Origin of the sequence: Marinobacter alkalisoli (assembly GCF_045449795.1) — a bacterium.
Lineage (GTDB): Bacteria > Pseudomonadota > Gammaproteobacteria > Pseudomonadales > Oleiphilaceae > Marinobacter.
The window spans coordinates 57,672-113,382 of record NZ_JBJJLB010000041.1 but is presented as its reverse complement, the minus strand read 5'-3'; the positions used below and the strand labels follow the sequence as shown (position 1 = coordinate 113,382).

At 57.8% G+C, this 55,711-nt stretch carries 57 protein-coding genes (2 of these 57 only partly in view); 28 read left to right on the top strand and 29 right to left on the bottom strand.

Annotation, left to right across the window (positions count from 1 at the left end):
* On the bottom strand, nt 1-225 hold the start of the coding sequence (gpmI, locus tag ACJO3M_RS17035) for a 2,3-bisphosphoglycerate-independent phosphoglycerate mutase (RefSeq protein ID WP_407002582.1). The gene continues 1,323 nt to the left of window position 1, outside the view; only the first 225 of its 1,548 coding nucleotides appear in the window; it begins with the start codon at nt 223-225; its stop codon lies off the left edge, out of view.
* 143 nt (nt 226-368) lie between these two features.
* On the opposite strand from gpmI, the gene ACJO3M_RS17030 reads away from it, so the two are divergent.
* Together ACJO3M_RS17030 and secB are read left to right on the top strand one after the other, a co-directional pair.
* Nucleotides 369-785 (top strand): rhodanese-like domain-containing protein, encoded by a 417-nt coding sequence (locus ACJO3M_RS17030; protein WP_406987492.1) that lies wholly within the window; start codon nt 369-371, stop codon nt 783-785.
* Between the two features lie 30 nt (nt 786-815).
* Nucleotides 816-1,316, top strand: a complete 501-nt coding sequence (secB, locus tag ACJO3M_RS17025) for a protein-export chaperone SecB (protein ID WP_406987491.1) — start codon at nt 816-818, stop codon at nt 1,314-1,316.
* A gap of 82 nt (nt 1,317-1,398) precedes the next feature.
* Here secB and trmL read toward each other — a convergent pair whose 3' ends face one another.
* The 4 genes from trmL to ACJO3M_RS17005 all read right to left on the bottom strand — a co-directional run bounded on the left by trmL (nt 1,399) and on the right by ACJO3M_RS17005 (nt 5,640).
* A complete protein-coding gene (gene trmL, locus ACJO3M_RS17020; protein WP_407002581.1) occupies nt 1,399-1,863 on the bottom strand; it encodes a tRNA (uridine(34)/cytosine(34)/5-carboxymethylaminomethyluridine(34)-2'-O)-methyltransferase TrmL in 465 nt (154 codons plus the stop codon).
* Between the two features lie 4 nt (nt 1,864-1,867).
* Entirely contained in the window at nt 1,868-3,046 is a 1,179-nt protein-coding gene (locus ACJO3M_RS17015; RefSeq protein ID WP_407002580.1) for an acetyl-CoA C-acetyltransferase, read from the bottom strand.
* 124 nt (nt 3,047-3,170) lie between these two features.
* The gene (locus ACJO3M_RS17010) at nt 3,171-4,292 is read right to left on the bottom strand and encodes a tRNA nucleotidyltransferase/poly(A) polymerase-related protein (protein ID WP_407002579.1); all 1,122 of its coding nucleotides are present in this window, start codon (nt 4,290-4,292) and stop codon (nt 3,171-3,173) included.
* 82 nt (nt 4,293-4,374) lie between these two features.
* Nucleotides 4,375-5,640 carry a conjugal transfer protein TraF gene (locus tag ACJO3M_RS17005; RefSeq protein ID WP_407002578.1) on the bottom strand — a complete coding sequence of 422 codons (1,266 nt, stop codon included), beginning with the start codon at nt 5,638-5,640 and terminating at the stop codon, nt 4,375-4,377.
* A gap of 253 nt (nt 5,641-5,893) precedes the next feature.
* Between ACJO3M_RS17005 and ACJO3M_RS17000 the strand changes: the two genes are divergently transcribed.
* Both ACJO3M_RS17000 and ACJO3M_RS16995 read left to right on the top strand, forming a co-directional pair.
* The gene (locus tag ACJO3M_RS17000) at nt 5,894-6,427 is read left to right on the top strand and encodes an LPP20 family lipoprotein (protein ID WP_407002616.1); all 534 of its coding nucleotides are present in this window, start codon (nt 5,894-5,896) and stop codon (nt 6,425-6,427) included.
* A 48-nt stretch (nt 6,428-6,475) separates the two neighbouring features.
* Entirely contained in the window at nt 6,476-7,669 is a 1,194-nt protein-coding gene (locus ACJO3M_RS16995; RefSeq protein ID WP_407002577.1) for a flagellar assembly protein T N-terminal domain-containing protein, read from the top strand.
* Here the strand turns inward: ACJO3M_RS16995 and ACJO3M_RS16990 are convergent, their stop codons facing one another.
* The 7 genes from ACJO3M_RS16990 to sufB all read right to left on the bottom strand — a co-directional run bounded on the left by ACJO3M_RS16990 (nt 7,670) and on the right by sufB (nt 13,928).
* Complete coding sequence (locus tag ACJO3M_RS16990) at nt 7,670-8,131, bottom strand: SufE family protein (protein WP_407002576.1); 462 nt, start codon at nt 8,129-8,131, stop codon at nt 7,670-7,672. It lies immediately after the preceding gene.
* Nucleotides 8,132-8,674, bottom strand: coding sequence for a putative Fe-S cluster assembly protein SufT (gene sufT, locus ACJO3M_RS16985; protein WP_407002575.1), 543 nt, complete (start codon nt 8,672-8,674; stop codon nt 8,132-8,134). It abuts the gene before it with no gap.
* A 40-nt stretch (nt 8,675-8,714) separates the two neighbouring features.
* Nucleotides 8,715-9,068: a HesB/IscA family protein gene (locus ACJO3M_RS16980; protein ID WP_407002574.1), complete on the bottom strand. Its 354-nt coding sequence runs from the start codon at nt 9,066-9,068 to the stop codon at nt 8,715-8,717.
* 13 nt (nt 9,069-9,081) lie between these two features.
* Nucleotides 9,082-10,335, bottom strand: a complete 1,254-nt coding sequence (locus ACJO3M_RS16975) for a cysteine desulfurase (protein ID WP_407002573.1) — start codon at nt 10,333-10,335, stop codon at nt 9,082-9,084.
* A gap of 6 nt (nt 10,336-10,341) precedes the next feature.
* Nucleotides 10,342-11,628, bottom strand: coding sequence for a Fe-S cluster assembly protein SufD (gene sufD, locus ACJO3M_RS16970; RefSeq protein WP_407002572.1), 1,287 nt, complete (start codon nt 11,626-11,628; stop codon nt 10,342-10,344).
* Nucleotides 11,629-11,639: 11 nt separating this feature from the next.
* On the bottom strand, nt 11,640-12,416 hold the full coding sequence (sufC, locus tag ACJO3M_RS16965; RefSeq protein ID WP_407002571.1) for a Fe-S cluster assembly ATPase SufC: 777 nt from the start codon (nt 12,414-12,416) through the stop codon (nt 11,640-11,642).
* A 63-nt stretch (nt 12,417-12,479) separates the two neighbouring features.
* On the bottom strand, nt 12,480-13,928 hold the full coding sequence (gene sufB / locus ACJO3M_RS16960) for a Fe-S cluster assembly protein SufB (protein WP_297792469.1): 1,449 nt from the start codon (nt 13,926-13,928) through the stop codon (nt 12,480-12,482).
* A 514-nt stretch (nt 13,929-14,442) separates the two neighbouring features.
* On the opposite strand from sufB, the gene ACJO3M_RS16955 reads away from it, so the two are divergent.
* Nucleotides 14,443-14,799, top strand: a complete 357-nt coding sequence (locus ACJO3M_RS16955) for a helix-turn-helix transcriptional regulator (RefSeq protein WP_407002570.1) — start codon at nt 14,443-14,445, stop codon at nt 14,797-14,799.
* On the opposite strand, the gene fabB is transcribed toward ACJO3M_RS16955, so the two are convergent.
* Complete coding sequence (gene fabB / locus ACJO3M_RS16950) at nt 14,786-15,997, bottom strand: beta-ketoacyl-ACP synthase I (protein ID WP_407002569.1); 1,212 nt, start codon at nt 15,995-15,997, stop codon at nt 14,786-14,788. The genes ACJO3M_RS16955 and fabB overlap by 14 nt on opposite strands.
* Nucleotides 15,998-16,008: 11 nt before the next feature.
* Entirely contained in the window at nt 16,009-16,518 is a 510-nt protein-coding gene (fabA, locus tag ACJO3M_RS16945; RefSeq protein WP_407002568.1) for a bifunctional 3-hydroxydecanoyl-ACP dehydratase/trans-2-decenoyl-ACP isomerase, read from the bottom strand.
* Nucleotides 16,519-16,720: 202 nt separating this feature from the next.
* On the opposite strand from fabA, the gene ACJO3M_RS16940 reads away from it, so the two are divergent.
* On the top strand, nt 16,721-17,236 hold the full coding sequence (locus tag ACJO3M_RS16940) for an SRPBCC family protein (protein ID WP_407002567.1): 516 nt from the start codon (nt 16,721-16,723) through the stop codon (nt 17,234-17,236).
* Nucleotides 17,237-17,318: 82 nt separating this feature from the next.
* Here ACJO3M_RS16940 and ACJO3M_RS16935 read toward each other — a convergent pair whose 3' ends face one another.
* Nucleotides 17,319-18,503: an NnrS family protein gene (locus ACJO3M_RS16935; protein ID WP_407002566.1), complete on the bottom strand. Its 1,185-nt coding sequence runs from the start codon at nt 18,501-18,503 to the stop codon at nt 17,319-17,321.
* A 130-nt stretch (nt 18,504-18,633) separates the two neighbouring features.
* Between ACJO3M_RS16935 and ACJO3M_RS16930 the strand changes: the two genes are divergently transcribed.
* Nucleotides 18,634-19,005, top strand: a complete 372-nt coding sequence (locus ACJO3M_RS16930) for a SirB2 family protein (RefSeq protein WP_407002565.1) — start codon at nt 18,634-18,636, stop codon at nt 19,003-19,005.
* A 30-nt stretch (nt 19,006-19,035) separates the two neighbouring features.
* Here the strand turns inward: ACJO3M_RS16930 and ACJO3M_RS16925 are convergent, their stop codons facing one another.
* From ACJO3M_RS16925 to trhA, 4 genes are all read right to left on the bottom strand, one after another.
* A complete protein-coding gene (locus tag ACJO3M_RS16925) occupies nt 19,036-19,866 on the bottom strand; it encodes an ion transporter (RefSeq protein WP_407002564.1) in 831 nt (276 codons plus the stop codon).
* Between the two features lie 79 nt (nt 19,867-19,945).
* Entirely contained in the window at nt 19,946-20,401 is a 456-nt protein-coding gene (locus tag ACJO3M_RS16920) for an EVE domain-containing protein (protein WP_407002563.1), read from the bottom strand.
* Nucleotides 20,402-20,484: 83 nt separating this feature from the next.
* Complete coding sequence (locus tag ACJO3M_RS16915; protein ID WP_407002562.1) at nt 20,485-23,148, bottom strand: nitrate/nitrite transporter; 2,664 nt, start codon at nt 23,146-23,148, stop codon at nt 20,485-20,487.
* A gap of 256 nt (nt 23,149-23,404) precedes the next feature.
* Nucleotides 23,405-24,091: a PAQR family membrane homeostasis protein TrhA gene (gene trhA, locus ACJO3M_RS16910; RefSeq protein ID WP_407002561.1), complete on the bottom strand. Its 687-nt coding sequence runs from the start codon at nt 24,089-24,091 to the stop codon at nt 23,405-23,407.
* Between the two features lie 172 nt (nt 24,092-24,263).
* On the opposite strand from trhA, the gene wrbA reads away from it, so the two are divergent.
* The gene (wrbA, locus tag ACJO3M_RS16905; protein WP_406987462.1) at nt 24,264-24,863 is read left to right on the top strand and encodes an NAD(P)H:quinone oxidoreductase; all 600 of its coding nucleotides are present in this window, start codon (nt 24,264-24,266) and stop codon (nt 24,861-24,863) included.
* A 74-nt stretch (nt 24,864-24,937) separates the two neighbouring features.
* On the opposite strand, the gene ACJO3M_RS16900 is transcribed toward wrbA, so the two are convergent.
* The gene (locus ACJO3M_RS16900; protein ID WP_407002560.1) at nt 24,938-25,645 is read right to left on the bottom strand and encodes a Crp/Fnr family transcriptional regulator; all 708 of its coding nucleotides are present in this window, start codon (nt 25,643-25,645) and stop codon (nt 24,938-24,940) included.
* Nucleotides 25,646-25,819: 174 nt separating this feature from the next.
* On the opposite strand from ACJO3M_RS16900, the gene ACJO3M_RS16895 reads away from it, so the two are divergent.
* Complete coding sequence (locus ACJO3M_RS16895) at nt 25,820-26,740, top strand: AEC family transporter (protein ID WP_407002559.1); 921 nt, start codon at nt 25,820-25,822, stop codon at nt 26,738-26,740.
* On the opposite strand, the gene ACJO3M_RS16890 is transcribed toward ACJO3M_RS16895, so the two are convergent.
* From ACJO3M_RS16890 to ACJO3M_RS16870, 5 genes are all read right to left on the bottom strand, one after another.
* The gene (locus ACJO3M_RS16890) at nt 26,706-27,371 is read right to left on the bottom strand and encodes a cation efflux transmembrane domain-containing protein (RefSeq protein ID WP_407002558.1); all 666 of its coding nucleotides are present in this window, start codon (nt 27,369-27,371) and stop codon (nt 26,706-26,708) included. The genes ACJO3M_RS16895 and ACJO3M_RS16890 overlap by 35 nt on opposite strands.
* A 79-nt stretch (nt 27,372-27,450) precedes the next feature.
* A complete protein-coding gene (cadR, locus tag ACJO3M_RS16885) occupies nt 27,451-27,915 on the bottom strand; it encodes a Cd(II)/Pb(II)-responsive transcriptional regulator (protein ID WP_407002557.1) in 465 nt (154 codons plus the stop codon).
* Between the two features lie 26 nt (nt 27,916-27,941).
* A complete protein-coding gene (locus ACJO3M_RS16880) occupies nt 27,942-29,000 on the bottom strand; it encodes a TPM domain-containing protein (protein WP_407002556.1) in 1,059 nt (352 codons plus the stop codon).
* Nucleotides 29,001-29,108: 108 nt separating this feature from the next.
* Nucleotides 29,109-30,455, bottom strand: a complete 1,347-nt coding sequence (locus ACJO3M_RS16875; protein ID WP_407002555.1) for an ATP-binding protein — start codon at nt 30,453-30,455, stop codon at nt 29,109-29,111.
* Nucleotides 30,442-31,107, bottom strand: a complete 666-nt coding sequence (locus ACJO3M_RS16870) for a response regulator transcription factor (RefSeq protein ID WP_407002554.1) — start codon at nt 31,105-31,107, stop codon at nt 30,442-30,444. Before ACJO3M_RS16870 ends, ACJO3M_RS16875 begins: the two co-directional genes overlap by 14 nt.
* 153 nt (nt 31,108-31,260) lie before the next feature.
* Between ACJO3M_RS16870 and ACJO3M_RS16865 the strand changes: the two genes are divergently transcribed.
* The 8 genes from ACJO3M_RS16865 (at nt 31,261) to ACJO3M_RS16830 (ending at nt 39,596) form a co-directional block, all read left to right on the top strand.
* Complete coding sequence (locus tag ACJO3M_RS16865) at nt 31,261-31,854, top strand: cupredoxin domain-containing protein (protein ID WP_407002553.1); 594 nt, start codon at nt 31,261-31,263, stop codon at nt 31,852-31,854.
* Nucleotides 31,851-33,590 (top strand): copper resistance system multicopper oxidase, encoded by a 1,740-nt coding sequence (locus ACJO3M_RS16860; protein WP_407002552.1) that lies wholly within the window; start codon nt 31,851-31,853, stop codon nt 33,588-33,590. Before ACJO3M_RS16865 ends, ACJO3M_RS16860 begins: the two co-directional genes overlap by 4 nt.
* Nucleotides 33,587-34,330 (top strand): copper resistance protein B, encoded by a 744-nt coding sequence (locus ACJO3M_RS16855; RefSeq protein ID WP_407002551.1) that lies wholly within the window; start codon nt 33,587-33,589, stop codon nt 34,328-34,330. The genes ACJO3M_RS16860 and ACJO3M_RS16855 overlap by 4 nt, the downstream gene beginning before the upstream one ends.
* Before the next feature lie 167 nt (nt 34,331-34,497).
* Nucleotides 34,498-35,853, top strand: a complete 1,356-nt coding sequence (locus tag ACJO3M_RS16850; protein ID WP_407002550.1) for an APC family permease — start codon at nt 34,498-34,500, stop codon at nt 35,851-35,853.
* A gap of 27 nt (nt 35,854-35,880) precedes the next feature.
* On the top strand, nt 35,881-36,102 hold the full coding sequence (locus ACJO3M_RS16845; RefSeq protein ID WP_407002549.1) for a DUF805 domain-containing protein: 222 nt from the start codon (nt 35,881-35,883) through the stop codon (nt 36,100-36,102).
* A 5-nt stretch (nt 36,103-36,107) separates the two neighbouring features.
* Nucleotides 36,108-38,393, top strand: a complete 2,286-nt coding sequence (locus ACJO3M_RS16840; RefSeq protein ID WP_407002547.1) for a heavy metal translocating P-type ATPase — start codon at nt 36,108-36,110, stop codon at nt 38,391-38,393.
* A 51-nt stretch (nt 38,394-38,444) separates the two neighbouring features.
* Nucleotides 38,445-38,903 carry an ATPase gene (locus tag ACJO3M_RS16835; RefSeq protein ID WP_407002546.1) on the top strand — a complete coding sequence of 153 codons (459 nt, stop codon included), beginning with the start codon at nt 38,445-38,447 and terminating at the stop codon, nt 38,901-38,903.
* Between the two features lie 210 nt (nt 38,904-39,113).
* On the top strand, nt 39,114-39,596 hold the full coding sequence (locus ACJO3M_RS16830) for a hypothetical protein (protein WP_407002545.1): 483 nt from the start codon (nt 39,114-39,116) through the stop codon (nt 39,594-39,596).
* A gap of 77 nt (nt 39,597-39,673) precedes the next feature.
* Here the strand turns inward: ACJO3M_RS16830 and ACJO3M_RS16825 are convergent, their stop codons facing one another.
* A complete protein-coding gene (locus ACJO3M_RS16825) occupies nt 39,674-39,817 on the bottom strand; it encodes a DUF2256 domain-containing protein (RefSeq protein WP_407002544.1) in 144 nt (47 codons plus the stop codon).
* 66 nt (nt 39,818-39,883) lie between these two features.
* On the opposite strand from ACJO3M_RS16825, the gene ACJO3M_RS16820 reads away from it, so the two are divergent.
* The 8 genes from ACJO3M_RS16820 (at nt 39,884) to ACJO3M_RS16785 (ending at nt 49,632) form a co-directional block, all read left to right on the top strand.
* Nucleotides 39,884-41,572: an HAD family hydrolase gene (locus ACJO3M_RS16820; RefSeq protein WP_407002543.1), complete on the top strand. Its 1,689-nt coding sequence runs from the start codon at nt 39,884-39,886 to the stop codon at nt 41,570-41,572.
* Nucleotides 41,573-41,644: 72 nt separating this feature from the next.
* Nucleotides 41,645-42,361: a response regulator gene (locus ACJO3M_RS16815; protein ID WP_407002542.1), complete on the top strand. Its 717-nt coding sequence runs from the start codon at nt 41,645-41,647 to the stop codon at nt 42,359-42,361.
* Nucleotides 42,348-43,817 carry an ATP-binding protein gene (locus ACJO3M_RS16810; RefSeq protein ID WP_407002541.1) on the top strand — a complete coding sequence of 490 codons (1,470 nt, stop codon included), beginning with the start codon at nt 42,348-42,350 and terminating at the stop codon, nt 43,815-43,817. Before ACJO3M_RS16815 ends, ACJO3M_RS16810 begins: the two co-directional genes overlap by 14 nt.
* Nucleotides 43,818-43,927: 110 nt before the next feature.
* A complete protein-coding gene (locus tag ACJO3M_RS16805; RefSeq protein ID WP_407002540.1) occupies nt 43,928-45,364 on the top strand; it encodes a carbohydrate porin in 1,437 nt (478 codons plus the stop codon).
* Between the two features lie 39 nt (nt 45,365-45,403).
* Entirely contained in the window at nt 45,404-46,663 is a 1,260-nt protein-coding gene (locus ACJO3M_RS16800; RefSeq protein ID WP_407002539.1) for an ABC transporter substrate-binding protein, read from the top strand.
* A gap of 54 nt (nt 46,664-46,717) precedes the next feature.
* The gene (locus tag ACJO3M_RS16795; RefSeq protein WP_407002538.1) at nt 46,718-47,644 is read left to right on the top strand and encodes a carbohydrate ABC transporter permease; all 927 of its coding nucleotides are present in this window, start codon (nt 46,718-46,720) and stop codon (nt 47,642-47,644) included.
* Complete coding sequence (locus ACJO3M_RS16790) at nt 47,637-48,506, top strand: carbohydrate ABC transporter permease (protein WP_407002536.1); 870 nt, start codon at nt 47,637-47,639, stop codon at nt 48,504-48,506. Before ACJO3M_RS16795 ends, ACJO3M_RS16790 begins: the two co-directional genes overlap by 8 nt.
* Nucleotides 48,507-48,513: 7 nt before the next feature.
* Nucleotides 48,514-49,632 carry an ABC transporter ATP-binding protein gene (locus ACJO3M_RS16785; RefSeq protein WP_407002535.1) on the top strand — a complete coding sequence of 373 codons (1,119 nt, stop codon included), beginning with the start codon at nt 48,514-48,516 and terminating at the stop codon, nt 49,630-49,632.
* Nucleotides 49,633-49,651: 19 nt separating this feature from the next.
* Here ACJO3M_RS16785 and ACJO3M_RS16780 read toward each other — a convergent pair whose 3' ends face one another.
* Complete coding sequence (locus tag ACJO3M_RS16780; RefSeq protein ID WP_407002534.1) at nt 49,652-51,184, bottom strand: cryptochrome/photolyase family protein; 1,533 nt, start codon at nt 51,182-51,184, stop codon at nt 49,652-49,654.
* A gap of 264 nt (nt 51,185-51,448) precedes the next feature.
* Here ACJO3M_RS16780 and hemN point away from each other — a divergent pair, with 264 nt between their 5' ends.
* From hemN to ACJO3M_RS16765, 3 genes are all read left to right on the top strand, one after another.
* On the top strand, nt 51,449-52,867 hold the full coding sequence (gene hemN / locus ACJO3M_RS16775) for an oxygen-independent coproporphyrinogen III oxidase (RefSeq protein ID WP_407002533.1): 1,419 nt from the start codon (nt 51,449-51,451) through the stop codon (nt 52,865-52,867).
* 82 nt (nt 52,868-52,949) lie between these two features.
* Complete coding sequence (ubiU, locus tag ACJO3M_RS16770) at nt 52,950-53,945, top strand: ubiquinone anaerobic biosynthesis protein UbiU (protein ID WP_407002532.1); 996 nt, start codon at nt 52,950-52,952, stop codon at nt 53,943-53,945.
* 12 nt (nt 53,946-53,957) lie between these two features.
* Nucleotides 53,958-54,851, top strand: a complete 894-nt coding sequence (locus tag ACJO3M_RS16765; protein ID WP_407002531.1) for a U32 family peptidase — start codon at nt 53,958-53,960, stop codon at nt 54,849-54,851.
* Between the two features lie 3 nt (nt 54,852-54,854).
* On the opposite strand, the gene ubiT is transcribed toward ACJO3M_RS16765, so the two are convergent.
* Nucleotides 54,855-55,337 (bottom strand): ubiquinone anaerobic biosynthesis accessory factor UbiT, encoded by a 483-nt coding sequence (ubiT, locus tag ACJO3M_RS16760; protein ID WP_407002530.1) that lies wholly within the window; start codon nt 55,335-55,337, stop codon nt 54,855-54,857.
* A 69-nt stretch (nt 55,338-55,406) separates the two neighbouring features.
* Nucleotides 55,407-55,711, bottom strand: the end of a protein-coding gene (gene narL, locus ACJO3M_RS16755) for a two-component system response regulator NarL (RefSeq protein WP_407002529.1). 355 nt of this gene lie beyond the right edge of the window; the window shows 305 of its 660 coding nt (coding positions 356-660); its start codon lies beyond the right edge, outside the window — the gene reads right to left on this strand; the stop codon is at nt 55,407-55,409.

Genomic DNA, 55,711 nt, shown 5'->3' with positions numbered 1-55,711 from the left:
GCGACCGGCGCCCAGATTCATGTGGCCAACTTCGGAGTTGCCCATCTGGCCCTGAGGGAGCCCCACAAACATACCGGAGGTGTTGATCAGGGTTTTGGGCTGTTGCTGCCAGAGCTTGTCCCAGAACGGGGTGTTGGCGTTGCTGATGGCATTGTCTTCAGCCGGGTCACGGTGGCCCCAGCCGTCCAGAATAATCAGTGCAGTCGGCTTACGCGTTGCGGTCATCACTTCATCCGGTATGGTTTTGAAATTTGTAAACGGGAGTGCAGATTCTAACCGTTTTCACGTCATCAGGCCACGCAGGTCTGCCTTCTGTCACTGGTTCAGGGTGTGTATAATCCCGCCAAACTAATTAACTGGGTGTTTTCATGGACAGGTTTATTGAATTTGCCGTCAACCACTACATTCTGGTGTCGCTGTTTGTGGCGTTCCTGCTGGCGATTCTGGTGCTGGAGTCCCGTCGCGGCGGGCAGAAAATTTCAGCCCAGGGCGCAGTAGGGCTGATTAACCGCGATGAGGCCGTGGTAGTGGATATCCGTGACCGCAAGGACTTTACCGAAGGCCGGATCACCGGTTCCGTGAACATCCCGTTGAGCGCCATCAAGAGCCGCGCCGGCGAGCTGAAAAAGTTCAAGGACAAGCAGATTATTGTGGCAGACAAGATGGGTCAGCATTCTGCGATGGCGGTCAAACAGCTGAAAGCTGAAGGATATGAGAACGTGGTCCGCCTAAATGGTGGCATTGCCGACTGGAAAGGCAGTAACCTTCCATTGGTGAAGAAGTAAAAACGTTGAATAATACGAAAAGGATTGAACATGGCTGAGAATCAGCAAGGCGCAGCAGGTAGCGAAAACCAGAACCAGCCGCAATTCGCGCTGCAGCGTATCTATGTGAAGGATCTGTCCTTCGAATCCCCCAACTCGCCGGTGGTTTTCCAGGAGCAGTGGAAGCCGCAGGTGAATCTGGATCTGAACACCTCTCACAACAAGGTCAGCGACAACCAGTACGAAGTGGTGTTGTCCCTGACGGTCACCGCAAAGATGGGTGAGAAGGTGGCGTACATCGTCGAGATCCAGCAGGCCGGTGTGTTCCTGCTGCAGGGCATTGAAGGCCCGCAGCTGGGCCAGATGCTCGGCGCGTACTGCCCGACCATCCTGTTCCCGTATGCGCGTGAAGCTATCGACGGCGTTGTGAACAAGGGCAGCTTCCCGGCTCTGATGCTGGCGCCGGTGAATTTCGACGCCATCTATGCCCAGGCGCTCAAGCGCAAGCAGGAAGAAGCCGAAGGTGAAAGCAAAGAAGAGCAGACTCACTGAAGCATGTTTTCAGGTATCCGCTCCCATAAAAAAACCGGCATTTGCCGGTTTTTTTATGTCTGCCTGAAATAGGTAGCGCTGTTCAGACTGCGCCTTCAAACCCCAATTGCCGCCAGGCTTCATACACCACCAGCGCAGCGGTATTGGACAGGTTCAGGCTTCGGCTATGTGGCCGCATGGGGACCCGCAGGCGGCGTTCCGGCGGCAGGTCGCTCCGGACATCCTCTGGCAGCCCGCGGGTTTCCGGGCCGAACATCAGGTAGTCGCCATCCTCAAAGCGGGCTTCATGATAGTGCTGGCTACCCTTGGTGGTCAGCCCGAACAGCCTTTCCGGCTGCTCGCTATCCAGAAAAGCCTGGTAATCCTTATGGACTTTAACCGTGGCGTATTCGCTGTAATCCAGGCCGGCCCGCCGCATCTGTTTGTCTTCCAGATTAAACCCCAGCGGTTCAATCAGATGCAGCTGGCAGCCTGTATTGGCGCATAGCCGGATAATATTCCCGGTATTGGGGGGAATCTCCGGCTCATACAGCACCACATGCAGCATGCAATCAGCGCTCGACCGCGAGGGCGACGCCCATGCCGCCACCAATGCACAGGGTGGCCAGGCCTTTTTTGGCATCCCGGCGAGTCATCTCATGCAGCAGAGTGACCAGAATGCGGCAGCCGGAGGCGCCAATCGGATGGCCGATGGCAATGGCGCCGCCATTCACGTTGACCTTGCTGGTGTCCCAGTTAAGCTCCCGGTTCACGGAAATGGCCTGGGCTGCGAACGCTTCGTTGGCCTCGATCAGGTCGAGATCGTCCACACTCCAGCCGGCCAGTTTCAGGCAGCGCCGGCTGGCGGGAATCGGGCCGGTGCCCATGATGGTGGGATCAACACCTGCATTGGCGTGTGCCTTGATGGTGGCCAGCGGGGTCAGTCCCAGCTCTTTTGCCTTATCAGCACTGCAGACGATCACTGCGGCGGCGCCATCGTTGAGGGACGACGCATTGCCGGCAGTGACTGTGCCGTCTTTCCTGAAGGCCGGGCGCAACTTACCGAGACCATCGGCAGTGACGCCATCACGGGGATTCTCGTCCTTGTCGACGACAATCGGGTCACCCTTGCGCTGGGGAATGCTGACCGGAACGATCTGGCTGTCAAAATAACCGGCATTGCGGGCGGCCACGGCCTTCTGTTGGGACGCGGCGGCAAATTCATCCTGCTCTTCGCGACTGATGCCGTATTTGTCGACAATGTTCTCGGCGGTGACACCCATGTGGTAATCGTTGAAGGCATCCCACAGGCCATCCTTGATCATGGTGTCGATCATGTTCCAGTCACCCATGCGCTGACCGTTGCGGCTGTTGGGCAGCACGTGGGGCGCCTGGCTCATGCTTTCCTGGCCACCGGCGATCATCAGCTCGGCGTCACCGGTGCGAATAGCCTGGACCGCCATGTGAACGGCCTTGAGGCCGGAGCCACAGACCTTGTTGATGGTCATGGCAGGCACGGATGCCGGGATGCCTGCATTGATCGAAGCCTGGCGAGCCGGGTTCTGGCCGCAGCCGGCGGTCAGGACCTGTCCCAGGACAACCTCGTTGATCTGCCCGGCTGGCACACCGGTTTCTTCAAGCAGAGCCTTGATAACGGCGGATCCCAGCTGGTCGGCACGCAGGCTGGAAAGGCCGCCGCCAAAGCTTCCGACGGCGGTACGTTTGGCGGCTACGATGACAACATCACGCATGGATTCTCTCCGGTTCTGAAAGGCGCAAGGCTAACCTGATTGCTTGCGCAGGCAGGATGACAACTGATTCCATTGTAACGGAAACCCGTTAAGCACCAAAGCAGCTGGTGGCCAGCCGGTGCTTTCAGTGGCGGTGTTTCAGAATCCGTTCGGCAATGCGGCGCAAACGTTCCCGCCGGATCGCCTCTCCCAGTGCCTTGCCCTTATGGCCCTGCGCCATCAGCTCTCTTGCATCGACATCGGCCGCAACACTTGCAGACTCCCGCAGCAGGGTGATGGCGGCACCGTACTGGTCGGGCAGGGTGCAGGTGACGGTGGTCAGCAACCGCCGGAATCTTTCTGGCCGCCGCCAGGCGTCCGCCTCGTCGAGCAGGGTAAGGATACCTTGTTCTGTAATCCCGGCATCCGACTGGTCGCGAAGCTGGGGTGCCAGCCGGCTGGTAAGGCGTGCCAGATCCTGGCAATCATTGGGCGCCTTGAGTGCTTGTGCCCGTTGATTGGCCTGCTCTTCGGGCAGGTGGGACAGCAGCGCTGCGAAGCGGGTTGCCGTGTCAGCATCCCCGGTGGAAACGCAGTTCAGGGAAGCCAGGGCTGTTGCCAGCGCGGTGGTTTCGGACAGTTCGGGGACCAGAACTGACAGGGCGTCACAGCCCTGGAGCACCTCGAAGAAGGTGGCGGGATCGTTTTCATGAAGGGCCCGCTGAATTTCCTGCCAGACCCGCTCCGGTACCAGGTGATCCACTTCGCCGGAAGCGGTCATCTGTCGCATCAGTTCCATGGTGCTGTCTGCAACCCGGAACCCCATTGGAGCCAGGCGAGCAGCAAAGCGAGCGGTGCGGAGTATTCTCAGGGGATCTTCTGCGAAGGCGTCTGAAACGTGGCGCAGACGTCGCGCCTTAATATCGGCCTTGCCGTTGAAAGGGTCTGCCAGCTCCCCGGACGTGGACATCGCCATGGCGTTGATGGTGAGGTCGCGGCGCCTGAGGTCGTCCTCCAGAGTGACGTCCGGCGCGCTGTACACCGTAAAGCCATGGTAGCCTCGGCCGGCCTTGCGCTCGGTGCGGGCGAGGGCGTATTCCTCGCGGGTGTCGGGGTGCAGGAATACCGGGAAGTCGGCGCCGACCTGTTTGAAGCCCTGTTTCAACATCTCCTCAGGGGTGGCGCCAACGACGACCCAGTCGCGGTCCTTGACCTCCAGGCCCAGTAGTTTGTCCCTTACCGCGCCGCCAACCAGATAGGTTTCCATGGGTCCCGAAGTGCTCCAATGCCGGAAAATGATCGGGGGATTATCGGTGGTAGCGACGGCCGAGGCAAACCGATTTCCTGATCTAGAAAGAAGCCCCCAGCTCGATGGCAGCACCTACTTCCGAGTCGCTGAACAGTGCGCCGATATCCAGGCGAGCGCCAAATGGCGACAGGCCGATACCGGCGGTGAACTGGGTTTCTTCCTCAATGCCGTCGTTATTGTCGTTGCTTGCCAGGTTCTGGCGAACGCCAGCCCGCAACTGGGCATAGCGGAATACATCAAATTCCGCGCCAACGGCCAGCCATTGGGTATCGTCCTCGTAGCCAAAGGCTTCCTTCTCGGTCAGGTCCAGTTCGGCGGTCAGCACATGGAAGTCGCCTTTGTGGGCAATGCCGGCGGTGACCATGGGGTGCAGTTTGAGTTTTCTCTTCTCTTCACCCAGTTCCGGACGGCTGGCCGCGGACTCCAGATCCATCGGAATGACATTCTTGACGACGGCGCCAGCGCTCCATTCCCTGTTTTCGCCAAAGCCGTAGACCATACCAAGATCGAAGTTCAGTCCGCTTTTCGTGGTTTCAAATTCATTGCTGTCGAAATCATCATCCTCGAAGCCGGATACCCTTTCCGTGTACTGGAAAGTGCGGAGCTGGACGTATTTGGGTGAAAAACCAATCTGCAGCGCGTTTCCATCTGACACTTCAAATGAGCGGGCAAGTGAGACGCCTACCTCAATGACTGCTGATGCGAGGATGCTGCCACGAGACTGCAGGTCCTGGTCCAGATCAGCGGTTGCCAGCGTCAGCTCATCTGCATTTTCCAGCTCTTGCAGGAATGCGTCATCCTGCTCGTCGAGTTCGCCGCGGACGGTTGCCCGCAGGTTGCCGGTGGAGAAAAATCCGACCGAGTACTCTTCGGTCGGTATTGCCGCGGCAATTGCCAGTCCCGCGTCAACCCGAACGGTGTCCTTGTCAAAGTCATTGAGCTGGCGTCGTATATCGCCCGCAATGCGACGGGCCTCGTCGGGATTGGACGTGCGGTTCAATTCCTGAAATCGATCAATGTTGTCCTTGATGTCATCAATCTGGTCCACGGTTTCTTCTTCGTCCGCGAAGCGCGCGTTGACCGAAGGCAGGATCAGGCCGAAATCATCTGACCGCTCATGGTTGTCCGCTGCGAGCATGGCAGGGTTGGTTGCGCCGGCGGCAGCCGGATGTGCTACCGCGATTCCGGTCCCGCCCATGGCAAAGGAGCGGGAAGACATGAACTGTTGGGGGCTCGCCACGGCCGTTGCGGTTGCAACGGACAGTCCGATTGCGATCGACAGCTTGGTCAGGTGATTTGCGGTCATAGGTTTTCCTGTTGTTTTTCGGTAAATTCAATGCCAGACATTACACGTGGGTCAGGTTAGGGGAGTTCCTTTTTTTTCGCATTGGTGAAGCGGTAACGGTTTGTTCTACGGATGTAAATGCCGGTATTTTTTTGCCGCTCCGACCCCGGCGCGCTGCCGTCATGTTGATCGAGTTACGCTTAATCAACGGGTTATAAAACATGGCGTGATTTTTTCATGGCAGGGTGCACATGAGAATTTTCGGAGAATGAACATGACCCTGCGCTGGATAACCGCACCCGTGCTGGCCCTGATGGTTGGTTGTGCCCCGGTGGGCAGCTATCAGACTGGTAATGAGAGTGAGCGGGAGCTGGACCCGATCACGGTTCGGGTAAGCGGTTTTGGTACCTACGAGGATGCTTCCAAAGATCGGCTGAACACCCAGGAGCGCCTGCTGGCCCGCCGTGCCTCCAAGCTGGATGCCTACCGCAACCTGGCGGAGCGGGTCTACGGAACCGTCATTTACGGCAGTTCCACCGTGAACGACTTCGTTCTGCGCAATGACATGTTTCGCACCTACGTGGACAGTTACATTCGCGGTGCAAAAACGGTGGCGGTGAATGAGCACAGTGACGGCGTGATTGAAACGGTGATGGAGCTGAAGCTGGAGCCCCGGTTCCGGTCCTGTGTGGCAAAGGTATCCGACTCACAGGTTCAGAACCTGTGCCCGATCCCTATGCCGCGGGGCAACGACAGCGTCGGGGATGTGCAAAGCCGCAGCGTCGATTCCCTGTACTATCTTGACTGACCTGCTTGACTGACCTGACTGAAAGTCCGACTGGGTGACCGTATCGCCATGAATACTGTTCGTATACTGCTTGTTTTGACTCTGTTGGTGACACCGGCGGCTCAGGCCGTGGTGCTGGAGGGGGTAGGGCACGCAACCATCCATGGTGGTGACGTGGACGCGGCGCGGGAAGAGGCACGTAGAGCAGCGCTGCGGGACGTTGCGCTGCGATATGAAGCACAGATCAGCAGTCGCGACACGGTGGAGAATGGCGTGGTGACGGAATCCCGCCTGCAGGTGGCGTCTTCGGCCCGTGCCCGTGACGCGCGGATAGTAGATGAGTATCGCCGTGGAGACCTGTTGCGGGTGACCGTGCGGGCCGACATGTCTGCAGGCAGCAGTTGTGGAGCCGGCCAGGCGGCTGGTCTGAAGAAACGTGTGGCAGTGGCCGGCTTCCCGATCCTGCATCCGGATCAGGCGCGGGTTGGTCGTATCGATGACGCCGGCGAAATCTTGCCGCAGCAGTTGCAGGCGTCCCTGAGGGAAACTGGTCGCCTTCAGGTATACGGCGCCACCACGTCCAGGCTTTTCCAGGATTTGCTGAACGCGCCTACCCAGCAGAAATTTGATAATCGGCTGACTAACGTCATTCAGGTGGCCCGTGAGCTGGATGTACAGTTTGTGGTGACGGGTGTGATCCGGGATCTGGGCGTTTCCGATCCTTCGGCCTGGGGCACGTCGGTTCTGGACCGGTTGCAGAGGGGGGTTGGCGTTGCCAACCAGAACCGGCGCTTTGTGGCGGATTTGATGGTGTTTGATGGCTTCAGTGGCGCGCCAGTCTATCAGCAGCGGTTTGCCACGGAAGCGCAGTGGGATGCCGGTCCGGGCGCCTCGGCCGGTTTTAATTCCGCCGGCTTTCAGGAAACCGCCTATGGCCAGGCTGTCTCTGGGATCATGGCGGATATGAGTTCCGCGGTTCAGGAAGCGCTGGCCTGCCAGCCGTTTATTACCCGTATTACCCGCGTGGATGGTAACCGGGTTACCCTGGCGTCAGGCGCTACGGCCGGTCTGCGCCCGGGTGATGAGCTGCATCTGTATCGCAGTCAAAGCTTCTTCGATTCACTCGGGGGGACGCCGGAGCTGTCTGACAGCCAGACCCGGATGACTCTGAGAAACGTTCACCCGGATTTCAGCAATGGCGAGATGCCGCTGTCCGGCGGCGAGATCAATATTCAGCGGGATGACGTGGCCATCGTCTGGTAATCAGGCGGCGGCCACCCGGGCAGCGGTATCGCGGATCTTGCCAACCATGGCGCGCAGACCATTGCCCCGGGTCGGGGAGATGTGACGGAACAGGTCCAGTTGCTCGAACAGCTCATCGATGTCGGTGGCCAGCAGATCCCGTGGGGTCTTGCCATTCAGGGCCACCAGGATGATGGCAGCCAGGCCGCGCACGATCATGGCGTCCGAGTCGATCAGCAGAAACAGCTTGCCGCTCTCCTCATCATAGTGATGAGTCAGCCACACCTGGCTCTGGCAGCCATGCACGTAGTTTTCCTCGGTACGGGCTTCATCCGGGAATGATGGCAGCTGCTTGCCAAGGTCAATGATAAAGGCGTAACGCTCTTCCCAGTCGTCCAGAAACTCGAAGCCGTCCAGAACGTCTTCCAGAGTGGTGTCTTTTCCGAGCGGATTGTTCAGAAAGGTCTGTTCGCAGGCAGTCATTTACAACATCCCCAGTTCAAGCTTGGCTTCGTCGGTGAGCATGTCGTTGTTCCAGGGCGGATCAAAGGTCAGGTCCACCGTCACCTTGTCGACATTGGGGACGTACTCGACCTTGCGCTGGACATCATCGGTGATCACCGGACCCATGCCGCAGCCCGCGGCGGTCAGGGTCATTTTGATATAGACGTGGTTGCCATCCTCTGTGCCATTCTCGATCTTGCACTCGTAGATCAGACCGAGGTCCACCACGTTGACCGGAATTTCCGGGTCGTAGCAGTTACGCATGGCTTCCCACACCTGGTTTTCATTAATGGTGCCGTCTTCCGGGGTGTCGAAGCTGCTTTCCAGGGGCTGCTTGCCGAGAGCATCTGCGTCGTGGCCCTCAATACGGGCAAGGTTGCCGTTAACCGCAACGGTAAAGGTGCCGCCCAGTGACTGTGTGATGGTCACGAAGGTATCCGACGGAATCATGATTTCGGTTCCGGCAGGAACAAGGCGGGCTTCCACCTCGCGTTTGGTCAGGACAACTTCCCGTTCTTGCATGCCTGTACTGGCCTCGCTGTTTTCTGTCTTTGGTGTCGAATTACGCTACGGTAAAGCTCTCGCCACATCCGCACTCGGCGGTGGCGTTCGGATTCCGAAACTGGAACATGGAGTTCACGCCCTCGGTAACGAAGTCGATCTCGATCCCGTTCACCAGCGGCAGGTGTTCCTCTTTCACGTACACGTCCACGCCGTCAATGTGAAACACCTTGTCATCGGAGGCGGCTTCTTCCACCCAATGTGTCTCGTACTTGAAACCGGAGCAACCACTTTTCTTGATGGCGAGCCGGATACCCATGGCTTCCGGCTTCTTGTCCAGTTGTTTGCGCACGTGCGTGACCGCGCTTGGCGTCATAGTGACGGCAACGGTCGGGGTGAAGACTTCGGCTGTCATAATTCCACCTCCATCAGGCAAACAGGCGCTGGATTTTTTGCAGGGCTGTGAACAATTGTTCCACCTCATCCAGCGTATTGTAAAATGCAAAGGAAGCCCGGGCTGTACCGGGAACTCCGTAGAAATCCATCAGTGGCATGGCGCAATGGTGGCCGGTGCGGATAGCGATGCCCTGCTGATCCAGCAATGTTCCTATATCACTGGGGTGTAGCCCGGCGATTTTAAAGGACATGACCGGAACCTTGTGCTTCGCGGTGCCGATGATTTCCATGCCGGGCACGGTCTCCACCAGCTGATTGGCACGGTCCAGAAGGGCCTTCTCGGCTGTCTCCATGGCACGGCGGTCCAGGCGACCCACATAGTCGATGGCGGCGCCCAGGCCGACAGCTTCGGCCACCGCCGGTGTGCCAGCCTCAAACTTGTAAGGCAGGGTGTTCCAGGTGGTGCCCTCAAACGACACCCGTTCAATCATCTCACCGCCACCCTGATACGGGGGCATGTCTTCCAGAAGCTGCGCCTTGCCGTAAAGCACGCCGATGCCGGTCGGCCCGAACAGCTTGTGGGCAGAGAACGCGTAAAAATCGCAGCCCAGCGCCTGAACGTCCGGCTGATAATGGGGCACGGCCTGGGCGCCATCCACCAGGGTAATGATGCCACGGGCCTTGGCCTGTTTGATCAGTTCGGCGACCGGATTAACGGTGCCTAGCGCGTTGGATACATGGGTAATGGCAAAAATACGGGTGCGTTCATTCAACAGGCTGTTGAACGAATCCAGATCCAGTTCGCCTTCCGGTGTGATCTGAACCGGTACGACTTTGGCGCCGGTTCTCTCGGCCACCATCTGCCAGGGCACGATGTTGGCGTGGTGTTCCATCTGGCTTACCAGGATCTCATCGCCCGCTTCCAGGCGAGGGGCCAGGCCGTTGGCGACCACGTTAATGGCTTCAGTCGTGCCGCGGGTCCAGATAATTTCCCGGGTGCTCTTGGCATTGAGGAAGTTACGGACGGTTTCCCGTGCGCCTTCAAACGCGGCGGTCGCCCGGTCACCCAGGGTATGGGCGCCACGGTGAACATTGGAGTGCATCTCCCGGTAATAACGATCCATGGCGTCCAGCACGGCCACCGGCTTCTGGGCCGAAGCGCCATTGTCCAGATACACCAGCGGCTTGCCGTTTACCTGCTGTGACAGGATCGGGAAGTCACGGCGAATGGCGTCAACGTCAAACGCGGTTTGCTTGGCTGTGTTGGCCACGGACAGATCAGTCATAACCGGTTATGCCCCCTCGAATGTCTGATCAAAGAACTGGTTCAGTCGGGTGTGGGCAGTATCCCGTACCTGCTCCACCGGAATCTGCTCAACCAGTTCATTGATAAATGCCATGGTCAGCAGAACGTTGGCTTCCCGCCGGCCTATGCCGCGAGACACCAGGTAGAACAACGACACTTCATCCAACTGGCCTATTGTTGCACCGTGAGCACACTTGACGTCGTCCGCATAGATCTCAAGCTCCGGCTTGGTATCTATCTCTGCACCGTTAGACAGCAGCAGGTTCTTGTTGTTCATATCCGCATTGGACTTCTGGGCATCCTGATGGATATGAATGCGGCCATTGAACACGGCGTGTGACTGGTCGGCGGCAATGTTGCGATAGGTTTCCTCGCTGTTGCAGTGCGCCGCCACGTGCTCGATGGTGGTGTGGTTGTCGTAGTGCTGTTTGCCCTGGGTGACCACCACGCCATTGAGCTTGCATTCGGCGCCTTCGCCCTCCAGGCGCACCTGCAGGTCGTGCCGGCGCAGTGGACCGCCAAAGCCTACGCAGTGGCTTTCAAAGCGTGAGCTGCGCTGCTGGCGCACACCGGTTGCACCGATATGCTGAACATTCTCGCCTTCCGTGTTGAGGCGGATGCTGGTGACGTTGGCGCCGTCGCCCAGCGTGAATTCCGTGACGGTATTGACCATGACGGCTTCACTGCCGCTGGAAATGTATTCCTCCACCACGGTGATCTGGCTGTGGCGGCCGGCATCCACGAATATGCGGGGATACGCGGAACCACTGGCGTCGGCGTTGACTTCATGGACGATGAACAGTGGCTGGTCCAGCACGGCGTCCGGCTTCAGGCGGATCAGCAGGCCGTCCTCGAAGCGGGCGGAGTTGAGCCGGGCCAATTGTACGGCCTTGTTGTCCAGGGTGCTGTCCATGCGATCCGCCAGGCTGGCGGCGGCGTCGTCATCCAGGTCGCCAAAGCGTTCAATAGTGATGCCTTCCAGATCCGGGTAATCGCTGGCTTCCGGCATCATCACGCCATTCAGGAAGGCCACTTTATAGCCGGGTACTGCCAACCCGCTGCCGGTTTTGCCATCGGCGGGCAGCGAAATGGCCATGTCGTCGGTCAGCTTCAGGTACTTGCTGGAGTACTTCCAGTTTTCCGTTTTGCGGGTCGGCAGTCGCATATCCACCAAGGCCGTACCCCGTTGTTTGCGCAGCGCCAGCAGCGGCTCAGGCAGTGATTGCCCGGCCGGATGAAGGAACGCGGCGGAAAGTGTTGGTGCTGGTTTCATTCCGCTCTCCCTCAATTGGCTGAGTTGGCTGCTGCTTCTTCTTCGTCTTTGATGCCGAGCCAGCCGTAACCGCGTTCTTCCAGTTCCAGGGCCAGTTCGCGACCACCGGACTTGACGATCCTGCCGCCGGCCAGCACGTGGACGTGGTCTGGAACAATGTGGTTCAGCAGGCGCTGGTAGTGAGTCACCATCAGGATGGCGCGATCTTCGGCACGCAGGGCGTTGACGCCGTTAGAGACGACCTGCAGGGCGTCGATGTCGAGGCCGGAATCGGTTTCGTCCAGGATGGCCAGCTTAGGCTGCAGCAGCAGGGCCTGCATGATCTCGTTCCGTTTTTTCTCGCCACCGGAGAAGCCTTCGTTAACGCCACGCTTGAGGAAGGCCGGGTCCAGATCGACCTGCTTTGATACTTCCTTCGCCAGCTTCATGAACTCCGCGGCGTTCATTTCGGCCTCGCCCTTGTGGTGACGCATGGCGTTCACGGCGGTGCGCAGGAACTGCAGGTTACTGACGCCGGGAATCTCCACCGGGTACTGGAACGCCAGGAAAATACCTTCGCGGGCACGCTCTTCGGTTTCCAGGTCCAGCAGGTTCTCGCCATTCAGGGTCACTTCGCCCTCGGTTACCTCAAATGCCTCGTTGCCTGCCAGCACCTGGGACAGGGTGCTCTTACCAGAGCCGTTAGGGCCCATGATGGCGTGAACTTCCCCGGCCTTGATCTCCAGGTTGATGCCCTTGAGGATTTCTTTGCCCTCGACGGAGGCGTGCAGGTTCTTGATGCTGAGCATTTGTCGGGTTCTCTCTTCTCTAAACTGTATGAATTCGTTTATATACCGGTGCGCGGGCCGCTGTTAACCAACGGAGCCCTCAAGGCTCACTTCCAGCAGCTTGCCGGCTTCCACCGCAAATTCCATCGGGAGCTCTTTGAACACCTCTTTACAGAAGCCGTTCACGATCATGGAAACCGCTTGCTCCGGGTCGATACCACGCTGGCGGCAGAGGAACATCTGCTCGTCGCTGACCTTGGAGGTGGTGGCCTCGTGCTCGACGATGGCGGACTTGTTCTTGCTCTCGATGTACGGGAACGTATGTGCGCCACAGCGGTCGCCGATCAACAGCGAATCACACTGGGTAAAGTTGCGGGCGCCTTCCGCGCCGGGGCCGAATTTCACCAGGCCACGGTAGGCGTTGGAGCTTTTGCCAGCGGAAATGCCCTTGGAGATGATAGTGCTGGAGGTGTTCTTGCCCAGGTGAATCATCTTGGTGCCGGTATCGGCCTGCTGGTGATTGTGGGTCAGTGCCACTGAGTAGAATTCGCCAACACTGTTGTCACCGCGCAGTACGCAGCTCGGATATTTCCAGGTTACGGCGGAGCCGGTTTCAACCTGGGTCCAGGAGATTTTGGAGTTTTTGCCGATGCAGGCGCCGCGCTTGGTGACAAAGTTGAAGATGCCGCCTTTGCCGTTTTCATCGCCCGGGTACCAGTTCTGTACCGTGGAATACTTGATCTGGGCATCGTCGAGGGCAACCAGTTCGACCACCGCAGCGTGCAGCTGGTTTTCGTCACGCATCGGCGCGGTGCAACCTTCCAGGTAGCTGACGTAGCTGCTGTCTTCAGCAATGATCAGCGTGCGTTCGAACTGGCCGGTGTTGGCCGCGTTGATGCGGAAGTAGGTGGACAGCTCCATGGGGCAGCGTACGCCCTTGGGCACGTAGACAAAGGTGCCGTCGGAGAACACCGCCGAGTTCAGGGCGGCGAAGAAGTTGTCACCGTGGGGCACGACCGAGCCCAGATACTTCTGCACCAGTTCCGGATAATCCTGGATGGCCTCGGAAATGGAGCAGAAAATCACGCCGGCTTTGGCCAGCGGTTCTTTGAAGGTGGTGGCGACGGATACCGAGTCAAATACGGCATCAACGGCAACGCCAGCCAGCTTTTCACGCTCGTGCAGCGGAATACCCAGTTTTTCATAGGTTTTCAGCAGTTCCGGATCCACTTCGTCCAGGCTCTGGGGCATGTCTTCTTTGCGCTTGGGCGCGGAGTAGTAGGAGATGGAGTTGTAATCCACCTTGGGATAACCCACATGAGCCCAGTCCGGCTCGTCCATTTCAAGCCAGCGACGGTAGGCTTTCAGGCGCCATTCCAGCATCCACTCCGGCTCTTTTTTGATCCCGGAAAGGCGGGCGATAACGTCTTCATTCAGTCCGGGCTCGAACGTATCGGATTCGATGTCTGTTACGAAACCGTGTTCGTATTCCCGTTTGATCAGCTCGTTCACCTCTTGGTCGGTGGTCGCCATGATCGTCGCTCCGTATTCTCTCATCGTGGGCTTGTGGCCCTTGGTGTCGCCGCCGGTCGCGTTGTTGGTCTGACGGGCGGATGTCATCAGTCTGGGTGTTGCAGCGGTCGCTCATCCTGTGAGTACGCCCTGCAATCGGTTTTTGGAGACGGATTTTCCTGGCCCGACTGCCGCTCTCGGGCAGCGTAAAGGGGCGGATCCGTTGCTTCTGGCGAGCGATTATACAATACCACAGTAAAATAGTCAGGTATTAAATTGGACTCGTGGTGATTATACCTTAATCGGCCCTTGGGGCACTAAGGGGCTGGCAATCGGGGTAATAGTCTGGTCGTTTTTAGAACTTAATTGGTCGGGGCGAGGGCTCCGGGATGGAAATCTGACCGGGTATTTTGCCTCAACGGAAACTCCATTCCTTGATCCTGCTCAAAGGTCGTATTGATTGTTTTCGGCTAACATGTGTACGCTGTTTGTTATTGGCATATCGGGCCAGAGCCCAGGTTAGGAGGAACAACGAATGTCATCAGAGCCTCTGAGGACGGAGGTAGCGCGGGCGCCGCTCAGCTCAAGAGTGAGTTCGCTGATCAGCGTGCAGCTGACACGCGGTAAGGTGGGGGTTGAGGCGGTGGCCTCGCAGCTGCATATGAGCCGCTATACCTTGCACAAGAAACTGAAGAGAGAGGGGCTGACTTTTGCTCGTCTGCTGGAGGACGTTCGCCGCAAACAGGCGTTGTCTTATATGCAGGACAAAACCAAGCCGCTGGTGGAGATTGCCGAGCAGCTTGGATTCTCGGAACTGAGTGCATTCAGCCGGGCGTTCAAGCGCTGGATGGGCACTTCCCCGGCTGAATACCGCTCAATCAGGTTTTCTTGAACACCAGTGTGCCGTTGGTGCCACCAAAGCCGAAGCTGTTGCTCATGACCAGGTCGAGATTCTGGTTATCCATGCGTTCCCGCACGATGGGATAGCCTTCAGCACCAGCGTCCAGGTTCTGGATGTTGGCGGATGGGGCAATAAATCCTTCCCGTTGCATGATCAGGCTGTAAATGGCCTCATGTACGCCCGCGGCACCCAGGGCATGTCCACACAGGGGCTTGGTGGAACTCAGCGGTGGGATCTTGTCGCCGAAGATTTCTTTCAGGGCTTTCAGCTCGGTCACGTCACCGGCAGGGGTGCTGGTGCCATGGGTATTTACGTAGCTGATTTCGCCTTCCAGGTTTTTCATGGCCTGTTTCATGCAGCGCACAGCACCTTCACCGCTCGGAGCAACCATGTCGGCGCCGTCAGAGGTGGCGCCGAATCCGACGATTTCAGCCAGGATGTTGGCACCGCGTGCTTCCGCGTGCTCAAGGGCCTCCAGGGCCAGAACTCCGCCACCACCGGATATGACGAAGCCGTCCCGGTCCGTATCGTAGGTGCGGGAAGCCAGTTCCGGGGTGTCGTTGTATTTGGTGGACAGTGCTCCCATGGCATCAAACAGCAGGCTCAGGGTCCAGTGGATATCCTCACCGCCGCCGGCAAACATGACGTCTTGGCGGCCGAGAGCGATCAGATCCGCTGCGTGGCCAATGGCGTGCGCGCTGGTGGCACAGGCGGAGGTAATGCCATAGTTGATGCCGCGGATACCAAAGCCTGTCGCGATGGAGGCGTTGATGGCGCTGCCCATGGTGCGCGGCACCCGATAGGGGCCGACACGGCGGAGACCACGGTCACGATGGGTATCGATGGCATCCAGCAGTTCAACCGTAGAGGCGCCACCCTGACCAAAAATGATACCGGTGGTATCGGCCTTGATGTGCTCGTCGGTCAGTCCCGACTGTTCAATGGCCTCCTGCATTGCCAGGTAGGTGTAGCCGGAAGCCGGGCACATGAAGCGCCATAACTTGCGGTCGATCAGTTCCGGCAGGTTGAGATTGATCTGGCCACAGACATGGCTGCGCAGGCCATTGTCCCGCGCTTCTTCACTGAAGCCTATGCCGGGAAGGGATTCCTTCAGGGATCGGGTCACTTCTTTCTGATTGGTACCTAGGCTGGAAACAATGCCCATGCCGGTAATGACAACGCGACGCATCTGGTTAGCTCCTAAAAATCATCGGTCGAGGTGAACATGCCAACCCGGAGGTCCTTGGCAGTGTAGATTTCACGGCCGTCCACTTCCATCCGGCCATCGGCAATCGCCATGGTCAGTTTGCGCCTGATCACGCGTTTGAGATCCAGGCGGTAGGTTACCTTTTTGGCGCTGGGTAGCACCTGACCGGTAAATTTCACTTCACCAGCGCCGAGAGCGCGTCCCTTGCCTTCACCTCCACCCCAGGCGAGGAAGAAACCGACCAACTGCCACATGGCGTCCAGTCCCAGACATCCGGGCATAACGGGATCGTCGACAAAGTGCACCTTAAAGAACCAGAGGTCCGGGTTGATGTCGAGTTCGGCTACCAGGCTACCCTTGCCATACAGGCCATCATCGTCTGCGATATGCGTGACGCGGTCGAACATCAGCATTTCATCAATGGGCAGCCGCATGGAGCCTGGGAAGAGTTTGCCGTGGCCGCATTTGATCAGCTCTTCTTTATCAAAATGATCCGGGGACATAGTGCCGTTATCTCTGTTACAGAATGGTTTACTGATACTTTAGCTGTTATTTCGAGAGTCGCTATTGACCTTTAGTGGATGATTTCCGGAAAAAGGATCAGGCGTTTCGGGTGACGTTGACCGTCATCAACGACCGTTGGGGGCGCCACTGTTACTTTGGGTGAAACGCTGAGATAAGCGGTCGATTTGGGAGGGAAAGCCTATGTCCGGTGAGTGTCATGATATTCATGGTGATATCCAGTGTGATGGTGACCGGATCTGTGTGAGATTGCATCGAGAGATTGAGCACTCGCCCGAATCCGTCTGGAGGATGTTGACGGATTCTGTCTGCCTGAGTCAGTGGCTGGCCCCCGGGATTCTTGAACAGGAGGAAGGTGGGCGAATCAAGCTGGACTTTGGCAACAGCGGCACTCCAATTGATTGTCGTATCAAGGTGTTCGAACCGAACCGGCTGCTTTCCTATTCGTGGAGTGCCGGAGATGATCCGGAAAGGCCGCTGACCTGGGAGCTGAGGGAGCGTCACGGAGGTACGCAGTTGAGCCTTACTCTGTTATTGCCCAACGACCACCTTGTGGCCATTTCCTGCGCTGGCTGGGATGCCCACCTGGAAATGTTGATGGCAGCGCTGGAAGGCATCAGCATTCATTTTCCAGCCGCCCGTTTCCGGGAGGCCAGAGCGGTATTTGCAGAGCAGTTGAAGCAAAAGCTGGTTGCCTGAACAACGACAGCCTTGTCTTTAAAGTAATAAACGGGCCTCTTCGGAGGCCCGTTATTTTTGGGGTTCTATACGGACGAAACTATCAGCCGGGGCGACCGTCCGGCCTGGGACTGGTGAGTATTCCAGTGTACTGGATCAGAAAAATGCCATAGGCAACAAACCACAGGGCTGTACTACTGCCAATGCCCGGGTGCCATGGGATGATGCTGAAAGCTGTCAGAACGCGCACCACCGCAGCCAGATGGATGGCAATGAACGCGATCACCATGCCTTTCGGCAACACCAGCGGTCGCCCGGTATGCCCGAGGGAGACCCGCGCGATAACGCCGAGAATCAGGCCGCCCACGGCCCCGGTGCCGGCGGCATGGGTCCAGGCTGCGGTGGGCCAGTCGGCGAGGATGGAGCCGGCGAGCAGGACAAAGGCAACGGGAACCCAAAGTATGGACAGGTGCAGAATCCAGAGCAGCGGTTCTTTGCGGAGCAGCCAACCTTTCCATCCGGCCAGGCGAACCAGGGTCAAGGTGGCGGCTGTGATGGCGAGAATGGCCGTGATGGTTTGCCAGCCCGTGACCAGCGAAACCAGGAGGAGGGCAATGTTGACAAGCGTTGCCACGTCCAGAGCCGGCACCGTCTTGATTATAGAGCCATCCAGTCCTCGCTGGCGGAGCCATCCGGCAGAGAAGGCGGGGGTAATGCGGCCACCAATGACGCTGATAAGAGCCAACGTAACAATCAACCCACCGTAGCTGAAGGTAGGGTCCAGCCGACTGACGAAACCGATTTGCATAAGCCATAACAAGCCGAGAACGACCAGGATCATCAGTTGCCGTTTCTGCCTGGCCCGCCAGATGCGCCATCCGGCATCCACCATAACCAGCGGCAGAAACGCCAGGTTGACTCCTTGCACCAGCCAACCGGGCAGGTCTGCGCCAAAGGCCAGTAATAAGCGGCCCGCCAGCCAGACGCCCCAGAGCAATGCCAGTCGAATGCCATGGGTACGTTCGGTTTGAGTCCACACGCAGACCGCCGTGAGAAGGAAGCCGGCGATGGCTGCGGAAAGGAATCCAAACAGCATTTCGTGTTGGTGCCAGAACAGCCCCGGCATGGCCAGCGGCAGTTGAATGGTTCCACTGACCTGCAGTACCCAAACAGGAATGGCGAGCAGTGCCAGTACCGTCATTGACAGGAAGAAGATGCGGAAGGGGTAACCGAAAAGCTGGCTGACCCTGCAGATCCGGGCGGGGGCGGGCGTTGAAGTGGCCTGCATGGCGATGGCTCCACTGATGGTGCGTTTATAAGATATATTTTATCTGAATGTTATTGTGAAAGGATATACCCTGTTGGCGGTATCTTTGCGTACAATGCCGCTATCACTTTGATTGACAATGGAATGAACTATGAGTGCCTATCTGATCCTGAAGCACATTCATATGACTACGGCGTATCTCACCGTTGTTCTGTTCGCTTTGCGGCTGTTGCTGGACGCCGTGGGCAAGCCTGACTGGCGACAAACTCCTTTGCGGTGGATTCCTCACGCCAACGACACGGTTTTGCTGGTAGCCGCGATCAGTCTGCTGTTTGTCACCCCCTGGATGCCGTTTGTCCACGGCTGGCTGACGGCAAAGATTTTCCTGTTGGTGGGCTACATTGTGGCGGGCGTGTTCGCAATGAAGCAGACCGCAAGTCTGACAGTCCGGTTGGTGGCATCGGTTCTGGCACTGGTGCAGGTCATGGCCATTTTCCATCTGGCCATGACCAAACCGTTCTGAAGCACTGTTCTGAGGTAAGGTAATCCGGGGCTAGCGGCCCCCGGACTTTTCGGACACCTGGTCGGTCAACTCCTTCAGTTGTTCCTGCACTGCCCGCAACTGGCGGGCAATTTCATCCCGCTCGTCATGGGCCTGCTGTGCCTGCTCGGCGTTCTGTTCCTCGCTCATGACTTCCAGAATGGCGCCGATCATCATGTTCAGGAAGACAAAGGCCGTCAGGAAGATAAACGTCAGGTAGTAAATCCAGCTGAGCGGGTACTGTTCCATGGTTGCGTACATAACATCGGTCCAGTCCTCAAACGTGGCCACGCGAAACAGGGTAAGCATGGCAATGGCCACATCGCCCCACAAGTTCTCATCGACCTTGGCAAAGAACATCGAGCCCATGGCTGCATAGATGTAAAAGATGATGAACATCAGCAGGGCGATGTAGCCCATGCGGGGAATGGCCTTGAGCAGGGAGTTGATCAGGAAGCGCAACTCCGGCACCACCGATACCAGCCGCAATACCCGGAACACCCTCAGCAAACGTCCCAGCAACACGGCCTCGGAGTTATCCAGCGGGATCAGGCTGCCAATAACGACCAGGGTGTCGAACAGATTCCAGCCGTCGAAGAGAAAGCGTTTCTTGTCATTGCACACGCCAAAACGAAAGAGGATCTCAATCAGGAAGAACAGGGTTATGGCGTTATCCAGAACGCTGAGACTCTGCTCGACCCAGGACGGCACATCATAGGTTTTTGCGCCGATGGTGAGCGCCGACAGGATGATGATGGCGATAACCACGCCCTGAAACAGTTTGCTGGACTCAATACGGCGCAGTTGCTCGAAACCGGATGTGGTGCTTAATTCTGACGACATGGCAATCAACGGCTCCAGTTAATTCGCAGGGGCCAGAATTCTAAAGGGCTGGGGAGCGATTGGGTAGCTCGAATTTTATTCAGACGCTGCCGAGCAGGATCTGCCATTGGTCATCAGTGACCGGCATAACGGACAGCCGGTTGCCCCGCTTGATCAGCGGCAGGTCGTCCAGCCCCGCCAGGGTCTTGATTTCATCCAGAGGCAGCAGCCGTGGAAGTTTCTGTAGATACGCCATGTCGACTGCCTGCCAGCGCGGCTTGTCTGGTGTGCTTTTCGGATCGTGGTAGGGCGAATCCGGGTCAAACTGCGTGGGGTCCGGGTAGGCTGACCGGACCACCTTGACGATACCTGCGATGCCGATATGTTTGCAGCTGGAGTGGTAGATGAAAACCTCATCTCCCTCTGCCATATCCGTCAGAAAATTCCGGGCCTGATAGTTGCGTACACCATCCCAGGGGATGGTCTGGTTCGCTGCTTTTGTAAAGTCATCAATGCTGCATTCTGACGGTTCGGTTTTTACCAGCCATTTGGCCATCAGGATCTCCTTCTATCGGCGATGCCCAGTATAACCGAGAACGGTTTCCCCGGCAGGCGCCAGGGAAACCGTGAATGCCTGTCTCAGCAAGGAGACGGCGCATTCTTTCTGGCGTAGAACCACCAGGTGACCACCAGACAGCTCGCATAGAAGGCAACAAATGCCAGCAATGCAGCAGAGACCCCTCCGGTGAGGTCAATGGAGGTACCGTAGGATTTGGGGATAAAGAAGCCGCCGTAAGCCGCAAAGGCGGAGATGAAGCCCAGCACCGCAGCGGACTCGCGATTGGCCGCTTTGTTGGCTTCCTCGGGCTTGTCCGGTTGCTCTTTCATCAGCAGGTTTCTGAAGATCACCGGTACCATGCGGAAGGTGGAGCCGTTACCTATCCCAGTGGCCACAAAAAGCACCAGGAAGCAGCCAAAGAAGCCCCAGAAGCTCCCATCATTGAGGTCGTTTGGCAGGAATGACATCACCCCGAAGACGCCAGCAATCATGACCGCAAAGGTCCAGAGCGTTACCCTCGCTCCGCCAAGCTTGTCCGCCAGCATGCCGCCCACCGGGCGTGCCAGAGCGCCAACCAGCGGGCCCAGGAACGCGTACTTGACCGGATCCACATTGGGAAATTGCATGCCGGACAGCAGGGGGAAACCGGCAGCAAAGCCGATGAAACTGCCGAACATGCCCAGATACAACCAGCACATCAGCCAGTTATCCTTACGCCTGAAGATCACAGCCTGTTCACGGAAGCTCGCTTTGGCGTCGGCAATGTCATTCATGCCGAACCAGGCTGCAACCGACGCGATGATGATCAGGGGCACCCAGAGGAAGGCAGCGTTTTGCAGCCACAGGGGCTCACCAGCCTGGGCGCCTTCCTGAATGATCAGCGGGTCCCCTACCATGGGGCCAAATGCGCTGGTTGCGATCACCAGAGGAGCCAGCAATTGCATGCCGGATACCCCGAGGTTGCCAAGACCTGCATTCAGGCCCATGGCGCCGCCCTTCTGCGACTGGGGGAAGAAAAAGCTGATGTTGGCCATACTGGACGCAAAGTTACCGCCGCCAAAACCACAGAGCAGGGCCAGGATCAGCATGATCAGGTAAGGCGTATCGGTATTCTGCACCGCCATGCCAATCCACAGGCAAGGCAGCAGTAAGGAGGCAGTGGAGATGGCCGTCCAGCGACGCCCCCCGAAGATGGGAACCATGAAACTGTAGAAAATCCGCAATGTGGCGCCAGACAGCGCCGGTAGTGCTGCCAGCCAGAACAGTTGGTTGGAACTGTAGGTGAAGCCCAGGCTTGGCATTTTCACCACCAGGATGCTCCAGATGGTCCACACGGCAAAGGCCAGGAACAGGTTGGGGATAGAGATCCACAGGTTGCGGGTGGCGATCTTCTTGCCCTTGGTTTCCCAGAAGGTCTTGTCCTCCGGTTTCCATTCCTCCAGAACGAAGGCATTGGGGGTGGATAGCTCCGGCAGGTCGGTCTTTTCTTCACGCGCACGCCACTCAACCCGTTCGGCCGAACGGATGGAATAGTGCATCCAGGCCAGGGCGCCGGCAACAATCACGAACAACAGCATGAAGCTGCTCTGCCAGATGCCGATGACATCGTTGAGCATGCCGAAGGTCAGTGGCAGGAAAAAACCACCGAGCCCGCCGATCATGCCGACAACACCGCCAACCGCACCCACGCTGTTGGGGTAGTAAGCCGGGATATGCTTGAACACCGCTGCTTTGCCCAGAGACATGAAAAAGCCGAGCACGAAGGTCAGCAGAATAAAGCCGATCAGGTTCAGCTCAAGGCTGAAGCTGATGGTGCTCTCGATGCCCTGAATCTGGTACTCCGTGGGTGGATAGCTGAGCAGAAAGGTGCAGACGGTCGAGGCAATAAAGGTCCAGTACATGACCCGCCGTGCGCCGTAGCGGTCGGACATCCAGCCACCCAGAATGCGGAACAGGGAGGCGGGTATGGTGTAAAGCGCTGCCACGAAGCCGGCGGTTTTGATGTCCAGCCCATAGACCTGGATCAGGTAATGCGGAAGCCACAAGGCGAGTGCAACGAAGGCCCCGAACACAAAAAAGTAGTAAAGCGAGAAGCGCCATACCCGCAGGTCTTTAAGCGGGCTAAGCTGCTGGAAAAACGACTGGGCACGACGTGCCGCGCGCTGTGAGGCCAGTGGGTCTTCGCGGGCTATCAGTGGAAAGACAACGCCCATAATCGCCAGTATCGCAGCATAGATCTGGGCGGTGTACTCCCACCCGAATGCCACCAGCAGGAAAGGTGCGCCGAAGTTGGTTATCGCCGCACCCACGTTGCCGGCGCCGAAAATGCCCAGCGCGGTGCCCTGTTTTCCAGGCTCAAACCAGGCCGAGGTGTAGGTCACCCCGACAATGAAAGCGCCGCCGGCCAGGCCGACACCAAGAGCGCCCGCCAACAACATGTTGTAGCTGGTGGCCAGGGTGAGGGCGTAAACGCAAGCTGCGGTCACCAGCATCAACACACTGAATACCAGGCGTCCGCCAAAGCGATCCGTCCAGATGCCCAGGAACAGCCGGCTGATAGAGCCGGTCAGGATCGGGGTGGCCATCAGCAGGCCAAGCTGGGTATCGCTGAGCCCGAATTCCTGCTTCAGCCTGATGCCAATGATGGAAAAGATCGTCCATACGGCAAAACACAGGGTGAACGCCAGGGTAGATAGCCCCAGAGCCCTGTTCTGGTCCCTGCGGGTGGCGACGGTTGTGTCCATAATGCACTCCAAATCATGGATATTGGGATATGGAGTGACTGTAATCGCCGCGTGTGGCCTGAAAATTGAGCAATATCAAGGCGAGGTTTGTTGAAAAAGTCAGTTGCGGGAAATGACCTTTATGTTGCCAGGTAAGTCTGAAAATTTAATTTAAAACAAAGGGTTGGTGGTTGTAGCCCTAAAGGGGTAGGTGGCTCGGCTGGCCGGGGCATAAGGGGTAGTCAGTTGTTCCGCCCCGAAATCGGAGCGGGGCGCATCAGGTGGCATAAGGCAGAACGCCGAAATAAACAGCACTGAAATGCAGTGCGCTGCCGCCTATCACGAACAGGTGCCAGACGGCGTGCATGTAGGGGATACGGTCGGCCAGGTAAAAAATAACGCCGGCAGTGTAGGCCACCCCTCCGGCTATGGTCAGGTACAGAGCTGTTTCGCTCAGGCTGGCTGCCAGATCTGATGAGGCAACGGTAATCAGCCAGCCCATCGCAACGTAGATGCCCACCCTCGCCAGTTTGAAGCGGTTCCTGAAAATAATCTTGAGCACGACGCCGGTGATCGCCAGGGACCAGATAATCGCGAACAGCGTCCAGCCCGTGGTGCCGCGCATGTTGACCAGCAGAAACGGCGTGTAGGTGCCTGCGATCAGCAGAAAGATAGCGCAGTGATCCAATGTCTTGAACACGGCCCTCAACTTCGGATGGCGGACACCGTGATACAGCGCTGAGGCCATGTACAGCATGATCAGTGACGCCCCGAATATACTGAAGCTGACAATCTTCCAGACGTCTCCCAACTGACTGGCGGCGACGATCAATACCACGGTTCCGATAACGCTGAGAATCGCGCCAAGTCCGTGGGTGGCGCTGTTCAGCCACTCCTCAATCTGGTGATGGATGGTTTGCACGGTTTCCGGGGTTTTCATTGCTTTGGGGTCCAGGTCAGTCATGGCTGCTACGGTACTTCAGCGTACAAGTGTACGCAACGACTAAAGTATGACGGTTGCATGAAGTCGTTCAGATTTACTGAATGAAAGTGAGAAAATCTTTCGGTTTGTCCCCCTGTGAATGCGAGTTAGTCTAGCTGCATCAATTAACTGCAGATGCAGGGGAGCTAAAATCATGGCGAAAATTCTTGTTCTTTATTATTCAATGTACGGTCATATCGAAACCATGGCGAACACCGTGGCCGAAGGTGCCAGGGGTGTCGAGGGTGCGGAAGTCACTATCAAGCGGGTATCCGAAACCATGGCCGACCAGGCATTTCGGAGTGCTGGCGGTAAAGCCGATCAGGGCGCCCCGGTGGCCGATCCCAGAGAGTTGGCGGAATACGATGCGGTGATTTTCGGTACGCCAACCCGTTTTGGCAACATGGCGGGCCAGATGCGCACCTTCCTGGACCAGACCGGTGGTCTGTGGGCCGAGGGCAGGCTTCACGGCAAGGTTGCGAGTGTGTTTACCTCGACCGGTACCGGCGGCGGCCAGGAGCACACCATCAGCTCCTTCTGGACCACCCTGGCGCACCACGGCATGGTCATCGTGCCGCTGGGTTACGGTATTCCGGAATTCTTTGACATTTCAGAAGTAAACGGGGGCACGCCCTACGGCGCTTCGACCATTGCCGGTGGTGACGGTTCCCGCCAGCCCAGCGAAAAGGAGTTGGCCATTGCCCGTTACCAGGGCAAGCACGTCGCTGAGCTTGCGGTGAAATTGCACGGTTAATAGCGCCGTTCCTGAAGGGGCAGAGCCATTGCGGCCTGCCCCATTTTTTTGTTTCCGAAGGCCAGAGCCGGGGATTATTCCGGTTGCGTCCGCAGCGCGCTCTTGATTCGTGAGAACGTGGCCGGTACGACCCCCAACCATGATGCCAACTGGTTGTCAGGGACCCGCTTTACCAGTTCCGGATATTCCTCCAGAAGTAACACGAAGCGCTCCCGGGCGGACATGGTCTGCTTGCGGAACTCACGCATACTGGTGAGCTCCGCCAGTTCCTCGGTCAGCGCCAGGGCGAAACTGCTCCATACCCCGTCACCCTGCTTTTGCAGGGCGGAGCGGAATGCGGCGAAGTCCGCCACCCAAAGGGTTGCAGGGGTTACAGCGGTCAGGCACAGGGTATTGCGGGCAGTCCGGCTGCGGCCAAACACCGGCCAGACCATATCTCCCTCGGTAAAGAAGTGGTGCACTGCTGTCTTGCCACTCGGCGCTTCCCGGAACAGCCGTAGTATGCCGTACTGAACTAGGTACACATGCTCCCAGGGCGCGTCGTGCCGTTCCAGCGGGTGTTCTGTGTCGACCCTGCGTTGATGAAACAGGCCGGACAGATCGTTCAGGAACAGGTGGTCAGGGGTTGTCGGATCGTTATTCAGATGAATGCCGAAAACCCGGCTGAGGCTGTTAACCAGCGCCTGCTGGGTTCCAGCCGTTGGCTGATCGATGATGTCCGGATTCTGGTCTCCCAGATAGCAGGGCGCAGATGATAGGGTTGAGCCGGTTTGCACTGTCATTACCTGTGAACTCTTTTCCGGTCAGTAAGCCTGCAGTATTCCAGTAAGTAAAACGCAGGTTAAATGACTTAAATCATTAAGGGTTATAGGGTGAATCAATAAAAGCGTAGTTGTGGCTGTAGTGTTAGACTTCGCGGTTTGAATCCACGCCCAGTCTTTCCGTCCGGAGCTCCCATGGCAGCGGCACTGGCCCTTTTCTATAAACTGCTTCCCCTTTATATCACCGTCGCGTTCGGGTGGGTCGCCGGCCGGTACCTCGAAGCCAGTGGCAAACACATTGCCGGGATCATGCTCTACATTGTCACCCCCTCGGTGGTGTTTTCCGGCGTCATGGCCGCGCCGCTGTCAGCGGAGGTCATCCTGCTGCCATTCCTGACGTTTGGCCTGTGTACGGTCATCGGGGTGGGACATCTCTGGGTCGCGAGGCGCTTTATCACCGATGGCAGCGCCAGCCTCATGCCTCTGTCAGTTGGGACCGGAAACACCGGTTATTTTGGCATTCCGGTGGCCCTTTTACTGTTCGGGCAGGAGGGGTTGGCGCTGTATATCGTGTGCATGCTTGGCACCACGCTGTTCGAGAATTCGGTGGGCTTCTATCTTGCCGCCCGGGGGCGGTACAGCCTGAAAGATGCCCTGATACGAGTGGCAAGACTTCCCTCGGTGTACGCGTTCCTGCTGGCGATTGTGCTGAACCTGTCCGGAGTTTCGATTCCGGATGTGTTTACCCCGCTGTTTGATAACCTGCGTGGCGCCTACAGCATTCTGGGCATGATGATCATCGGTATGGGCATCCTCAGTTTCCGCGGACTGGCCGGAAACCTTCGCTTTACCGGCCTGGCGTTCCTGGGCAAGTTCGTGACCTGGCCGGTGGTGGCGCTGTTGTTCTGGTGGCTGGATGCCAACCTGTTCGGCGTGTATGACCTGGCGGTCTACCAGGCCATCTTCCTCATTTCGATCACGCCAATTGCCGCCAATACCGTGGTGATTGCCACTCTGCTGGACACCGCGCCGAGACAGGCGGCGGGCACCGCGCTGCTCAGCACGCTGTTTGCGTTGGCGTTTATTCCTGTGATGGTGGCGTTGGTGATGCCGTAAACGTCCCGGAGGAGCGTGCGTTTTGTGCTCCCCGGATATCATCACGGGCATGGCGAATCACGCTGATGCCCGAGGTGATGGCCAGGCCGCCCATCACCGCTGCCACCGCCAGGTCCGGCCAGGCGGTACCGGTGCCGAAGACCCCCAGAGCTGCCACCATCACCGCCATATTGCCGATGGCGTCGTTACGGCTGCACAGCCACACCGAGCGCATGTCGGAATCGCCTTCCCGGAACTTGAACAGTATGATCGCGACGCCCACGTTGGCCGCCAGAGCGAGTAAGCCGACGGCCCCCATGGTCAGCGGTTCCGGCGTGATGCCGCTTTGCGCAACCCAGGCAGCCCGCCCCAGCACGGCGATGCCGAACACGGTCATGGTAACCCCTTTCACCATAGCGGCCCGGCCCCGCCAGAGCATGCCCATAGAGAGCACGGACAGCGACAACAGATAGTTGGCGCTGTCGCCGAAGAAGTCGATGGCATCGGCCATCAGGGAAACCGAGCCGGACTGCAGGCTGGCAACGCCTTCCACCAGGAACATGCCCAGGTTGACCCACAGGGCAATCCACAAGGCTTTGCGAAAGCCAGGAGCGGGGGACTTTGGTTCGGGAGCTGAACAACTACACGCCATGAATACCTCCTTTGTCAGAATGTATTCATTAAAAACCCTGTAGTAACTACAGAGTCAACGGATGCCTTGCGGAAAAGTTTCAGCGCGTTCCCGGGGTGTGGTGATGAGTGCCAGGAATGTGATTGTGGTTGGCGGCTGGCGCTTCCCGGGCGGATTCTGAGGTCAGGCCACCGAGAATACCGCATTCACTGACCGTGCGGCCTTCCGAACAGGCTTTCTGGAGCCGTTCGAGGGTGTCTTCCAGACTGGCCAGCTCCCGCAGGCGCTCGCGCACATGGCTGAGGTGGCGGTCCAGCAGCGCATCCACTTCGCTACAGTCGGCGTCCGGCTGATCGGCCAGGCGAATCAGTTCCCGGATTTCGTCCTGCGCCATGTCCAGATTGCGGCAACGCCTGATGAAAAGCAGGCGGTCGAGGTGGCTTTGCCGGTAGTGCCGATAACCGCTGGCCTGCCGCTCCGGCTCCGGCACCAGCCCGATCTTCTCATAGTAGCGGATGGTTTCCACCGGAATGCCAGTCGTTTTTGAGATTTCACCGATTTTCATGGCACGGACCCTGGCGGATGATGGAGCTATTGTGGATAGGGGTAGCCATTGCGGTCAAACCGCAAATCCCTGAAGGCAAAGCCATAGGGGCCGGAGTACCCCGGCACCAGTCGCCACTCGTTGTTACGTCCGAAACGGATGGCATTGATCATTACGGTGAAATCCAGACGCCACTCGCCATCCTCCTGCAGGAAAAAGTACGGTGAACAGGTGCGGGCCTTGATGGGGTAGCGCAGAACGGCGCGATTGTCCTGGTGAAACAGTTTCTCAGGCTGGCAATTTCGGAGGCTTTTCGCCACGTTGTCCATCTGCGCCGGTGTCATCACCCTCTGGCCCAGCATCTCACGGGTCTGCCTGGAATAGATCGACAGCCGCGGATTGTTGTTGCGGTCTTCCATCGCCCGCCGGTAGCGATCCAGGACGTCTCGGGGGGACGCCTCCCCGCTCAGCGCCACATCATCATCCCGTCGCGAGGCTGTCCCTTCGCCAATCCTGGCGTCCACCCGGGCGCCGCCACCACCGGAAGAGGCCTCCTGACCTCCGGAGAATGAATCCAGGCCATTGGCCGCATCGTTGGCACGGGTGATGAGCAGTTCCGTGGTAGCCAGGATGCCGTCGGCAACCCGGTCGGCGGCGAAAAACTCTGTCATCTGGCTGTGCTCAACGTAGAAGACAAATGCGTCTGTGTAAGTAGGCTCCAAGGCGTAGCTGACTTCCAGGCGAACCTGGTTGCTCTGGGCGTCAATCACCAATAAAAGGCCGCGCCCGTTGTCACTGGCCGCCCCTATATTGCCGTCGCGAAAGTAGTTCACGGCAAACTGATTGATGTCGTCAATGCCCCGTGCAATCAGGATCCGGTAGTCAATATCGTGATCGGTCAGCAGATAATCGTGGAAGCGAGTGATCCGGTCACGTTCTTCCGGACTCAGCAGGTTGATGTGGTCCGTTACCCGGGGAACGGTCGCCAGGCGGTCGTTAGCTTGATAGGCAATCGCCAGCACGACGGCTGCAAACAATCCCAGCATCACCAGCAGGCGTACCCGTCCTGCTTGCCGGTTAAGGGAGACGTCTTTCCGGGCATACATCACTGGAACTCCACCGGTAATCCTTGCAGATAGTTGTTGTCCATTGGGCATTATTACCGAAAATATCGAATAGTCGCCACCAACCGGTTCGCGAAAACCGGAGTCACATCATTCTCCGGACCGGGGCAATGTCACGCGGGCAATCAGCCCTTGTGCTGGCGGAGAGGTGAACTGCAGGGTGCCACCATAGCCAGCCAGAATGTCCCTGACGATCGCCAGCCCCAAGCCATGCCCCGGCGTCTGTTCGTCCAGTCGTAAGCCCCGGGTCCCGAGGGTATCGAGTTTTTCCGGCGCGACACCGGGGCCATCGTCACGGACGTCCAGGGTCAGTTGGGCGTCATCCTGGCCCAGGTGCAGGGATACCTGGTGTGCGGCCCACTTGCCTGCGTTATCCAGCAGGTTGCCCAGAATCTCATTCAGGTCGTGCTCTTCGACTGGCCAGCGGGTTTCCGGCCCCAGTTCAGTTTCCAGTTCGAAGTTCTTGTCGGGGTAGAGCCGGCCCAGCATCCATAGCAGGTCGCGGGCCTGGCTGACCGGTTGCGCGGCCTTGCCTGCCTGGGGGCCAGCGAACCGGCTGCGTCGCATTTCGCTTTCCAGTTGACGGTCGATGTCGGACAGCCGTTGGGCGAGCTGTTGTCGCATTTCCGGGTCCAGGGCCCGGGTGTCGTCCTCCAGGACCTGGCGAATGGCGGACACCGGTGTCTTCACGCTGTGGGAGAGGTTGGCCAGGGCTTCCCGGGATCGGGCCAGCCTCTGGTCCAGGGTGTCCAGAAGCTGGTTCAACTGGCTGATCAGGGGCTGGAACTCCGCCGGGGCGTCCACATCCAGCCGGTCGCTTGCGCCGGTTTGCAGGGCGGTCAGACCATGCTGAAGCCGGGTGACGGAGCGCAGGGATAACCGAATGGCCAGCCAGATGGCCAGTATCAACAGCGCCAGAAGTATGGCGGAGACTATACCGGTCCACAGGTGCAACTCCTGCTGGCTGTGCTGAAGGTTTGTCAGGTCTTCCGCCACCACGATCACGACCGGTTCCCCGTTCAGTGTCAGGGCCTTGCGGTAGGCCAGAAAATCGGCGATGGAATTACTGGATTCCGGATTGGTTTTACGGACAAAACCGGTATCTGTCTCGTTCAGCAAGGGTTCGAGAGCCCCGGACCATTGGGCCGGGGAGCTGTGAATCTGGCTGCCTGTGCGCAGGGCAAACGCGTGGTGGAAGACTTCTTCAAAATAGTCACCCTCGGCAATGTCACGGATTTCTTCTGAGCCGGACTGCCGCAACTGGTGTTCCAGGAAGGACACTTCGTCCTGTAGCCGGTCTTCAACGAATCCGCGGGCCATGCGCTCCAGCAACAGGCCATGAACGATCCAGGCCACAACCATTAATGCAATGGCGGCGGGCAGCAACAGGGTGAGCAGGCTTTTACGGATGGAGCGCCGGGGGTCAATCCAATGCATTGAAGATGTACCCCTGGCCCCGGCGGGTGGTGATGGCTTCCGCCCCGGTGATTTTCCGTAGCCGGCGCACATAGGCCTCGATGGTGTTGTCGCTGGGACTGTCGTTGAGGTTGTAAAGCTGCTCCAGCAACTGTTCCTTGGAGAACAGCTGGCCCGGGCGGCTCATCAGGCAACGCAGCAGGCGAAACTCGGTTCCGGTCAGGGAGTGCTCCTGGCCGTCCGGTGTCTGCAGGCATTGGCGGTACTCATCCAATTCAAAACCACCGGCAGTCAGCTTTGCCTCCACCCGACCCTCACTACGTCGAATCAGGGCGTTCAGCCGTGCCAGCAGTTCCTCGGTCTGAAAGGGTTTGGCCAGGTAATCATCGGCTCCGGCCTTGAGGCCGTTCACCTTGTCCTGCCAGTCACCCCTTGCGGTCAGGATCAGCACCGGCATGGTCAGTTTGTCGGCTCGCCAGCTTTTGAGCACATCCAGCCCGTTGCCGTCGGGCAGACCCAGGTCCAGCACCACTGCCCGGTAGTTTTCCTGTTTGCCGAGTTGTTCTGCCTGTCTTGAGGTACCAGCTTCATCGACGGTAAAACCGGCGGCAGTCAGTTGCCTGTTCAGGCTATCGGCAATGAGGGTGTCGTCTTCCACCAGAAGCAATCGCATGGGCATTCCTGCGTTTCGGAGTCGATTGAAGTGTAGGGCTGTTTGCTGAATGTAACCTGAAAAAGTGCTCATCGGAAAATTCAGCAAGGATTCAGGTTGCTGGGGCAGAGTAGGGCTCAACTTTCAAAGATCAACTCATTCCGGGAGATACCGATGAATCCGATCCTCAAGAATACTCTGTTGCCCGCCATTGCTCTGGCGCTCTCTTCGGGCGTTTACGCTGCCGGTAACCACGGCGGGCATCATGGTGGTGACGCCGTAGGCGAGCCCGGCAAGGCCGAGAACGTGTCCCGCACCATCGATGTGACCATGCTGGACAACTACTACGAGCCCGAGTCCATCTCCGTGAAGCCCGGCGAGACCATCCGCTTCCGCGTGACAAACGACGGCGCCCTGGTGCATGAGTTCAATATCGGTACCGCAGACATGCACGAGGCCCACCAGGAAGAAATGCAGATGATGGTGGAGCATGGCGTCATCAAAGGTGATCACATAGACCACGACATGATGGAAATGTACATGGGTGATGGCCATTCCATGAAACACGACGACCCCAACAGCGTGCTGATGGAGCCGGGTGAGACCCAAGAGATTATCTGGACGTTCGCTGAAGCTGCCGATCTTGAGTTTGCCTGTAACGTGCCCGGGCACTATCAGGCAGGCATGTACGGCGACATTGAGTTTGAGGCAACGGTTGCCGCTAAAGAGCGCACCCGAGGTGAGGCTGAAAGCGAGTCTGTGCAATGAACAAATGTATTCTGGCTGCCGTCCTTGCCGGCTTGATGCCGTTTCAGGTATTCGCCGGCGAGTACGATATTTCCGTTGATCGGGTCCAGATTGATACCGGCGATTTCGTCAAGGAAGGCATTGGTTACAACGGTGCTTCCCCGGGGCCGGTATTGCGGTTCAGGGAAGGGGAAGAGGTGACCATCAATGTCACCAATAACCTGGACGAGATGACCTCCATTCACTGGCATGGCCTGATTCTGCCCTTTAAGCAGGATGGTGTGCCGGGTATCAGCTTCCCCGGCATCAAGCCCGGAGAAACCTTTACCTACAAGTTCCCTATCGTCCAGAACGGTACCTATTGGTTCCACAGCCATTCCGGATTTCAGGAACCCAACGGCGCTTATGGCGCTATTGTGATCGAGCCCGAGGGCCGTGAACCCTTTCGATATGACCGGGAATACGTGGTGCAGCTCACCGATAAGCACCCTCATTCCGGCGACCGCATCATGCGTAACCTGAAAATGTCCGCCGATTACTACAACCGGCAGCAGCAAACCGTGGGAGACTTCTTCGCCGAATCTGGTGAAAAAGGCTTTATGGCAACCCTGAAGGACCGGATGATGTGGGGCGATATGCGCATGATGAAGGCGGATATCGAAGACGTGCAGGGCTTCACCGGGCTAATCAACGGCAAGGGGCCGGAGCAGAACTGGACCGGGTTGTTCAAGCCGGGTGAGCGAATTCGCCTGCGCTTTATCAACTCCTCCGCCATGACCTATTTTGACGTTCGCATTCCCGGGTTGGAAATGACCGTGGTTCAGGCCGATGGCAACAATGTGCAGCCGGTGAATGTGGATGAGTTCCGCATTGGCGTGGCGGAAACCTACGATGTGATCGTTCGCATCAAGGATGAGAAAGCCTACACCATCTTTGCCGAATCCATGGGCCGTTCTGGCTACGCCCGAGGCACTCTGGCGCCTGCGGATGGTATGACGGCGGAGGTACCGGAGCTGCGTGAAGCCCAGTTGCTGACCATGGCCGACATGGCCGGGCACATGGACCATGGCGGTATGGATCATGGTGATATGGCTGACACGGATCATGGTGACATGAGCCAAAGTGATATGGCGGGCATGAATCACGGTGATATGGGCAAGGATTCCAAAATGGATCATAGCGCCATGGGCCATGGCAGTATGAATTCGGGCGATGGGGAGGCCCTTCCGGAAGACTCCTTCTATGCCGAGGGCAGCGGGCTGATGCCCACGGCAAGCAATGGCGGCAAGTTTCTCTCCTACGCAGACCTGAAAGCCCAGAACCCGCTGTACGAGGATAGAGAGCCGACTCGGGAAATTGAACTCCGCCTTACCGGAAACATGGAGCGTTATGAGTGGAGCATCAACGGCACCAAGTACGAGGATGCCGACCCCATCGTGCTGCAGTACGGCGAGCGGGTTCGCTTCAAATTCGTCAACGAGACCATGATGACCCACCCGATGCATCTGCACGGCATGTGGTCGATCCTCGACGTGGGTGAAGGTAAGTGGAACCCACTGAAACACGTCATCAGCGTTGCGCCCGCCACCACGGTGTATATGGAAACCGAAGTAGACGCGCCGGGTGAGTGGGCTTTCCACTGCCACCTGGCTTACCACGCGGCTTCCGGCATGTTCCGCAAGATAGTGGTAGAAGGCGGTCCGGACAGCACCGTGGCTGAAGGCGAGCAAAGCGGACAACAGGGAGGTGAATCATGAGTCGTCTGACGATATCCATGTGTGGCCTGTCCCTGGCGGTGGCTACACTGGCAACCCCCGTGGTTGCTCAGGAAGATCCGGCCAAGAAAACCCAGACCGCCAAGACCTTCTGGGGCGTGTCTGCCGAAAAGTTCGAGTACCGCTATAGCGATTCAGACGAGGAGTTGGCGGTTGTAGAGGCTGATGCCTTCTATGGCACCGATGAGTTGAAATTCCGCTGGCTGTTCGAGGGCGAGTGGGAAGAAGCCCACAATGCCTGGGAAACCCTGGAAAACCAGTTTGTTGCCCAGACTCCGGTTAGTGACTTCTGGGACGCTAAGGCGGGTATCCGCATAGACACCCCCGAAGGCCCTGACCGGGTTCACGGTGTGCTCGGACTCACCGGGTTGGCTCCTTACTGGTTCGAGGTGGACACCAATCTTTATGTCAGCGATGAAGGGGACGCTTCGGTGGACCTTGAGGCTGAGTACGAATTGCTGATCACCAACTATTGGATCGTGTCGGCTACGTTTGAGGGTTTGCTGGCGTTTTCGGAGGACAGGGAGATTGGAGTAGGCAAGGGGCTGAACTCCACCGAGGTGGGTCTGCGTCTGAGCTATGATCTGATCGATCGGTCTTTCTCTCCCTACATTGGCGTGGTTCACGAGCGCAAATACCGTGATACGGCGGATTTTGCCAGAGATTCCGGTGGCAGCACCGAAGACTGGTTTGCTGTCGCAGGCGCCAGACTTTCTTTCTGATCCTGCAGCTATAAAGGGCCGGGATACTCCATTCCGGCTCTGACGTCCTTTAGTTGATGCAAGTCAAAAGCCCGATGAATGTCGGCTTGGCCTCCCGTATTTTCAGCCGTAGTTCAGTTTCGGGTGTTGTGATGCAAGCAAGACATCGGAAGCTGGCCGGAGGTTGAATGAGCTGGGAACAGGACAGAACCACGCGCTATCAGGAAGGCAGCCTCACCCTGCCTGGAACGGTTATGCTGGGCACCGGCGTCATGATTGGCGCCGGTATCTTTGCGCTGACCGGTCAGATGGCGGAGATGACCGGCGTGCTTTTCCCGCTGGCCTTTCTGGCCGCTGCCGTGATTGTCAGCTTCAGCGCGTATTCCTACATCAAGATCTCCAATGCGTACCCCTCTGCGGGCGGCATTGGCATGTACCTGCACAAGGCCTATGGAAACCGGTTACCAACGGCGTTTAATGCCTTGTTGATGTACTTTTCCATGGTGATCGCCCAGAGTTTTCTCGCCCGGACCTTCGGCTCCTACACCATGCAGCTTTTCGGCGGTGACGAAAGCGGTCGGATGGTACCTATTCTCGGGGTTTCACTGATTCTGGCAGCCTTTCTCATCAATCTGCTGGGCAACCGAATGATTCAGGGCGTGGCTTCCTTCATCGGAATCCTGAAAATCGTGGGCATACTGAGTTTCGGGCTGGTGGGGGTCTGGATCGCTGACAGCCTTTCTGTCGACTTCTCGAGCCCTGGAGAGGCCGGAACAATGGGCAATTTCCTGGGTGCAACCGCGCTCGGCATTCTGGCCTTCAAGGGCTTCACGACCATTACCAACAGTGGCTCCGAAGTATTAAACCCCAAGCGGAACGTAGGGCGCGCGATCATTATTTCCATTGCGGCCTGCGTGGTGATCTATACGCTGGTAGGTTTTGCGGTCGCCAGCAATCTTTCTCTGGCGGAAATCATCGAAACTCAGGATTACTCCCTTGCGGCCGCGGCACGCCCGGCACTGGGCGATTACGGTGTCTGGTTCACGGTCGCCATCGCCATGATGGCCACGGCAGGTGGCATTCTGGCCAGCATTTTTGCGGTCTCGCGCATGCTGGCCATGCTGACGGAAATGAAACTGGTTCCCCACAGTCATTTCGGCATGCCGGGCAGCATCCAGAAGCACACGCTGGTCTACACTGTAGTCTTGGGGCTGATCCTGACCGCATTCTTTGATCTCTCCCGCATCGCGGCGCTGGGCATTGTGTTCTACCTGATTATGGACATTGCCATCCACTGGGGCGTGCTTCGCTATTTGCGCGAAGATGTGCAGGCCAAAGCGTGGGTGCCAGCCATGGCCATTCTGCTGGATTTGCTCGTCCTTGGCGGCTTTGTCTGGGTCAAGTTGAACACCGATCCGTTTGTCATCGGCGTAGCGGTCGTAGCGATGATCGTTATCGCAGTCGCAGAGCAGGTTTTCCTGAAAAAGTCCCAGAATACGGGGCACTCAGGACATGGCGAATCTCATGCTCATGATCATCATTAATCAGCGTTCGAGCTGGAGGGCAGTACCATGATGGGAGATAACATGTTTGGCAACACCATGTGGGCGGGGCACTGGCTGTGGATGCTGGTGATTGCCATTGTGGTGGTGATACCGGCCTGGCGTATTTGCCAGCGCACGGGGTACCCGGGCTGGCTGGGAATTCTGATTCTGATACCGATGGTGAATCTGATTCTGCTGTACGTCATTGCGTTCGGAGAATGGCCAGCCAACCGGGACAGAGAGGGATAAGTCAGATGGACACCAAGGCTTCGTCATGGCAGAAGGAATTTGAATTGATCGTGCCTGGCATGGGGTCTGACCATTGCGCGGGCATTATCAGCAAGACGATTGGTCGTCTGGACGGTATTGAAGAGTTATCCACCAATATAGCCAAGCACCGGGTCAGTGTCCGGGTTCGGGCTGACGGACCTGACGCGGAAGCCCTGAAGACTGCTGTAGAGGGGGCAGGCTACGATGTGGCCGCAGTCACTGGTGGTGAGGACCCTGACCGGGAGGATGACACTGCCATTGATGAGGCCTACCTCAGTCTTGCATTGCGCAGGCTCTGGATTGCGGCACTGCCCACCACGCTGATCATGGTGCTTATGGTGCCCCACATGTTCTGGCAGCCGGTGCCTGGCTATCTGGCAATCGTTGCCCTGCTGGCATTCCCGGTGGTGTTTCTGTTCGGCGGGGCAGCCACTCACAAGGCCTCATGGCGCTCCCTGAAAAACGGCACCTTCAATATGGACGTGCTGATTTCCATGGGCAGCCTGCCGCCATACGTGATTGGTCTGGTTGGCTTTGTGTATCCGATGACCTCTTTCATCGAAATGGCCGCCACCATTATGACGTTTCACCTGGTTGGCCGTTATCTGGAAGCGAAAGCCAAGGGCAAGGCCTCTGAGGCGATCCGGAGGTTGCTCACCCTGGGCGCCAAGACCGCCCGTGTGGAACGGGAGGGGGAGGAAGTCGAAATAGCCGTCAAAGAGCTGTCTCCCGGTGACATTATGGTTGTTCGGCCCGGCGACAAGGTTCCGACCGACGGAGAGGTAGTAGAGGGTGAGAGCCATCTGGATGAATCCATCGCCACTGGCGAGTCGATCCCGGTCTACAAAAGCGCGGGAGACACCGTTATCGGCGCCACCATCAATAAGGAAGGTCGCCTGAGGGTCAAGGCTACCCGGGTTGGCGGTGACACCTTCCTCGCCCAGGTGGTCAAGCTGATCGATGAGGCACAGGGGTCCAGGGTGCCCATTCAGGAATTTGCTGACCGCATGACCGGTCGCTTCGTACCACTGGTTCTGGTTGTCTCGCTGGGCAGTCTTGTTGCCTGGCTGTTGGCGGCAGATACGCTCCGGCCAATCCTGGAATGGGGCGCCGGTTTCCTGCCGTGGGTAGACCCGACGGCGGCCACACCGGTGTTGGCTATCCTGGCGGCCATAGCTGTGCTGGTGATTGCCTGCCCCTGTGCACTGGGGCTGGCGACGCCGACTGCACTGATGGTGGGTTCGGGGGTTGGCGCTGAGCGGGGCATACTGATTCGCTCTGGAGAGGCCATCCAGACCTTCAAGGACGTCAAGGTGATGGTCCTGGATAAAACGGGCACTATCACCCGGGGCGAGCCGAAGCTGACTGACGTCGTAGCAGCCGAGGGAGTTTCGGAGACGGAACTGTTGGAGCTTGCAACCACGGTGGAAAATGCGTCTGAGCATCCCATCGCCCGCGCCATTGTGGACGGTGCCCGGGAGCGGGGCATAAAGCCCGGGGACGTTGTTGATTTCCGCTCCACCGGCGCCCGGGGTGTGTCCGGCACGGTGGGTGAGAGAGCCGTGCTGATTGGCAACCGACTCCTGCTTGAAGAGCATGGCGTTAATGGGCTGGAAGCCCTGGATAAGAGCCTTTCCGACCTTGAGGAGCAGGGCAGAACGGCCGTCATCGTTGCCCGTGACGGTCAGGCCTGTGGCATTGTCGCGGTTGCCGACACGCTCAAGGACGAATCGGTTGCCGCCATCCGGGCCATGCATGAGCAAGGGCTGCACGTAGTGATGATCACCGGTGATAACGAACGTGCGGCTAACGCCGTTGCACAGGAAACGGGTATTGATGAGGTGCGTGCCGGGGTGCTGCCGGAGGGCAAGGTGGACGCCATTCGGGAGCTGCAGGAGAAATACGGAAATCATGTAGCCATGGTGGGCGACGGTATCAACGATGCTCCCGCTCTGAAGCAGGCCAATGTTGGTATAGCCATAGGTGCGGGGGCCGACGTCGCTATTGACGCGGCTGACGTCACTCTGGTTCGGGGAGAGCTTTCGGGCGTTATTGATGCCATGTTGCTGTCCCGTGCCACGTTCAGAAAGATTGTCGAGAATTTGCTGTGGGCAAGCGGCTACAACGCAGCCGCTATTCCTATTGCGGCAGCAGGCCTGTTGCACCCGATGATTGGCGTGGTGGCAATGACCGCCAGCTCCCTGTCAGTCATCGGTAATTCGATGTTGCTAAGACGGCGCTATAGCAATGAGCGCTCCCGGGTTGCTTGATTCAAAATAAATCCGGCTGCTCTTGCTGGCCGGGGTAAAGGGGGAACCGGAATGGAAATCAAAACATTTGGTGAACTGATCGACTGGACCCGAGGTCTCCATGCGCATTTAGCCCGTTGCCTTGCGCATTGTGCGACAAAGAACGAGGAAGAGCGGGCAAGGGCGCTATTGGACTACCTGGCAACCCACGAGTCTGAAATAGAGCGTATCGTCAAAGAGTTTGAGAACCAGGGAGATGCGAAGGCTTTAGACACAAGAGTTTACGACTACCTCGCTCACAATCCTGTCAAAACCCACAGAACCTGCGATGAGCCATACGCGGAGCTTGATTTTGAAGGCATCTGCCGTGAGGTCTTCGACTTTCATGAGCAGATTATTGATCTCTATAGAACGCTGATCGGAAAAGCAGAGATTCCTGAGGCAAAGGAACTGCTCGAATCACTCTTGACGATGGAAGAGAACGAATCCATGCGTCTGGCTAGACAAGTTGGTCGAATGGATGATCTCTGACTGTTTGTTCGCTAAACCAGGTTTTCATGCATGGATGTGGCGCTCATGTTTACCATGACAGGCGTGGGGTGCATTGCTGCGCCGATCCCATGATCCAGATCAAGGTTCGTTGATTTAACCTCACCGCGAGATCACTTTTCAGCCCGGATTCAGTTTCATGATCTTTACTGAATGTGATGCAGGCATTATCTCGATATTGAGGGGGATCTCATGAACAGAATTAACCGTTTAATCGCGTGCTCCTTTCTCGTGGCCGCCCCGGTTTTTGTGCTTGCACAAGGCAATGCCGGGCAGATGTCGCAAGGTGGAATGATGAACCAGGAACACATGCAACAGATGCATGAGAACATGTCGCGAATGCAGGGGATGATGCAGCAAATGCCCAATGCCGGCTCGCAAGAGGAGCGCCAGCGGCTGATGCAAGAGCATATGGAGTCCATGCAGGAACACATGGGTATGATGCGTGGTGGAATGATGGGCCCGGGCATGATGGATCAGGGAATGATGGGCAATGGTCAGGGCATGATGAATAATCAGGGCCAAAAGCAGCCTGGTAACGCGCAGGGCAATCGCGCTGGCGGTCCGGGGATGGATAATGAGCAGCGTATGAACATGATGGAGAATCGCATGGATCAGATGCAGCTCATGATGGAACAGATGCTGGAGCACCAGCGGCAACTGAACCGGAATTGATCGCTGTCCCTTAACCTGAACCAGTTCACTGTGCTGTTCGCTGACGGTCTTTCCGTTGGCGAACCACACAGCCATGGTCATGGCTGCCCGCCCCTGATGCGTCGGCAACGTTCACTACAGTAACGGACATGATCCCAGTCTTTCGCCCATTTCTTGCGCCAGGCAAACGGCCGGTCGCAAACCGGGCAGGTTTTCTCGGGTAAGTGCTTCTTTTTGTGCATCCGGCTCAAATGGTTTTTACTGAATGTAGCCTCTTCCTACGTTCACAGCGCCCTGGGGGATTGTTGATGGCCCGATTCAGTGACGATATCCAACCTCCATCCATCTTGATCTTTGACTGGCACGGCACGTTGGTGGATACCCACGATGCCATGTTCAGCGCGATGGAGGAGATGCTACCGCAACTGGAGGACCTGGAGCTGGTGGAGCGGCTGCTGCCGGAAGACAAATGCCGCACCGCTGATGACGCCCGCCTGGTACGTTACATCCGCATTTTTCGTCGCTTGCATCCGCGAATACTGGCTGAACGGCGGGTGTCGCGTACCGATATCTTCAATGCCATCTTCGGTGACGACAAGGACGCCAAACTGATTGCCCACAAGGCTTATAATGCGTGTTACCGCAAGTACTTCGGCAAAGTGAAACCCTTCCAGCCCGGTGCCTATGAATATCTGACTGCCCTGAAGGAAATGGGTATACGCCTGGGTGTATCCACCAACCGCAACCGGGAATTCCTCGACAAGGAGTTGAAAATGGTGGATGAAGGCCGCTGGCAGGATCTGTTTGACGTGACAGTGTGTGCCGACGATGTCACCGAATACAAGCCGGACCCGGAAGTCATTCTCAGAACCCTGGAAAAGGCCGGGTTACCTGTGGATCAGCGTGCGTGGTACGTCGGTGACAGTTACGTGGACATGCTCACCGCAAATAAGGCTGGAGTCGCAGGTGTTTTCTATAACGGCGCATGCTGGGAACCCGGTCGCATCGATAGCTGGTTCTCCCATCGCGATGCGCCCGTTGCGATCCTCGACAGTTTTGAGGATTTGGTGGATCTTTTAGCCTTGTTGGAACGGAGGTCTCCTGACGCGTTTCGGTTCTCACCCGCTGAGGTCCGCCCCCGGCCATTTCCGCCGCCCGAGCGACCGGCGCCGCGAATTGAACCGGACTGGCACCCGGCGGTGGTCCGGCTGATCCGCCCTTCGGTGGTCCTGTTTGACTGGCACGCCACCCTGGTGGATACGTTGGATGCCATGTACCACGCGGTGGATGACATGTTGCCGGATTTCCACAAGCTCGAGCTGATGGACCGTATGGTGTCTCCTGAAGACAGCAAGACGCCGGAGGATGTCAAACTTGTCGCCTATGTGCGGGAGTTTGCAAGGTTGCACCCGAAAGTGAAGGCCGATCGCAAAATATCCCGTACCGATATCTTCGAGGTGCTGTTCGGCGAGGATCAGGAAGCCAAGCAGATTGCCCACAAGGCCTTTAACCATCATTATCGCAACCATTACGGCACGGTAAAGGCGTTTGAACCGAGGGTGCGGGATGTGCTGGAAGGGTTGCGGCGGCTGGATATTCAGGTGGGTGTGATTACCAACCGGGACCGGGAGTTTTTCGAGCACGAACTGGCGGCGGTGGAAGACACGGGTTGGACAGAGCTGTTCGATGTAGACGTTTGTGGTGATGACACGCCGTTGCGTAAGCCTCATCCTGACCAGCTACTGCTGGCGGTGCAGAAACTGGATTATCCGCCCGATCCCAGTGTCTGGTATGTCGGGGACAGCACCACGGATGTGATCGGTGCCAAGCGGGCAGGCATGACCTCGGTGTTCTTTAACGGGGCACAGTGGGACCAGCCGTGGCTCAACAAGATTTTTCCCGGAACCCATAAACATCCCGACAAACCCGATGTCGTGGTGAATGATTTTTCCGAATTCTGGGCGCTGGTACTGGCGTGTGAAATAGGGCCGCCGTGATATAAATGGGACTTTTGCCACACAGCGTTTAGACCTATGCTGGCACGCCTGAATAACAACAAAGGTCTTCCAATGTCTGATGTAAAAGCGTCGATTCTTGTCGTGGACGACGACCTGGCGATACGCGAGCTATTGCATGAACACCTGTCCCGGGTTGGCTACGATGTGATGACCGCCGCCGAAGGTGAAGATATGCGCCAACGGCTGGCGGAGTCCCGGGTGGACCTGATTGTTCTTGACGTCATGATGCCAGGGGACGATGGCTTTACACTTTGCCGTGAGATCCGCGAGCATTCGCAGGTTCCCATCATCATGCTGACGGCGAGCTCCGATGAAACCGACCGTGTGGTCGGCCTGGAAATTGGTGCCGATGATTACCTGGCCAAACCGTTCAGTGCCCGCGAACTACAGGCCAGGGTCAAGGCGCTGTTGCGGCGTTCGAGTTTCACCCGAACGGACAATCCCAGGTTTGTCCGGTTTGATCGCTGGCGGCTGGACACTCTGGCCCACGAACTCATCTCGGAAGAGGGAAGCACCACTGCGCTGTCCGGTGCCGATTTTGCCCTGTTGCAGCTTTTCCTCGCCCACCCCAACGAAGTGCTGGACCGTGACACCATTTCCGGTGTGACCCGCGGCCGCGAGTCCATGCCGCTGGACCGGGTTGTGGATGTGGCGGTCAGCCGCCTGCGTCAGCGTCTGGGGGATCAGGGCCGCAACCCCAGACTGATCAAGACCGTGCGTGGGGCGGGTTACCTGCTGGCGGCAACGGTGACCCATGTCGCGGAATAATAACGGCGCGATCGACACCGGCCGCAAGGCCTGGCGTCTTGTACCCTCGTCGCTCCTCGGCCGTATCCTGCTGTTGACGCTGGTGGCCATGGGGGTTGCCCAGGTGGTCTCAAGCGTGATCTGGGTAGGCACTTTCCGGGCCCAGCAAGTGGAGGGGCTGGTCAGCACCACCCGCAACCTCGCTTCTTCCGCCGCGGCAACCACGCAGTTCTTCAAATCCCTGCCGCTGCAATACCGGCACATTGTGCTGGATCAGTTGAGGGACATGGGGGGCTCGCGCTTCTTTGTCTCCCTCAATGACAAACGCATTAATATGCGCGCGTTGCCAGACAGTGAGCGCAAACAACTGGTCACAGAGGAAGTCAAGGCGGTGCTCCGGAGCCGGCTGGGCAAATCGACCAACCTGCATGTTGAATTTGTTCACCCCGATGATTTGCGAATCCTCAATACCGAGCTGCCACTGGATGCGTTACCCCGATCCTGGGCTCATTACGCACTGACCCTGGAGCCCATCAAACCACCGGTTCTGGTGACCCAGGTGGAAGTGGCCACGGGTGAGTGGTTGTATCTGGCCTCGTTGTTGCCCGCGCCCTATGTGTCACTGGATGACGAAAGCATTCCCGGCCAGCAGATTGTCTTTATCCTGGTGATGATCGGCGTGCTGTTTCCTGTGCTGGCATGGCTGGTGCGCCGCCAGACCCGGCCGTTGCGAAAGCTGGCCCGGGCGGCGCGGGATCTGCCACTGGATGAATATCAGCCACCATTGCAGGAGCAGGGCAGCGCTGAAATTGTCGCGGTTACCCGGGGCTTCAATGCCATGCGCCGTCGGCTGCAAAGTTACATCAGTGACCGGGACCAATTATTTCGCGCAATCTCCCATGACCTTAAAACCCCGATAACGAGGCTGCGCCTGCGAGCCGATCTTATTGACGACGATGACATTCGTGAGCGATTCGAAAGTGATCTTCAGGAGCTGGAATTACTGGTAAAAGGTGCCCTGCAGAGCATGAAGGATACCGACATTCATGAGAATGTTGAGCTTGTCGATATTGATGGCATGTTACGGCGAATGGCGGATGCCTACATCGGTGACAGCCCCGGTGTTGTCGTGGAGGGCACCTGTGCGCCGTACCGTGGCAAGCCCCTGGCGTTGAAGCGCTGCCTGGGCAATCTGGTGGATAATGCGGTGAAGTACGGGGAGACGGCGATCATTAGCGTGGAGGACTCCCCGGAGCAGCTAACCATCCACGTCAGGGATCATGGGCCGGGGATTCCCGAGGCCGAGCTTGACCGGATTTTCGAGCCCTACTATCGCCTTGGTCAGGAGCACCGAAAGGGGCATGGTCTGGGCCTCGGAATTGCCCGCAACATTGCCCAAAACCACGGTGGTGATCTTGAAATAGCCAATTGCCCGGACGGTGGCCTGGATGTGACCCTTACGTTACCGCGACATTGAAATTGCCATGTAACAAACCTGTTACATCGGTCTTTCTGTTTGATACGTTCCCCTTTCGGGTATTGCCATAGACTCTGATGTTGCTAATACAACAAAAACAAGGAGTCATAATGAATACCTGTAAACCGTACCCTACTGCCTGGACCAACAATGCCATCACCGGTCGCCGACTGGTGGTCGCGGTGAGCGTAGCTTCACTGGCTCTGGTTGCCGGCCAGGCACTGGCTCAGGAAACCGTGGAAGACCGCCTGTCAGCCCTGGAGCAGAAGTTGGCAGAGGTTGAACCCCAGGCCCGGGGTGACGAGGGCTTCTCCTTCAACACCTACGCCCGTTCAGGGCTGCTGCTTAACAGTGACGGCAAGAGTGCGCCCGGCGGCCCTTACCTGACGCCGGCCGGGTCGGTGGGTGGTGCAGTGGGCCGGCTGGGTAACGAACCCGATACCTACCTGGAAGCCATCCTCAACTACAAGACTGTGGCGGATAACGGTACCAAGGCTCATTACCGCCTGATGATTGCCGACTCCACCACCTCCAGCAACGACTGGACCGCTGGCGACGGCGCCGTGAACGTGCGTCAGGCCTATGTCGAATTCAGCGACCTTGCCAGCTTCACTGGCATTTTCGAAGATGCCTCGATCTGGGCCGGCAAACGCTTTGATCGGGACCTGGACTTTGACATCCACTGGCTCGACAGCGATATCGTCTTCCTGGGCGGCACCGGGGTCGGACTCTACGACGTGGCCTTCAGTGAGTCGGTGAAGTCCAACTTTTCCTTTTATGGACGCAGCTTCCAGGATTTTCCCTCCGATCCTGACACCACTGACGGCGAGTCCGACACCGACAACCTGATCCTCACCGCCAATAACTATTTCGGCAACGTCCAGTGGCTGATCAATGGCATGTCCGCTGCGGATAACGACGAGCGTATCGTCGGCGGCGTTATGGAGGCTGCCGACACCGGTGTGCAAACCATGCTGGCCTACCACGGTGACAGCTTCTTCGGGATCTCCGATGGCAACTTCAAGGTGGCGCTGCTACACGGCCAGGGCCTGGGTGCGGAGGTCAAGAACCTCGGCGCCGATGGCAACCTGCATGAAGACGCGGCCAGTACCCGTGTGGCTGCCTACGGTACCACCCGGTTGAGTGATAACTGGCGTATCGCCCCGGCAATCCTGGCGGAAACCAGCAAGGATCGTTATGTGGAAGGGGATGAATACCAGTGGCTGACGTTCAACACCCGTCTGGCCAATGAACTGGGCGCTAATTTCGAGATGCAGTATGAGGCCTCCTGGCAGGTGATGGACCTGAATCCGGAAGGTTACGAAGGGCGCGAGGACGTGGATGGTGACTACGCCCGCTTCACCATTGCGCCTACCTTCAAACCGCAGGTTGGCGGTTTCTGGAACCGCCCTGAAATCCGTGTGTTTGCCAGCTATTCCACCTGGGACGACGAGCTAAACCGTTTTGATGGCGGTGATGCCCTCGGCCAGGAAGACTTTGGCGGCAACCAGTGGACCTTTGGTACCCAGATGGAAGTCTGGTTCTGATACTGACAAACGTCTCCACTACAAAAACAAGGAGTCATTATGAAAACGTTCAAGCGTCATCTTACAGCCCTGGCGGTCTCTGCCGCCCTGATGCCAACAGCGGCCGTCCAGGCCGGTGAAGTCGAGGTTCTGCACTGGTGGACCGCCGGTGGTGAAGCGCGGGCCGCCGCGGCCCTGAAAGAAATGATGGAAGAGCAGGGCCACACCTGGAAAGATTTTGCGGTGGCCGGCGGGGGCGGTGAAGCCGCCATGACGGTGCTGAAAACCCGCGCCGTCTCTGGTAACCCGCCTGCGGCAGCGCAGATCAAGGGCCTGGACATTCGTGAATGGGCGGAACTGGGCTTTCTGACCAGCCTGGACAGTGTTGCCGACGCTGAAAACTGGGACCAGCTCATTCCGCCCCGGATTTCCGAAGTCATGAAGTACGAAGGCAAATACGTAGCGGTGCCGGTGAACGTGCACCGGGTGAACTGGTTATGGGTGAACCCGGAGGTGATGGAAGATGTCGGCGTTGACGTGCCCACCACGCTGGACGAGTTCTTCGCAGTGGCCGACAAGCTCCAGGCAGCGGGATACATTCCCCTGGCGCACGGTGGCCAGCCCTGGCAGGACGCGACCGTGTTCGATGCGGTGGCGCTCGCGCAGCTGGGCCCTGAGGATTACCGCAAGGCGTTTGTCGACCACGACATGGACGTGATTAACAGCGACAAGATGGAAGAGGTCTTCACACAGTTCGCCAGGGTAATGAGCTACGTCGATGACAATGCCGCGGGCCGGGACTGGAACACTGCCACTGGCATGGTGATTCGTGGTGAGGCGGCCATGCAGATAATGGGTGACTGGGCCAAGGGTGAATTTTCCGCTGCCGGACTGACGCCGGGTGAGGATTATCTGTGCGCGCCGGCTCCGGGCACCACCGGGCGATTCACCTTCAACGTGGATTCCTTCGCCATGTTCAGCCTGACAGAGGATGAGGACATCAAGGCGCAGAAGGATCTGGCACGTACCATTCTGGAACCCGAATTCCAGACCCTGTTCAACCAGAATAAGGGGTCCATTCCGGTTCGAACTGACATGGATATGAGCGCGTTTGATATCTGTGCCCAGGCGTCGATGGAGACGTTCAAGTCCAGCGCCGACGATGGTGGCCTGGTGCCGAGCTTCTCCCACGGCCTGGCGACCACCAGCTACATCCAGGGCCAGATCTTCGATGTGGTCACCAACTTCGTCAACTCCAACAATCCAGACCCGGCAAAAACCACGGACCAGTTGGCAGCCGCCATCCAGTCCGCAATGTAATGCCGTGCCAGGCCGCCTGCCGGGCGGCCTTAGGGTTTATTCGGGGGATTTCTCATGGAACACACTCATAGTCGCCCTGCCCGGGTGGCCAGGGCACCGTCTGGCCTGATGGATGGCCTGCAGCGCTGGCTACCCAAGCTGGTGGTGGCGCCAACGTTCATCCTGATCGGCATTGGTATCTACGGCTACATGCTGTGGACCGGTGTACTGTCGTTCACCAATTCCAGCTTCCTGCCCAGTTACGATTTCGTCGGCCTTGCGCAGTACGCCAAGCTGATGGAGAGCGAGCGCTGGCTGGTCGCGTCCCGGAATCTCGCCATCTTTGGCGGGCTGTTCATCGGTATTTGCCTGCTGATTGGTGTGGTGCTCGCCATTTTCCTGGACCAGCGCATCCGCCAGGAAGGCGCCATCCGCACCATTTATCTTTACCCCATGGCACTGTCCATGATTGTCACAGGCACGGTCTGGCGCTGGATTCTGAACCCGCGCCTGGGGCTGGAAAAGCTGATGCACGACTGGGGATGGACCTCCTTCAGCTTCGACTGGCTGGTGAATTCCGACTTTGCCATTTACACCATTGTGATGGCGGCGGTATGGCAGGCCTCCGGCTTTGTCATGGCGCTGTTTCTGGCGGGCCTGCGGGGTGTTGATTCGTCCATCATTCGAGCCGCACGGGTGGATGGTGCCAGTCTGCCGGTCATCTACTGGAAAATTATCTTGCCTTCCCTGCGGCCGGTATTCTTCAGCTCGGTGATGGTGCTGGCCCACATCGCCATCAAGAGTTTTGATCTGGTCATGGCCATGACGGCGGGTGGCCCGGGCTATTCCACCGACCTGCCTGCGGTATTCATGTACGCCCACACCTTTACCCGCGGCCAGATGGGCCTGGGCTCTGCCAGCGCCATGCTGATGCTGGGCGCCATTCTCGCACTGCTGGTGCCTTACCTGTATTCCGAACTGAGGGAGAAGCGCCATGACTGATGTGATTCGTACCGGCTTTCGCCCCAGCCGCATTGCCATCTACGGGGTGCTGCTACTGGCATGCCTGGTGTACCTGATTCCGCTGATCGTTATGTTGATCACCAGCTTCAAGACACCCATGGATATCCGTACCGGCAACTTGCTGGCGCTGCCGACTGACTGGACGGTTGTGGGCTGGACCAAGGCCTGGTCCGAGGCCTGCACCGGGGTGCAGTGTGAGGGAGTCAAAGGGTATTTCTGGAACTCGTTCAAGATGACCGTGCCGGCGGTACTAATTTCCACGCTGTTGGGCGCCTTCAATGGCTACGTGTTGTCCAAGTGGAAGTTCAAGGGCTCTGACCTGATGTTCGGCATGCTGCTGTTTGGCTGCTTTGTACCATTCCAGGTCGTCCTGCTGCCCATGGCGGCCACCCTGGGCAAGCTGGGCCTGGCCAACACCACGGCCGGCCTGGTGCTGGTCCACGTGATCTACGGCGTGGCGTTCACCACACTGTTTTTCCGTAACTATTACGTGGCCATACCCGACGCTCTGGTGAAGGCGGCACGGCTGGATGGTGCCGGCTTTTTCACCATCTTTTTCCGCATCCTGCTGCCCATGTCCACGCCCATTTTTATGGTGTCGTTGATCTGGCAGTTCACCCAGATCTGGAATGACTTCCTGTTCGGCGTGGTCTTCGCCAGTGGCGACAGTCAGCCGATAACGGTCGCCCTGAACAATCTGGTGAACACCAGCACCGGGGTGAAGGAATACAACGTGGATATGGCCGCCGCCATGATCGCCGCCCTGCCAACGCTGGTGGTGTACATCGTGGCAGGCAAGTACTTTATACGCGGCCTGACGGCCGGCTCGGTTAAGGGGTAAAACAACAATGTCGCAACTTGAACTGCGGGACATCCGCAAGACCTACACAGGGGCCCTGGACGAGACCCTCAAGGGCATCAACATTGACATCGCATCCGGTGAATTCCTGACCCTGGTCGGGCCATCGGGCTGTGGCAAGTCCACGCTGATGAACAGCATTGCCGGCCTGGAATCCATTACCGGTGGGTCGATAGTGGTGAATGGCAAAGACATATCGGGTATGGAACCGAAGGACCGGGACATCGCCATGGTGTTCCAGTCCTACGCGCTTTACCCCACCATGTCGGTGCGCCAGAACATCGCCTTTGGTCTGAAGATTCGCGGTATGCCAAAAGAGGAAATTCGTCAGGAAGTCGAGCGTGTTGCCGACCTGCTGCAGATCTCCGCATTGCTGGATAAAAAGCCTTCCCGGCTATCCGGTGGTCAGCAGCAGCGGGTGGCCATGGGGCGAGCATTGGCCAGACGGCCGAAGATCTACCTGTTCGACGAACCGCTTTCCAACCTGGATGCCAAGCTGCGGGTGGAGATGCGCACCGAGATCAAGAAGCTGCACCAGCGGCTGAGAACCACCATTGTGTACGTCACCCATGACCAGATCGAGGCCATGACTCTGGCGGACCGGATTGCCGTGCTCAAGGACGGCGAGTTGCAGCAACTGGGAACACCAAAGGAAGTCTACGACACCCCGGAAAACCTGTTTGTGGCGAGTTTTATGGGCTCGCCTTCCATGAGTTTTATTGACGTGGAGATCGAACGGGCGGGAACCGGCCTGTCAGTGACGGTTGAAGGTAGCGACGGTCGCAAGCTGGCCCTGCCGGTGCCGGCGTATCTGGAGAGCTGGGCCGGTAAGCGGGTGGTGCTTGGCATCCGCCCGGAGCATATAAGCCAGCCCGACGATCAGAAGGCAGATCATCCGATGGTGACCAGCGGTCGCTTTACGGTGGAGGTCACCGAACCGACCGGGCCGGATGTGCTCGCCGTTATCCGCCTGAACAATAAGGATGTGCAGTGCCGGCTGGATGCGGAGCACCCGGTGAACTGGGGCGAGGAAGCCGATCTGATGTTCGATATGCGTAAGGTCGTATTCTTCGACCCGGAAAGCGAGAAACGCATTCGCCCGCAATAACGCCTACTGAGCTCTTTGCTCACAGCTGCTCCAGTCGTGCCAGTAAGTCGTCGGCACGTTGGAGCAGCGCCTCCCGCCGTTCCGGCTTCTGCCTGTTCCAGTTCCGGTACATCATGCCCATGCGAGGATTGCTGGCAAAGTCGTCCCGATGACGGTCGATGAAATGCCAGTACAGGGCGTTGAACGGGCAGGCATCCTCTTCCGTGGATTTGTTCACCTTGTAATGACAGTTACTGCAATGGTCCGACATCCGCTGGATGTACTTGCCGCTGGCGGCGTAGGGCTTCGAGCCCAGATAGCCGCCATCGGCATGCATCACCATGCCAAGCACATTGGGCAGCTCGACCCAGTCGTAGGCATCGGCGTACACCGCCAGGTACCAGTCACAGATCTCCTCCGGCGTGACGCCGGCCAGCAGCGCGAAGTTACCGGTGACCATCAGCCGCTGGATATGGTGGGCGTAGGCGTTGCGGCGGGTGGCATCAATCGCCTTGTGCATGCATCGCATCTTTGTGTTGCCAGTCCAGTAGAACCAGGGCAGGGCGCGGGTATTGCCGAGCCGGTTTTCCTCGGCATACTCCGGCATGTTCATCCAGTAGATCCCCCGCACAAATTCCCGCCACCCCAGAATCTGTCGGATAAACCCTTCTACCGCATTAATCGGCGCCTGCCCGGCATACCAGGCCCGGGCAGCGGCTTCGCACACGGCTAACGGGTCCAGCAGACCGCAGTTGATATAGGGAGACAGAATGGAGTGAAACAGCCAGTCCTCGCTATCGGACATGGCGTCCTGAAAATCGCCGAAACAGGGCAGGGCAAAATCGATAAAGTACTCCAGCGCCTGCTCGGCATCCTCCGGCGTCACGGCAAAGTGGAAGTCCTCCGTGGTGCCAAAATGATCGGCAAAGTGCTGCTCTACCAGATCAATCACTTCCCGCGTTACCTCATCGGGTTCCACGCGAAAAGGAGCGGGAGCCGGCGGCTTACCGGTCCATTTGTGCCGGTTATCCGCATCAAAATTCCACTGCCCACCCTCGGGCTTGCCATCGGAAGTCATCAGCAAGCCTGTTTTTCGCCGCATTTCACGGTAAAAGAACTCCATTCGCAGCTGTTTGCGATCTTTTGCCCATTCTGAGAATTCCTGCTTGCTGGCGATAAACCGGGTATCCGTGCGGATCTCCACCGGCACTCCCAGCCGTTCATGCCACCGACCGATCTGCTCGTGCAGGCGCCACTCGCCGCATTCGGTGGTGATAACCCTGTTCGAATCGGTCTCTTTTAGCTGGCCGGCGATGACGGCCTCCAGGCTCAGGGCCTCATTATTGGGGTGGTAAGTCTGGTAGTGAACCTGCCAGCCCTCCGCCTCCAACCGCTGCGCAAAGTGCCGCATGGCGCTGAACAGCAGGACCAGTTTTTTCTTGTGGTGATTGGTGTAGCTGGCTTCGTCGTGGACTTCTGCCATCACGATCCTGTCCCGTTTCCGGTCAGCGCCTTCCAGTGCGCTTATATCAGCGGTCAATTGGTCGCCGAGAATCAGAATCAGGTTTGGCATGTTTGGATCGTGCTCCAAGGTTTAGGCTTTGGTGCATAGTCAGGCGGGTGGAGAGGGCCCTCTCCACCCGTCGGGCGGCCGACACCATGTGATCCTCATAAAGAGGTAGGGTGAAATACGCCAACAGCACAAGGGTGGTTCAGTCGGGAGGTTGATAAAATCATCGTATCGGTAAGCTGACCCACATCAAGTGGTCGTCGCCCAGGTTGCCATAAAATGGCGACTTTCCGGCTTGCCCCCATTTCGACGTTCAGAGTTCCTGCTATGATTTCCACGCCCGCATTTGCATCCAATGAATCCACCCTCCCGGAATTTATCTGGGATGACGCGCTGATCAGTCGTTATGACCTGAGCGGTCCGCGCTATACCTCCTATCCGACGGCCGTGGAATTCAACCAGAACTACCCGATAACAGACATGGTGGAGGCCGCTGCCCGCAGCAAGGCCAGCGGTCGGCCGTTATCCCTCTATACCCATCTGCCTTTCTGCGCCCACCTTTGTTACTACTGCGCCTGCAACAAAGTGATCACCAAACAGCGCCACAAGGCCATTCCGTACGTGGAAAGATTGCTGAAGGAAGCCGCGATACAGTCCCGGCTTTTCGGCGCGGACCGACCGGTCAAGCAATTGCACTGGGGCGGCGGCACGCCCACCTTCCTGCCGAACGATGTCATGGCGCATTTGATGGCGGGTTATGGTGAACTGTTCAACCTGCAGACCAATGAAGATCGTGACTACAGCGTGGAGATCGATCCGCGCGAAGTAGACCAGGACACCCTTTCCACCTTGTGGCAGTTGGGCTTCAACCGTATCAGCCTGGGGGTGCAGGATGTGAATCCCCAGGTGCAGAAGGCGGTGAACCGCATCCAGCCCCGTGACATGACCGAGGCCGTGCTGAACGAGGCCCGCCGACTCGGTTTCCGCTCCATCAACCTGGACCTGATCTACGGCTTGCCACACCAGACACCGGAGAGTTTTGCGGAAACCCTGGAGGCAGTCATCGAGATGTCACCGGACCGGCTCTCGGTGTTCAGCTACGCCCACCTGCCGGACCGGTTCTACCCACAGACCCGGATTGTGGCCGATACCCTGCCTACGCCCCAGCAGAAGCTGACTATCCTGCACAACACCATCAACCGGTTGCTGGAGGCAGGTTACGAATACATCGGCATGGACCATTTCGCCAAGCCTGACGACAGTCTGGCAGTGGCCCAGAGACAGGGGCGACTGCACCGGAACTTTCAGGGTTACACCACCCATTCCGATTGCGACCTGGTGTCTCTGGGCGTATCCGCCATCGGCCAGACCAATGATGCCTACTTCCAGAACAATCACGACCTGCCGTCCTGGGAAGCGGCTATCGATGCCGGCCAGCTTGCCATTACCAAAGGCGTGAACCTGACCCGGGACGATCGCATTCGCCGCTGGGTGATCGGTCAGCTTATCTGTCAGTTCCGTCTGGATCGGCAACAGTTTTCAGATATTTGGGGTGAAAATCTCGACCGTTACTTTGCTGATGAACTGCACCGACTGACCCCGATGATTCGTGACGAGTTGATTGCGGACGACGGTCAAACGCTGCAGGTTCAGCCCGCCGGCCGGCTATTGATCCGCGCTATCTGCCAGATCTTTGACCTGTATCGCAAAGCGGGAGCGAGTCAGAGGTTCTCGCGCATTATCTGACAGGCTGATCCGCTGATAATGATCAAGGCATTGAGCATGATTTGCCGATAACGTTATCTCCACCTGTTCAGCGGAGATGTTTATGGAGCTCGTCTGCCCGGCCGGTAGCTTGCCGGCCCTGAAAATTGCCGTGGATAACGGCGCCGATGCGGTGTATTTCGGTTTCCGTGACAGCACCAACGCCCGGCAGTTTGCAGGACTGAATTTCAACGACAAACGTGCCGCCGAAGGCATCGGGTATGCCCACTCCAAAGGCAGCCGGGTATTTTGTGCCATCAACACCTATCCGCAACCGGATGGTTGGGAACATTGGAAAGCGGCAGTGGACCGGGCCGCTGCCTTGGGTGTGGATGCCATCATCCTGGCCGATATGGGGCTGCTGGATTACGCCGCCAACAAGTACCCGCATATCCCCCGTCACCTGTCCGTACAAGGCTCTGCCACCAGTCACGAGGCTCTGTCTTTCTACAAGGACAACTTCGATATCCGCCGTGCCGTGTTGCCCCGGGTGCTTTCGCTGGATCAGGTGCGGGGTGTTGCAAAACACAGCCCGGTTGAGCTGGAAGTCTTCGCCTTTGGCAGTCTGTGCATTATGGCGGAGGGGCGCTGCTATCTTTCCTCCTACCTTACGGACGAATCTCCGAATACCCGTGGCGCCTGCTCGCCGGCCAAAGCTGTGCGCTGGCAGGAAACGGCCCAGGGGCTGGAATCGCGCCTGAACGATGTGTTGATTGACCGCTATGGCGACGGCGAATCCGCTGGCTACCCGACCCTGTGCAAGGGCCGTTTTGAGGTCGAGGGCAATGTGTATCACGCTATTGAGGAACCGGTCAGTCTGAACACGATGGACCTGCTGCCGGAGCTGAAGTCGCTGGGTATCAGTGCCGTGAAAATTGAGGGCCGTCAGCGCAGTCCCGCCTACATCGCGGATGTGGCGCGCACCTGGCGACAGGCTCTGGATCACTTGGACGTAGCTCCGGATGACTTCACGGTCGAATCCAGCTGGAGGAACACACTCTCCAGCCTCTCCGAAGGCGGCCTGACCACCCTGGGCGCCTACCACCGTAAGTGGAAATAAGGTTTACTCGGTATGATGAAACTCTCACTCGGGCCGATTCTGTGGTTCTGGTCCAAACAGACGGTTTTTGATTTCTACGGCAAGGCCGCCGAGTGGCCGGTAGACACTATCTACCTCGGCGAAGCCGTGTGCTCACGCCGGCGGGAACTGAAACCCGATGACTGGTTCGATCTGGCCCGCGATCTGAAAGCCTGTGGTAAAGAGATAGTGCTTTCTACCCAAACTCTGATTGAGTCCGAGGCCGACCTTCGTCGCTTGCGAAGAATTTGCGATCAGAACGAGTTCATGGTGGAAGCTAATGACCAGAGCGCCATGCAGGTAGCTATTCGCAACGGGATTCCATTTGTTACCGGCCCGTCCATGAACACATACAATGTGGCCACGCTCAAGGTACTGGCAAAGCAGGGTCTGAAGGGCTGGAACCTGCCGGTGGAGCTGGGGAAGGAAACCCTGGATGAGCTTATCAAAGGCTTGAAAGAAGAAGGCCTGGACTTGCCCGCGGAAGTGTTCGCCTGGGGCTTCCTGCCCCTGGCCTGGTCCTCCCGTTGCTTTACTGCGCGCCATTACAACCTGCCGAAGGACAACTGCGAGTTCCGCTGTCTGCAGCACCCGGACGGCATGGAATTGCGCTCAAGGGAATCACAGGAACTGTTTCGCCTGAATGGGATATCAACCTTGTCTGGTTCCCGTTATGACCTGATGCGGGAGCTGCCGGATATGGATGACATGGGGGTGTCTATGGTGCGTCTGAGCCCGGAACACCAGGGCATGGAGACAGTCGTCCGCCGGTTTGACAGGGTTCGCCGTGGTGAGGTGCCAGAGCAGGATCCATTGGCTTTGGTGGAAGCGCCTCCATGTAATGGATACTGGTACGGTCGTCCGGGTATGGAGTTGGTCGTGCGTTAGTGTTTATCTGAAAATAGACCGGAAATCCCATTCCAGGCTGTCGAGCAGGTTCTTCAGCCCGAGCCCCAGCTCCGTGTCGCCTTCAATAACCAGGCGACGCTGGAAGAACAGTTGGTCTGGATCCAGCCGGCGTTCAGCAAGCGTTTTAAAGGCAGGTAGGGAGCCGCGAATCGTCGCTTCACCCAGGCCATCTATAATGCGCAGTCGACCGGCCCAGAAGCCGATAGTGACGCCTGGTTGTCCACCATTAATTTCCAGCCGGATACGGCGGCCCTCGAAATCGTCAAATTCACCGTCGGCGATTGCGGCGGCAAACAGGCGGTTCAGTGGTGCTTCAGCAACCAGCTGTTTGACGGGCAAAGGGATCCTTCGATCAATAGCGCCCAGCGTTGGCCCCGGTGAAGGCAGGTATTCCCCCAGGACTGTGAGGGATTGCTGGAACAGGGCGCTGTTGAAAGGGGCAATTGTGTGTTTTGAAAATACCATGACTTAACTCCGGTCAGTCAGAGACCCGTCCAGAGTAAAGCAAAGTCGATGGCAACGATTTGATATTACTCAGCCCTTGTGAAGGCCTTCTTCCACCGCCCATACCGCCACTTCCACCCGAGAGCGTAAGTTCAGCTTTTTCAGCAGATGCTTCACGTGAACTTTCACGGTGCCATCGCTGATATCCAGCTTGCGGCCAATCATCTTGTTGGACAGTCCCTCGGCAATCAGGCGCAGGATGTCTTTTTCCCGTGGGGTCAGGCTGTCGAAGTCCGGGCGGGAGGACTGCTGGGGCTTCTGTGAGCGCAGGGCTTCTGCCAGGAGTGTGGTGAGGCGGTCACTGATCACCAGTTTGCCGACAGCTGCCTGGTGCA

Coding starts and splice junctions, on each gene's coding strand:
- ACJO3M_RS16980 (WP_407002574.1), bottom strand. CDS start 9,068: ATGACAGCCGAAGTCTTCACCCCGACCGTTGCCGTCACTATGACGCCA.
- ACJO3M_RS16955 (WP_407002570.1), top strand. CDS start 14,443: ATGTCATCAGAGCCTCTGAGGACGGAGGTAGCGCGGGCGCCGCTCAGC.
- ACJO3M_RS16810 (WP_407002541.1), top strand. CDS start 42,348: ATGTCGCGGAATAATAACGGCGCGATCGACACCGGCCGCAAGGCCTGG.
- ACJO3M_RS17005 (WP_407002578.1), bottom strand. CDS start 5,640: ATGACCGCAAATCACCTGACCAAGCTGTCGATCGCAATCGGACTGTCC.
- ACJO3M_RS17030 (WP_406987492.1), top strand. CDS start 369: ATGGACAGGTTTATTGAATTTGCCGTCAACCACTACATTCTGGTGTCG.
- sufT (WP_407002575.1), bottom strand. CDS start 8,674: ATGCAAGAACGGGAAGTTGTCCTGACCAAACGCGAGGTGGAAGCCCGC.
- ACJO3M_RS16995 (WP_407002577.1), top strand. CDS start 6,476: ATGAATACTGTTCGTATACTGCTTGTTTTGACTCTGTTGGTGACACCG.
- ubiU (WP_407002532.1), top strand. CDS start 52,950: ATGGAGCTCGTCTGCCCGGCCGGTAGCTTGCCGGCCCTGAAAATTGCC.
- ACJO3M_RS16855 (WP_407002551.1), top strand. CDS start 33,587: ATGAGTCGTCTGACGATATCCATGTGTGGCCTGTCCCTGGCGGTGGCT.
- ACJO3M_RS16975 (WP_407002573.1), bottom strand. CDS start 10,335: ATGACTGATCTGTCCGTGGCCAACACAGCCAAGCAAACCGCGTTTGAC.
- sufB (WP_297792469.1), bottom strand. CDS start 13,928: ATGGCGACCACCGACCAAGAGGTGAACGAGCTGATCAAACGGGAATAC.
- ACJO3M_RS16830 (WP_407002545.1), top strand. CDS start 39,114: ATGAACAGAATTAACCGTTTAATCGCGTGCTCCTTTCTCGTGGCCGCC.
- trmL (WP_407002581.1), bottom strand. CDS start 1,863: ATGCTGCATGTGGTGCTGTATGAGCCGGAGATTCCCCCCAATACCGGG.
- ACJO3M_RS16870 (WP_407002554.1), bottom strand. CDS start 31,107: ATGCGATTGCTTCTGGTGGAAGACGACACCCTCATTGCCGATAGCCTG.
- ACJO3M_RS16805 (WP_407002540.1), top strand. CDS start 43,928: ATGAATACCTGTAAACCGTACCCTACTGCCTGGACCAACAATGCCATC.
- ACJO3M_RS16940 (WP_407002567.1), top strand. CDS start 16,721: ATGTCCGGTGAGTGTCATGATATTCATGGTGATATCCAGTGTGATGGT.
- sufC (WP_407002571.1), bottom strand. CDS start 12,416: ATGCTCAGCATCAAGAACCTGCACGCCTCCGTCGAGGGCAAAGAAATC.
- ACJO3M_RS16815 (WP_407002542.1), top strand. CDS start 41,645: ATGTCTGATGTAAAAGCGTCGATTCTTGTCGTGGACGACGACCTGGCG.
- ACJO3M_RS17015 (WP_407002580.1), bottom strand. CDS start 3,046: ATGCGTGATGTTGTCATCGTAGCCGCCAAACGTACCGCCGTCGGAAGC.
- cadR (WP_407002557.1), bottom strand. CDS start 27,915: ATGAAAATCGGTGAAATCTCAAAAACGACTGGCATTCCGGTGGAAACC.
- ACJO3M_RS16925 (WP_407002564.1), bottom strand. CDS start 19,866: ATGTCGTCAGAATTAAGCACCACATCCGGTTTCGAGCAACTGCGCCGT.
- ACJO3M_RS16850 (WP_407002550.1), top strand. CDS start 34,498: ATGAGCTGGGAACAGGACAGAACCACGCGCTATCAGGAAGGCAGCCTC.
- ACJO3M_RS16840 (WP_407002547.1), top strand. CDS start 36,108: ATGGACACCAAGGCTTCGTCATGGCAGAAGGAATTTGAATTGATCGTG.
- ACJO3M_RS16890 (WP_407002558.1), bottom strand. CDS start 27,371: ATGGCGTGTAGTTGTTCAGCTCCCGAACCAAAGTCCCCCGCTCCTGGC.
- ubiT (WP_407002530.1), bottom strand. CDS start 55,337: ATGGTATTTTCAAAACACACAATTGCCCCTTTCAACAGCGCCCTGTTC.
- ACJO3M_RS16930 (WP_407002565.1), top strand. CDS start 18,634: ATGAGTGCCTATCTGATCCTGAAGCACATTCATATGACTACGGCGTAT.
- ACJO3M_RS16875 (WP_407002555.1), bottom strand. CDS start 30,455: ATGCATTGGATTGACCCCCGGCGCTCCATCCGTAAAAGCCTGCTCACC.
- ACJO3M_RS16835 (WP_407002546.1), top strand. CDS start 38,445: ATGGAAATCAAAACATTTGGTGAACTGATCGACTGGACCCGAGGTCTC.
- sufD (WP_407002572.1), bottom strand. CDS start 11,628: ATGAAACCAGCACCAACACTTTCCGCCGCGTTCCTTCATCCGGCCGGG.
- wrbA (WP_406987462.1), top strand. CDS start 24,264: ATGGCGAAAATTCTTGTTCTTTATTATTCAATGTACGGTCATATCGAA.
- fabB (WP_407002569.1), bottom strand. CDS start 15,997: ATGCGTCGCGTTGTCATTACCGGCATGGGCATTGTTTCCAGCCTAGGT.
- fabA (WP_407002568.1), bottom strand. CDS start 16,518: ATGTCCCCGGATCATTTTGATAAAGAAGAGCTGATCAAATGCGGCCAC.
- ACJO3M_RS16800 (WP_407002539.1), top strand. CDS start 45,404: ATGAAAACGTTCAAGCGTCATCTTACAGCCCTGGCGGTCTCTGCCGCC.
- ACJO3M_RS16900 (WP_407002560.1), bottom strand. CDS start 25,645: ATGACAGTGCAAACCGGCTCAACCCTATCATCTGCGCCCTGCTATCTG.
- secB (WP_406987491.1), top strand. CDS start 816: ATGGCTGAGAATCAGCAAGGCGCAGCAGGTAGCGAAAACCAGAACCAG.
- ACJO3M_RS16780 (WP_407002534.1), bottom strand. CDS start 51,184: ATGCCAAACCTGATTCTGATTCTCGGCGACCAATTGACCGCTGATATA.
- ACJO3M_RS16820 (WP_407002543.1), top strand. CDS start 39,884: ATGGCCCGATTCAGTGACGATATCCAACCTCCATCCATCTTGATCTTT.
- ACJO3M_RS17010 (WP_407002579.1), bottom strand. CDS start 4,292: ATGGAAACCTATCTGGTTGGCGGCGCGGTAAGGGACAAACTACTGGGC.
- ACJO3M_RS16785 (WP_407002535.1), top strand. CDS start 48,514: ATGTCGCAACTTGAACTGCGGGACATCCGCAAGACCTACACAGGGGCC.
- ACJO3M_RS16825 (WP_407002544.1), bottom strand. CDS start 39,817: ATGCACAAAAAGAAGCACTTACCCGAGAAAACCTGCCCGGTTTGCGAC.
- ACJO3M_RS16935 (WP_407002566.1), bottom strand. CDS start 18,503: ATGCAGGCCACTTCAACGCCCGCCCCCGCCCGGATCTGCAGGGTCAGC.
- hemN (WP_407002533.1), top strand. CDS start 51,449: ATGATTTCCACGCCCGCATTTGCATCCAATGAATCCACCCTCCCGGAA.
- ACJO3M_RS16865 (WP_407002553.1), top strand. CDS start 31,261: ATGAATCCGATCCTCAAGAATACTCTGTTGCCCGCCATTGCTCTGGCG.
- ACJO3M_RS16790 (WP_407002536.1), top strand. CDS start 47,637: ATGACTGATGTGATTCGTACCGGCTTTCGCCCCAGCCGCATTGCCATC.
- ACJO3M_RS16845 (WP_407002549.1), top strand. CDS start 35,881: ATGATGGGAGATAACATGTTTGGCAACACCATGTGGGCGGGGCACTGG.
- ACJO3M_RS16880 (WP_407002556.1), bottom strand. CDS start 29,000: ATGTATGCCCGGAAAGACGTCTCCCTTAACCGGCAAGCAGGACGGGTA.
- ACJO3M_RS16990 (WP_407002576.1), bottom strand. CDS start 8,131: ATGACTGCCTGCGAACAGACCTTTCTGAACAATCCGCTCGGAAAAGAC.
- ACJO3M_RS16895 (WP_407002559.1), top strand. CDS start 25,820: ATGGCAGCGGCACTGGCCCTTTTCTATAAACTGCTTCCCCTTTATATC.
- ACJO3M_RS16795 (WP_407002538.1), top strand. CDS start 46,718: ATGGAACACACTCATAGTCGCCCTGCCCGGGTGGCCAGGGCACCGTCT.
- ACJO3M_RS16860 (WP_407002552.1), top strand. CDS start 31,851: ATGAACAAATGTATTCTGGCTGCCGTCCTTGCCGGCTTGATGCCGTTT.
- ACJO3M_RS16920 (WP_407002563.1), bottom strand. CDS start 20,401: ATGGCCAAATGGCTGGTAAAAACCGAACCGTCAGAATGCAGCATTGAT.
- ACJO3M_RS16765 (WP_407002531.1), top strand. CDS start 53,958: ATGATGAAACTCTCACTCGGGCCGATTCTGTGGTTCTGGTCCAAACAG.
- trhA (WP_407002561.1), bottom strand. CDS start 24,091: ATGACTGACCTGGACCCCAAAGCAATGAAAACCCCGGAAACCGTGCAA.
- ACJO3M_RS17000 (WP_407002616.1), top strand. CDS start 5,894: ATGACCCTGCGCTGGATAACCGCACCCGTGCTGGCCCTGATGGTTGGT.
- ACJO3M_RS16915 (WP_407002562.1), bottom strand. CDS start 23,148: ATGGACACAACCGTCGCCACCCGCAGGGACCAGAACAGGGCTCTGGGG.